This is a genomic window from Kitasatospora sp. NPDC015120 (assembly GCF_043080305.1).
Lineage (GTDB): Bacteria > Actinomycetota > Actinomycetes > Streptomycetales > Streptomycetaceae > Kitasatospora.
In genome coordinates this window covers 594,529-652,199 of record NZ_JBIBVJ010000002.1, presented here as the reverse complement: position 1 = coordinate 652,199, position 57,671 = coordinate 594,529, and the positions used below count along the sequence as shown (strand labels likewise).

46 protein-coding genes, 3 tRNA genes and 3 pseudogenes (1 of these 52 running past the window's edge) are annotated in these 57,671 nt (G+C 73.2%); 21 read left to right on the top strand and 31 right to left on the bottom strand.

The genetic code is table 11. The features are described 5' to 3' along the window. Positions 1–189: 189 nt before the first annotated feature. Positions 190–1,563: a peptidoglycan-binding protein gene (locus ACF1AK_RS07665; RefSeq protein ID WP_391497807.1), complete on the top strand. Its 1,374-nt coding sequence runs from the start codon at positions 190–192 to the stop codon at positions 1,561–1,563. 93 nt (positions 1,564–1,656) lie between these two features. On the opposite strand, the gene ACF1AK_RS07660 is transcribed toward ACF1AK_RS07665, so the two are convergent. From ACF1AK_RS07660 to ACF1AK_RS07640, 5 genes and pseudogenes are all read right to left on the bottom strand, one after another. Next, entirely contained in the window at positions 1,657–2,421 is a 765-nt protein-coding gene (locus ACF1AK_RS07660; protein WP_391498045.1) for a TrmH family RNA methyltransferase, read from the bottom strand. Positions 2,422–2,455: 34 nt separating this feature from the next. Then, positions 2,456–4,603, bottom strand: coding sequence for an FUSC family protein (locus ACF1AK_RS07655; RefSeq protein WP_391497806.1), 2,148 nt, complete (start codon positions 4,601–4,603; stop codon positions 2,456–2,458). Between the two features lie 10 nt (positions 4,604–4,613). Then, positions 4,614–5,713: pseudogene (locus ACF1AK_RS07650) on the bottom strand (HTTM domain-containing protein). Positions 5,714–5,841: 128 nt separating this feature from the next. Further along, entirely contained in the window at positions 5,842–6,528 is a 687-nt protein-coding gene (locus tag ACF1AK_RS07645) for a DUF5819 family protein (RefSeq protein WP_391497805.1), read from the bottom strand. Positions 6,529–6,647: 119 nt separating this feature from the next. Beyond that, positions 6,648–7,817 (bottom strand): rhodanese-like domain-containing protein, encoded by a 1,170-nt coding sequence (locus tag ACF1AK_RS07640; RefSeq protein WP_391497804.1) that lies wholly within the window; start codon positions 7,815–7,817, stop codon positions 6,648–6,650. 243 nt (positions 7,818–8,060) lie between these two features. Here ACF1AK_RS07640 and ACF1AK_RS07635 point away from each other — a divergent pair, with 243 nt between their 5' ends. After that, positions 8,061–10,799, top strand: coding sequence for a SpoIIE family protein phosphatase (locus ACF1AK_RS07635; RefSeq protein WP_391497803.1), 2,739 nt, complete (start codon positions 8,061–8,063; stop codon positions 10,797–10,799). A 109-nt stretch (positions 10,800–10,908) separates the two neighbouring features. On the opposite strand, the gene ACF1AK_RS07630 is transcribed toward ACF1AK_RS07635, so the two are convergent. Then, on the bottom strand, positions 10,909–11,673 hold the full coding sequence (locus ACF1AK_RS07630; protein ID WP_391497802.1) for a hypothetical protein: 765 nt from the start codon (positions 11,671–11,673) through the stop codon (positions 10,909–10,911). Between the two features lie 219 nt (positions 11,674–11,892). Continuing rightward, the gene (locus ACF1AK_RS07625; protein WP_391497801.1) at positions 11,893–13,731 is read right to left on the bottom strand and encodes a phosphatidylglycerol lysyltransferase domain-containing protein; all 1,839 of its coding nucleotides are present in this window, start codon (positions 13,729–13,731) and stop codon (positions 11,893–11,895) included. 240 nt (positions 13,732–13,971) lie between these two features. Here ACF1AK_RS07625 and ACF1AK_RS07620 point away from each other — a divergent pair, with 240 nt between their 5' ends. Next, complete coding sequence (locus ACF1AK_RS07620; RefSeq protein WP_391497800.1) at positions 13,972–14,685, top strand: response regulator; 714 nt, start codon at positions 13,972–13,974, stop codon at positions 14,683–14,685. Then, positions 14,682–15,824 (top strand): sensor histidine kinase, encoded by a 1,143-nt coding sequence (locus ACF1AK_RS07615; protein ID WP_391497799.1) that lies wholly within the window; start codon positions 14,682–14,684, stop codon positions 15,822–15,824. The genes ACF1AK_RS07620 and ACF1AK_RS07615 overlap by 4 nt, the downstream gene beginning before the upstream one ends. Before the next feature lie 103 nt (positions 15,825–15,927). Here ACF1AK_RS07615 and ACF1AK_RS07610 read toward each other — a convergent pair. Further along, positions 15,928–16,011: transfer RNA gene (locus ACF1AK_RS07610), tRNA-Leu, on the bottom strand. 416 nt (positions 16,012–16,427) lie between these two features. Here ACF1AK_RS07610 and ACF1AK_RS07605 point away from each other — a divergent pair. The 6 genes from ACF1AK_RS07605 (at position 16,428) to pknB (ending at position 24,987) form a co-directional block, all read left to right on the top strand. Then, positions 16,428–17,294, top strand: a complete 867-nt coding sequence (locus ACF1AK_RS07605) for an FhaA domain-containing protein (RefSeq protein WP_391497798.1) — start codon at positions 16,428–16,430, stop codon at positions 17,292–17,294. 13 nt (positions 17,295–17,307) lie between these two features. Further along, complete coding sequence (locus ACF1AK_RS07600; protein WP_391497797.1) at positions 17,308–17,838, top strand: FHA domain-containing protein; 531 nt, start codon at positions 17,308–17,310, stop codon at positions 17,836–17,838. A gap of 53 nt (positions 17,839–17,891) precedes the next feature. Continuing rightward, positions 17,892–19,565, top strand: a complete 1,674-nt coding sequence (locus ACF1AK_RS07595) for a protein phosphatase 2C domain-containing protein (RefSeq protein WP_391497796.1) — start codon at positions 17,892–17,894, stop codon at positions 19,563–19,565. 112 nt (positions 19,566–19,677) lie between these two features. Beyond that, entirely contained in the window at positions 19,678–21,099 is a 1,422-nt protein-coding gene (locus ACF1AK_RS07590; RefSeq protein ID WP_391498043.1) for an FtsW/RodA/SpoVE family cell cycle protein, read from the top strand. Then, a complete protein-coding gene (locus ACF1AK_RS07585; RefSeq protein ID WP_391497795.1) occupies positions 21,096–22,553 on the top strand; it encodes a peptidoglycan D,D-transpeptidase FtsI family protein in 1,458 nt (485 codons plus the stop codon). The genes ACF1AK_RS07590 and ACF1AK_RS07585 overlap by 4 nt, the downstream gene beginning before the upstream one ends. Positions 22,554–22,815: 262 nt before the next feature. Next, positions 22,816–24,987 (top strand): Stk1 family PASTA domain-containing Ser/Thr kinase, encoded by a 2,172-nt coding sequence (gene pknB / locus ACF1AK_RS07580; protein WP_391497794.1) that lies wholly within the window; start codon positions 22,816–22,818, stop codon positions 24,985–24,987. Between the two features lie 245 nt (positions 24,988–25,232). On the opposite strand, the gene ACF1AK_RS07575 is transcribed toward pknB, so the two are convergent. The 5 genes from ACF1AK_RS07575 to ACF1AK_RS07555 all read right to left on the bottom strand — a co-directional run bounded on the left by ACF1AK_RS07575 (position 25,233) and on the right by ACF1AK_RS07555 (position 29,288). Continuing rightward, entirely contained in the window at positions 25,233–26,144 is a 912-nt protein-coding gene (locus ACF1AK_RS07575) for a class E sortase (protein WP_391497793.1), read from the bottom strand. Between the two features lie 31 nt (positions 26,145–26,175). Next, positions 26,176–27,546, bottom strand: a complete 1,371-nt coding sequence (locus ACF1AK_RS07570) for a class E sortase (RefSeq protein ID WP_391497792.1) — start codon at positions 27,544–27,546, stop codon at positions 26,176–26,178. 5 nt (positions 27,547–27,551) lie between these two features. Beyond that, the gene (locus ACF1AK_RS07565; protein WP_391497791.1) at positions 27,552–28,214 is read right to left on the bottom strand and encodes an aminodeoxychorismate/anthranilate synthase component II; all 663 of its coding nucleotides are present in this window, start codon (positions 28,212–28,214) and stop codon (positions 27,552–27,554) included. Positions 28,215–28,269: 55 nt separating this feature from the next. After that, complete coding sequence (locus ACF1AK_RS07560) at positions 28,270–28,452, bottom strand: hypothetical protein (RefSeq protein WP_350560556.1); 183 nt, start codon at positions 28,450–28,452, stop codon at positions 28,270–28,272. Between the two features lie 74 nt (positions 28,453–28,526). Continuing rightward, on the bottom strand, positions 28,527–29,288 hold the full coding sequence (locus ACF1AK_RS07555; RefSeq protein ID WP_391497790.1) for a DUF881 domain-containing protein: 762 nt from the start codon (positions 29,286–29,288) through the stop codon (positions 28,527–28,529). A gap of 114 nt (positions 29,289–29,402) precedes the next feature. On the opposite strand from ACF1AK_RS07555, the gene crgA reads away from it, so the two are divergent. Beyond that, on the top strand, positions 29,403–29,651 hold the full coding sequence (gene crgA, locus ACF1AK_RS07550; protein ID WP_350560558.1) for a cell division protein CrgA: 249 nt from the start codon (positions 29,403–29,405) through the stop codon (positions 29,649–29,651). Positions 29,652–30,006: 355 nt separating this feature from the next. Here the strand turns inward: crgA and ACF1AK_RS07545 are convergent, their stop codons facing one another. Further along, the gene (locus ACF1AK_RS07545; RefSeq protein WP_391497789.1) at positions 30,007–30,930 is read right to left on the bottom strand and encodes a rhomboid family intramembrane serine protease; all 924 of its coding nucleotides are present in this window, start codon (positions 30,928–30,930) and stop codon (positions 30,007–30,009) included. Between the two features lie 272 nt (positions 30,931–31,202). Here ACF1AK_RS07545 and ACF1AK_RS07540 point away from each other — a divergent pair, with 272 nt between their 5' ends. Next, positions 31,203–31,913 (top strand): DUF5324 family protein, encoded by a 711-nt coding sequence (locus ACF1AK_RS07540; protein ID WP_391497788.1) that lies wholly within the window; start codon positions 31,203–31,205, stop codon positions 31,911–31,913. A gap of 71 nt (positions 31,914–31,984) precedes the next feature. On the opposite strand, the gene ACF1AK_RS07535 is transcribed toward ACF1AK_RS07540, so the two are convergent. The 13 genes and pseudogenes from ACF1AK_RS07535 to dnaA all read right to left on the bottom strand — a co-directional run bounded on the left by ACF1AK_RS07535 (position 31,985) and on the right by dnaA (position 47,613). Next, positions 31,985–32,057, bottom strand: a tRNA-Ala gene (locus tag ACF1AK_RS07535). 189 nt (positions 32,058–32,246) lie between these two features. Beyond that, positions 32,247–32,375, bottom strand: coding sequence for a DLW-39 family protein (locus ACF1AK_RS07530; RefSeq protein ID WP_014137031.1), 129 nt, complete (start codon positions 32,373–32,375; stop codon positions 32,247–32,249). Between the two features lie 257 nt (positions 32,376–32,632). After that, positions 32,633–32,968, bottom strand: coding sequence for a DUF6191 domain-containing protein (locus tag ACF1AK_RS07525; protein ID WP_391497787.1), 336 nt, complete (start codon positions 32,966–32,968; stop codon positions 32,633–32,635). Positions 32,969–33,109: 141 nt separating this feature from the next. Beyond that, positions 33,110–33,186 (bottom strand) — tRNA-Ile (locus tag ACF1AK_RS07520). Between the two features lie 16 nt (positions 33,187–33,202). After that, on the bottom strand, positions 33,203–34,597 hold the full coding sequence (locus ACF1AK_RS07515; RefSeq protein WP_391497786.1) for a class I SAM-dependent methyltransferase: 1,395 nt from the start codon (positions 34,595–34,597) through the stop codon (positions 33,203–33,205). 276 nt (positions 34,598–34,873) lie between these two features. Beyond that, complete coding sequence (locus ACF1AK_RS07510; RefSeq protein WP_391497785.1) at positions 34,874–35,527, bottom strand: DUF3566 domain-containing protein; 654 nt, start codon at positions 35,525–35,527, stop codon at positions 34,874–34,876. Between the two features lie 235 nt (positions 35,528–35,762). After that, positions 35,763–38,303: a DNA gyrase subunit A gene (gyrA, locus tag ACF1AK_RS07505; protein WP_391498042.1), complete on the bottom strand. Its 2,541-nt coding sequence runs from the start codon at positions 38,301–38,303 to the stop codon at positions 35,763–35,765. A gap of 121 nt (positions 38,304–38,424) precedes the next feature. Beyond that, positions 38,425–40,455 carry a DNA topoisomerase (ATP-hydrolyzing) subunit B gene (gyrB, locus tag ACF1AK_RS07500; protein ID WP_391497784.1) on the bottom strand — a complete coding sequence of 677 codons (2,031 nt, stop codon included), beginning with the start codon at positions 40,453–40,455 and terminating at the stop codon, positions 38,425–38,427. A 308-nt stretch (positions 40,456–40,763) separates the two neighbouring features. Continuing rightward, positions 40,764–41,285 (bottom strand): DUF721 domain-containing protein, encoded by a 522-nt coding sequence (locus tag ACF1AK_RS07495; protein WP_391497783.1) that lies wholly within the window; start codon positions 41,283–41,285, stop codon positions 40,764–40,766. 154 nt (positions 41,286–41,439) lie between these two features. Then, the gene (gene recF / locus ACF1AK_RS07490; protein WP_391497782.1) at positions 41,440–42,573 is read right to left on the bottom strand and encodes a DNA replication/repair protein RecF; all 1,134 of its coding nucleotides are present in this window, start codon (positions 42,571–42,573) and stop codon (positions 41,440–41,442) included. A gap of 43 nt (positions 42,574–42,616) precedes the next feature. Further along, a pseudogene (gene gnd, locus ACF1AK_RS07485) lies at positions 42,617–43,513 on the bottom strand (phosphogluconate dehydrogenase (NAD(+)-dependent, decarboxylating)); the annotation flags it as partial. Between the two features lie 188 nt (positions 43,514–43,701). Beyond that, the gene (dnaN, locus tag ACF1AK_RS07480; RefSeq protein WP_380287948.1) at positions 43,702–44,832 is read right to left on the bottom strand and encodes a DNA polymerase III subunit beta; all 1,131 of its coding nucleotides are present in this window, start codon (positions 44,830–44,832) and stop codon (positions 43,702–43,704) included. A 951-nt stretch (positions 44,833–45,783) separates the two neighbouring features. Beyond that, positions 45,784–47,613, bottom strand: coding sequence for a chromosomal replication initiator protein DnaA (dnaA, locus tag ACF1AK_RS07475; protein ID WP_391497781.1), 1,830 nt, complete (start codon positions 47,611–47,613; stop codon positions 45,784–45,786). Positions 47,614–47,967: 354 nt separating this feature from the next. Here dnaA and rpmH point away from each other — a divergent pair, with 354 nt between their 5' ends. The 9 genes from rpmH to ACF1AK_RS07430 all read left to right on the top strand — a co-directional run bounded on the left by rpmH (position 47,968) and on the right by ACF1AK_RS07430 (position 54,835). Continuing rightward, entirely contained in the window at positions 47,968–48,105 is a 138-nt protein-coding gene (gene rpmH, locus ACF1AK_RS07470) for a 50S ribosomal protein L34 (RefSeq protein ID WP_030059672.1), read from the top strand. Positions 48,106–48,123: 18 nt separating this feature from the next. Next, positions 48,124–48,552, top strand: coding sequence for a ribonuclease P protein component (gene rnpA, locus ACF1AK_RS07465; protein WP_391497780.1), 429 nt, complete (start codon positions 48,124–48,126; stop codon positions 48,550–48,552). Further along, positions 48,549–48,920 carry a membrane protein insertion efficiency factor YidD gene (yidD, locus tag ACF1AK_RS07460; RefSeq protein WP_391497779.1) on the top strand — a complete coding sequence of 124 codons (372 nt, stop codon included), beginning with the start codon at positions 48,549–48,551 and terminating at the stop codon, positions 48,918–48,920. The genes rnpA and yidD overlap by 4 nt, the downstream gene beginning before the upstream one ends. After that, positions 48,917–50,116: a membrane protein insertase YidC gene (gene yidC / locus ACF1AK_RS07455; protein ID WP_391497778.1), complete on the top strand. Its 1,200-nt coding sequence runs from the start codon at positions 48,917–48,919 to the stop codon at positions 50,114–50,116. Before yidD ends, yidC begins: the two co-directional genes overlap by 4 nt. Before the next feature lie 85 nt (positions 50,117–50,201). After that, positions 50,202–50,732, top strand: a complete 531-nt coding sequence (locus ACF1AK_RS07450) for a protein jag (RefSeq protein ID WP_391497777.1) — start codon at positions 50,202–50,204, stop codon at positions 50,730–50,732. A gap of 175 nt (positions 50,733–50,907) precedes the next feature. Beyond that, positions 50,908–51,750 carry a 16S rRNA (guanine(527)-N(7))-methyltransferase RsmG gene (gene rsmG, locus ACF1AK_RS07445; RefSeq protein WP_391497776.1) on the top strand — a complete coding sequence of 281 codons (843 nt, stop codon included), beginning with the start codon at positions 50,908–50,910 and terminating at the stop codon, positions 51,748–51,750. Between the two features lie 291 nt (positions 51,751–52,041). Continuing rightward, positions 52,042–53,016, top strand: a complete 975-nt coding sequence (locus ACF1AK_RS07440; protein ID WP_380287934.1) for a ParA family protein — start codon at positions 52,042–52,044, stop codon at positions 53,014–53,016. After that, positions 53,013–54,092 carry a ParB/RepB/Spo0J family partition protein gene (locus ACF1AK_RS07435; protein WP_391497775.1) on the top strand — a complete coding sequence of 360 codons (1,080 nt, stop codon included), beginning with the start codon at positions 53,013–53,015 and terminating at the stop codon, positions 54,090–54,092. Before ACF1AK_RS07440 ends, ACF1AK_RS07435 begins: the two co-directional genes overlap by 4 nt. A gap of 125 nt (positions 54,093–54,217) precedes the next feature. Beyond that, positions 54,218–54,835: a GNAT family N-acetyltransferase gene (locus tag ACF1AK_RS07430; protein ID WP_391497774.1), complete on the top strand. Its 618-nt coding sequence runs from the start codon at positions 54,218–54,220 to the stop codon at positions 54,833–54,835. Positions 54,836–54,907: 72 nt separating this feature from the next. On the opposite strand, the gene trxA is transcribed toward ACF1AK_RS07430, so the two are convergent. The 4 genes and pseudogenes from trxA to sigM form a co-directional block, all read right to left on the bottom strand. Beyond that, positions 54,908–55,234: a thioredoxin gene (gene trxA / locus ACF1AK_RS07425; RefSeq protein ID WP_391497773.1), complete on the bottom strand. Its 327-nt coding sequence runs from the start codon at positions 55,232–55,234 to the stop codon at positions 54,908–54,910. Between the two features lie 137 nt (positions 55,235–55,371). Next, positions 55,372–56,337, bottom strand: coding sequence for a thioredoxin-disulfide reductase (gene trxB, locus ACF1AK_RS07420; RefSeq protein ID WP_391497772.1), 966 nt, complete (start codon positions 56,335–56,337; stop codon positions 55,372–55,374). A 174-nt stretch (positions 56,338–56,511) separates the two neighbouring features. Further along, on the bottom strand, positions 56,512–57,462 hold the full coding sequence (locus ACF1AK_RS07415) for a zf-HC2 domain-containing protein (RefSeq protein WP_391498051.1): 951 nt from the start codon (positions 57,460–57,462) through the stop codon (positions 56,512–56,514). A 165-nt stretch (positions 57,463–57,627) separates the two neighbouring features. After that, a pseudogene (sigM, locus tag ACF1AK_RS07410) lies at positions 57,628–57,671 on the bottom strand (RNA polymerase sigma factor SigM); its annotated part runs 646 nt beyond the window's last position; the annotation flags it as partial.

The window sequence follows — 57,671 nt, the reverse complement described above, 5'->3', positions numbered from 1 at the left end:
TCACCCCCCGCCACACCCGGCACGCTGAATGGCCGTCACCCGTTCGGAGCAGTCCGCCGTGCCGATCATGCGTCCGCTTTGGGACTTTGGTCCCGATAACACGCGGTGTGCCCCTGGGAAGGACCGTGCTGTCACGTCGTCAGCGGCCTGACAGCAGCGCCCCCCATCAGGAGAGACAAGAGGCGGAGAATGACCCGAACCGAGCAGCTGACCCCCCTGGTGGAATTCGACGAGGTGGAGCCGGACGAGGACTGCATATGCGGGGGCTGCTGCGCCCGCCGCCGGGCCCGGCTGCACGCCGCGCCGGTGCACGAGGGCGGACACGCGGCAGCCCGCAGCGTCCGGCGCCGGGCCGCCGTGCTGATGGCCGCCGTCGGCACCGCGCTCGGCGGCGGCGCGGCCGGCGCGGCCACCGCCGTCGCGGCCCCCGCCCCGTCTCCGACCCCGACCCCCGGCGGCTCCACCAGCCCCCGCAGCGAGACCCCGCAGGGAGAGGTCAGCGGCCTCTACGGCGAGTCCCCCTCCGCCCGCTCCTTCGCCGCCCCGCGGGCCGCCGCGGCCCCGGTCACCCGGGCCCAGATCATCGAACGGGCCCAGCGCTGGGTCGACCAGAAGGTCCCGTACAGCATGGGCCGGTACTGGTCGGACGGCTACCGCCAGGACTGCTCCGGCTTCGTCTCGATGGCCTGGGGGCTGGGCAGCAGCCAGACCACCTGGACCCTGCCGGACTTCGCCGACCGGATCACCAAGGCCGAGCTGCAGCCCGGCGACGTCCTGGTCTACAACAACCCGGCCAGCCCGCAGTCCGGTTCCCACGTGACGATCTTCGGCGGCTGGACCGACTCCACCCGCACCCGCTACGTGGCGTACGAGCAGACCTCCCCGACCACCCTCAAGCGCTCCACCCCGTACGCGTACTGGAACAACTCGGCCTCCTACGTCCCGTACCGCTACAAGGGCCTCGCCGGCGGCGGCAGCGGCGGCAGCAGCGGGGGGAGCGGGGGGAGCTCCTCGTCGACGGCCTTCCCCGGGGCCGGAGCGTTCGGCCCGGGCGCCGACAACGCCCACGTCACCGAGCTCGGCCGGCTGCTGGTCCAGCGCGGCGGCGGACGCTTCTACAGCGAGGGGCCGGGCCCGCGCTGGGGCGAGGCCGACCGGCGGGCCACCGAGGCCTTCCAGCTCGCCCAGGGCTGGCGCGGCAGCGAGGCGGACGGCATCCCGGGCAAGGCCACCTGGGACTACCTGGTCAACGGCAAGGGCCGCGACATCACCGGCGGGGGCGGCACCCCGCTGCCGCCCCCGCCGGTCACCCCCGGCACCGGCGTGCCGGCCTTCCCGGGCAGCGACAAGTTCGGCCCGGGCGCCACCAACGACTGGGTGCGCCTGCTCGGCGAGCAACTGGTCCGCAAGGGCTACGGCCGCTTCTACACCGAGGGTCCGGGCCCGCGCTGGACGGACGCCGACCGGCGCAACGTGCAGGCCTTCCAGGAGGCCCAGGGCTGGCGCGGCGCCGAGGCGGACGGCTACCCCGGCCCGGACACCTGGAAGCGGCTGTTCTCCTGACGGATGGTCCCCTGACGGGCCCTCTCCCGACGGGCCTCCCTGCCGGGCCGCTCCCCCGACGGCCCGCCGACCGGACCCGTCCCGGCCGCCGGTTCACACCGGCGCGCCGGGCGGGCGTCCGGACATCCAGTGGAAGAGCCCCATCGCCACGCTGGTCGCCAGGTTGAAGCTGGAGACCCCGGGCCGCATCGGCACCGCGACCAGGGCGTCGGCCCGCGCCTTCAGCTCCGCCGTCACCCCGTGCCGCTCGGTGCCGAAGGCGAGCACCGCGTCGTCCGGGAAGGCCGTCCCCCGGATGTCCGCGCCCTCCGGGTCCAGCACGTAGAGCGGTCCGGCCGGCAGTCCGGGCAGGGACAGCCGCTCGACGGCGGTGGCGAAGTGCAGGCCCGCGCTGCCGCGCAGCACCGCCGGGTGCCAGGGGTCCAGCTCACCGGTGGTGACCACGCCCGCCGCACCGAAGCCGGCCGCGAGCCGGATCACCGCGCCGACGTTGCCCAGGTTGCGCGGGTTCTCCAGCAGCACGACGGGGGCCGGCCGGGGCCGGACGGCCAGCGCGGCGCGGTTGGCCGCGGCGGTGGGCCGCACCGCCAGCGCGATCACCCCGGTCGGGTGCAGCCGGGGCGCGAGCGTGCGCAGCGCGGCCCCGGGCAGTTCGGCGGCCAGCGCGTCCAGCGCGGGCGCGACGTCCGGGGCCAGTTCGGCGGCGAGCGCCAGCAGCGCGGCGCGGTCGGCGGTCAGCACCTGCCGGACGGTGCCGCCGAACCGCAGCGCGTGCTTCAGCGGGTGGAACCCGTCCAGCAGCACCGTCCCCGGCTCCTCGGCCCCGGCCCGCCAGTCCCGCAGCAGTTCCTCGTTCACCCCGCTCACTCTGCCATCCCCGGCGGGGGCCGCCTCAACGCCCCGTGGGCTCCGGCTCGCGTCGCTCGGCGGCGGCCGCCGTGCCACCGCCGCGCAGCGCCCGTTCGAGGTCCTTCAGCGCCTGGAGCAGCAGCCGGGTGCCGGCGCGCACGACGTCCCCCTGCACCCCGGCCGGCTCCTCGGCGAGCCGCCGCTCCAGCTGGTCCTGGGCCTCCCGCACGGCGCCGAACTCCACCGGCTGCCCGGTCAGCAGGGCGCCCGCCGCCAGCGCCGTCGCCAGCCGCAGTTCCTCGGCGAACTCGGCCGCCCCGGGCACCGGCTCGGCGTCCGCGGCGGGCAGGTGGGCCTCCAGCAGCACGGCGACCCGCCCGAGGTGGCCGACCGCCGCGCGGGCGCGGTCCAGCTGGCGCCGGCTCACCCCGGGCAGCCCGGAGGCGTGCCGGCCCGGCTCGGCGTCGGCCCGCTGCATCGCCTGGAGCAGCTCCGAGCGCGCCTCCCGGGAGTCCAGCAGCGCCGCGCGGACCTCCCGGCCGCGCGGCGCGGCCGGCTGCGCGTAGACGGCGATCACCTCGGCCGCGTACCGCCCGGCGGCGGCCAGCCACTCGGCCAGCCGCTCGCCGAGCCGGGCGGTCTGCCAGGTCGGGAAGAGCGCGTAGACCAGCAGCGCGACCGAACCGCCGAGCAGGGTGAGCCCGACCCGCTCCACCGCCGTGGCCAGCGGGTTGCCCTCCTGGAGCCCGAGCAGGAAGACCACGTAGGAGGAGATGCAGGTGGTGATCACCGCGTAGCCGGTGCGGAAGGTGAGGTAGGCCCCGGCGATCGAGACCACCGCGAGCGCGGCCAGCACCCACTCGCCGGGCCTGGCCAGCTGCACCACCAGGGTGGAGGCGGCCACCCCGACGACCGTGCCGGCCAGCCGGGCCACCCCCCGGCTGTAGGTCTGCGCGAAGTCCGGCCGCATCACCATCGCGGCGGTCATCGGCGCCCAGTAGCCGTGGTGGAAGCCGGCCAGCCGGGCCAGCAGATAGGCGGCGGTGACCACCCCGGACAGCCGCACGGCGTGCTGGAACACCGCCGAGTGCGGGTGGAACTGCCGCCGCACCGCGCGCAGCGCCGTCGGCAGCATCCGGATCAGCGGCGGCTTGCGCAGCGCCCCGCCGGGCTGCAGGACGGGGGTGTCGATGGTGTCCTCGGAGCTCCGGTCGAGCGCGTCGGCGGCCTTGCGGAGCAGCCCGGCCAGTCGGCGGGCGGCCCGGCGGGCGGCGCCGCGCAGCTCCGGCCCCTCGGTCCGGGCGACCAGGGTGAGGGACGGCGCCGAGCGGGGCAGCTGGAGCGGGTCGCCGGTGCGGACCGCCCGGGCCAGCGCGTCCATCGCCTCGGCGGAGGCGGCCAGCACCTCCCGGGCCCGGTCGCGTTCCGGTCCCTCCTCGGGGGCGCCCACCTTGGGATCGGCGATCGCCGCCAGGGTGGGCCGGATCCGCTCGGCGATCCCGCGCAGGCCGCGCAGTTCGGGCGGTCTGCGCCGGTCCTGCCAGGGCGTCAGCGCGGCGGCGTGCCGGGCCTCCATGAACGGCTCCGGGTCGACGTGCGCGGTCGGGTCCTGGCGCAGCCGGCGGGCGTAGTCGGCCAGTTCGGCGTAGGTGTCGGCGAGCGCCTCCCGCTGGGCGGTCCAGCTGCCGATCGGCCAGAGGGTGATGACCAGCGCCTGGACGCCGCCGCCGAGTGCGCAGACCAGCCCGTGGCCGAGCGCGGTGAGCGGGCTGACCGGCAGTTGGACGACGATCAGCATCACCGAGAGGGTGTTGGCGGCGACCACGCCCGCGGTCGGCCCGATCGCCCAGGCGAGCCCGGCGCCGAACGCCCAGACCGCCAGCAGCACCGGGAAGACCCCGGTCACCCCGGCCGCCAGGTAGCCGAGGAAGGTGCTGACCCCGAGTCCGATCCCGGCGGCGACGGCCAGCGTGGCCCGGGGCCGGAAGCTGCGCTGGAAGGTCGCCGTCCCGGCGATGAACGCGCCCATCGCGGCCGAGGTGGCGAGCCGGGCGTCGCCGAGCGCGAGGGTCGGGAAGAGCACCAGGGCGACGGCGAGCGCTCCGCGCACCGCCCGTTTGGGGTCGGTGAGCGCCCGGTCGATGGTCAGTCCGGTCCGCGCGGTGTCTCGAAGCGCGGCGAACCAGGACATACCGGTCAGCTTAGTGGCGGCCCCCGGGGCGGATCCGCGCGACCCGCTCCCCGGCCCACAGCAGCGCCGCCGTCGGCAGGAACACCGCGTCCGCCGCGATCATCGCCAGCGAGAACACCGGCAGCCCGAGCAGCACCGCGATCCCCGCGTGTTCGGCCATCATCACCACCAGCAACGCGTTCTTGATCCGCCGGTTCACCAGCGTGAACGGGAAGGCCACCTGGAGCAGCACCGTCCCGTAGGTGATCAGGAACACCGGCAGCATCGCACCGGCGACCAGCCCGGACAGCCCCGGCCAGGGCGTGAAGTAGTCCAGGTGCAGCGGGTAGTACAGCGCGGTGCCGTCCTGCCAGCGCGAGCCCTGCACCTTGTACCAGCCGGCCGTGGCGTAGATCAGCACCACCTCGACGGCGATCACCAGCATCGCGCAGTTGTGCACCATGGTCGCCAGCGCGTCCAGCACCGCCCGGGTCTCGCCCGCGGGGCCGCCCGGTCCACCAGCCACCACAGCCCGGCCACCGCCCAGAGCACCCAGAACAGCGGACCCCAGCCGACGTACGGGAACGCCGGGACCGTCCAGTCCAGGCTGTTCCCCGAGAAGCTCCCCAGCTGGCAGACCAGCAGCACCGCGCCGAGCACCGCCCACAGCACCACCCCGCCCACGCCGTCCCGCCCGGACCGCACCCGCCGGGCGTCCAGCGACCACACCTCGGCGCAGCGGGTGAAGACCAGGTACACCGCCATCAGGTGGACGATGTTGTCGCCGCCGTCCCCGAGGAAGACGTTGCGGTTCTGCAGCGACAGCACGGTCACCAGGAACAGCACCGTGGCCGCCCTGGTCCGCCGGCCGAGCAGCACGGCCAGCGCGGCCAGCACCGCCAGGTGGTAGACCAGCTCGAACCAGAGCCGCCCGCCGAACCAGGGAAGCACCGTCAGCGCCCCGTTGTCGGCCAGCAACCGCTCCGCCAGCTCCATCGACCAGGGCGAGGTGTCGCCGTACAGCAGCCGCCGGTCCGGCCACTCGCGCAGCAGGTACGCCAGCCAGACCAGCCCGAAGCCGATCCGCACCGTCGCCGCCTGGTACCGCCCCAGCACCCGGCCGGCGAACACCTCGAACGCCCGGGCGGCCGGCCCCGGCCGGCGCGCGGCGGGCGGCGCCCCCTCGCCGGCCGGCGGCCCGGGCCGGCGGGGGATCCCGTCCTGCAGCAGCTCCGGCGCCCCGGCCGGGACCGGGCCGCTCACCACAGCTCCCGCAGGTCCTCGTCCCGCACCGGCCACCAGGGCAGCTCGCGCACCTTCGGCGCGGGCGGCGCCGCCTCCCCGCTCCAGTCCGGCGGCGCGACAGTCGTCGTGGTCACCCGCAGTTCGACCGCCACCACCGGCCGGCCCCCGACGCTGCGGCCGATCCGCTGCACCGCGATCCGCTTCAGGTAGTCCTCGGCGAGCCGTCCGCGCTCCGTGGTCGCCGACTCGTCCTGGGCGCTGTGCGAACCGTCGTAGAAGTCCCACGCCCGGCGCAGCAGGTTCTGGTCGGCGTGACCGGGCGCCGGATTGCCCCGGATCGCCGCGATGTCCTGCGCCGTCAGCCCCACCCACCCGTGGACCACGGCGTCGCCGTCCGCCGACACCGTGCGCACCCGGGCGTCCACCGCGACGTTCTGCTGCAGCGGATTGGGCGCGAACAGCTTCCAGTTCTGCTCGAACTCGGGATAGACCAGGCCGTCCAGCTGCTCCCGGTACTCCCGGGAGAGCGAATTGGCGGGCGCCACGTGCAGGAAGACCGCGCCGAGGAACAGCCCGGTGGCCGTCAGCAGCAGGACGGCGGCCGTGCCCAGGACGACCCGGGCGCCCGCCGAGCGGACCGGGCCGGCGGGCGGCGGCGGCGTGCTCTCGGCGTTCTCGGCGGCCTCGGCACTCTCGGCCATGAACTCCCCCGGGGACGGGTGGGGCCGGCACCGCGCCGGCCCGGTCGCGCGCCCATCCTGCCCTAATCCCGGCGCTCTGCGGAGCCCCCCGGGCGCACGGGACCGGAGGCCGCGGCCCCCTACAGGACGAAGGCGTCCCGCCCGTCGCTGCTCACCATCGGACGGCCCGCGCCCTCCCAGGCGTACATCCCGCCGTCCACGTTGACCGCGTCCCGGCCGTTCTGCACCAGGTACTGGACGACCTGCGCGGAACGCCCGCCGACCCGGCAGAGCACGTACAGCTTCGCGTCCGGCAGCTCGCCGATCCGCGCGACCACCTCGCCGACAGGGATGTGCAGCGCGCCCTCCACGTGCCCGGCGTCCCACTCGTCCTGCTCCCGGACGTCCAGCAGGGCGGCGTCGGCGGGCACGGCGGCGGCGTCGATGGTGGGGATCTGCGCGAACATCGTCTGGTTCTCCTGGGCGTCGGGATCGGCCCCGCCATTGTCCCCCACCGGCGCGCCGAGCAGCTCCGCCAGCTCGGCCTGCTGCGCGGCGGCCTTGGCCAGCAGCTGCTCGGCCAGCTCGGTCAGCAGGCCGTCCGGGTCCTGCGGGGCCAGCGCCAGCAGCTCGCCCATCGCGCTGCGCTCCAACCGGACCTGCTCGGCGGCGAGTTCGCCGATCCGGCCGGTCAGCCACGCCAGCCGGCGGCGCAGCCAGTCCAGCCGGTCGGGGGAGTCCGCGGCGGGCGCCGCCTCGGGCGCGGTGGACCACTCGGCCGCCAGCGCCTCCAGCGCGGCGGTGTCGCCGTAGGCGTAAACCTCGTTCACCCGGGCCAGGAACGCCGCCCGGCGCCGCTGCTCCTCCGGGTCGGTGGAGAGGTCCGGGTGGGCGCGGCGGACCAGCTCGCGGTAGATCCGCTGGGCGTCCCGGCCGGGGCGCACCCGGGCGGGCGCGGCCGGCGGCGGCGGGGCGTCCTCCTGCTCGCCCCGCTCCCGGACGCTGTCGAACAGTGCGTCCAGGTCCGGCAGCTCCTCGACCCTCCGGCGCGCCTCACGGGCCCGCCGGAGGTCCTCCGGGTCCCCGGTGCGGGCGGCCACGGCCTCGGCGAGCAGCGCGTCCAGCTCGTCCAGCCGGGCGTACAGCGGCCCGAGCAGCTGATGGTGGATCAGCGCGAAGTTGTCGATCTCGACCCGCAGCGTCCGCACGTCGACGTCCATGGTGAGCCACGCGAGTTCGGCGGCCTCGACCCGCTCCTCCAGCTCCTGCTGCTCCGGATCGGTCCAGCGGACCGGGATCTGCGCGGTCACCTCTCGCCTCCTCCTGCGTGCCGTCCTGCGACCCTACCGCCCGCCCGCACGGTGCCGTCGCGCGGTGGACGGGGAGTGCGGACCGGCGCACGGCACGTGACACGCAACTGATACCGAGGAATCTCCCCGTTTCGCTATCGACTCCCGGCCCGTCCGTGCTTCGCTGGTATCCGCACAGCATGCCTTCCTCCGGAGAAACGGCCGTCTCCAGACATGGCGGCCAGGCGGGAGCAGACCGAATCCATGGTGGACGATCCCAACTCCACACCGCGTCCGGCGGGCACCGACCCGGGGCCCGGCGCCACACCGGGTGACCAGCCGTCGGGGGTGGTCGCCCTGGTCCGGCTCGCCCTCGTCCTGGTCGACCGCGGCGGCCGGATCACCCAGTGGAGCCGGGCCGCCGAGGAACTGTTCGGCCACCGCGCCGAGGCCGTCCACGACCGGCCGGCCGCCGGACTGCTGCCCTCCGCCGAGCCGCGCAGCGTGCCCGGCCAGGCCGCGCTCCCGGCCTCCGGCCGCCGCCGGGACACCTTCACCACGCTCGCCGAACTGACCTCCGCCGGCGCCGCCTGGGCGGGACAGCTGCCCGTGGTCGACCGCGAGGAGCACCTGCGCGACGTCCTCTGGTGGGCCTATCCGGTGGACGGCCCGGCCGGCGGACTGCTGGCGCTGGCCGCCGACGCCCGCCCGCTGCGCTCCTCCGGCCCCCGGCTGGCCGTCGGCGAGCGGCAGCTGCCGTTCGCCGCCGCCCCCGGCGCCCTCGGCGGCTTCCACCGGCTCTCCGCCGCCCTGACCACCGCCGGCCGGCCGGTGCCCGGACCGCTCGCCGCGCTGCTGCCCGGCTCCGCCGAACGCCGCGGACCGCTGCTCGCCGCCCTGACCCGGGCCGGGCTGCCCGCCCTGCGGCTGGACCCGGCCACCGTGCTGCCGCTGCGCCCGGCCGACCCGGCAGCCGGCACCGCGCACGCCGCGGCCGGGATCGGCCGCCGCTACCCGACCGCACAGCAGCGCACCGCCCGGCTCGGCCCGCCGCCGCAGCCCGAGCAGTCCGCGCCCGGCCGCCGCCCGGCCGGTCCGCTGCCCGCCCAGCGCGAGACCGCCGCCGCGTCCGCCCAGGCCGCCGCCGCCCCCGCCGCCGGCCTCGGCGCGCCCGTCACCGGCCCGGTCGTCCCGGCCCCGCCGCGAGGAGGCACCACCATCGAGCAGAGCACCGCCGTGCCGCCCGCCGACGCGCCCGCCCACGGGCACCGGCACCCGGACGGGCCGGCCGCGCCGGCCGCCGTCCCCGCGCCGTCGGCCGGCCGGTTCGGCCCGTTCCTCACCAACGGCCATGCCGGCGAGCAGCTGGCCCTGCTGGGCGAGGTCGGCGGCAAGGTCGGCACCACCCTCGACCTCGGCTTCACCGCCCACGAGCTGTGCCGGGTGCTCGTCCCCCGGGTCGCCGACTTCGCCTGCGTCGACCTCGTCGACGGCCTGATCTCCGACTCCGAGCTGCCCGAGGCCCGCCCGGACGACGACACGATGCTCCGCCGGGTCGCGCTCGTCCGCAACGAGTCCAGCGGCCAGTGGGACCACGTGCTCGCCGAGGGCTCCCTGGTCGCCATGCCCCGCCGCACCCCGCCCGGCATGGCCCTCCAGCTCAACCAGCCGGTGCTGGTCCCGGTGATCGCCCGGGACGTCGCGGTCGACTACGCCGCCGCGCTCGGCGGCCCGGAGCTCGTCCCGGTGGTCTCCGGCCGCTCGATGCTGGTGGTGCCGCTCTCCGCCCGCGGCACCGTCCTCGGCATCCTCAAGCTGCTCCGGCTCCCCGACCGCGGCCCCTTCGACGAGGGTGACGCCGCCACCCTCAAGGAGCTGGCCGCCCGGGCCGCGCTCTCGCTCGACAACGCCCGGCTGCACCGGGCCGAGTCCCGGGTCGCCACCACCCTCCAGCGGTCGATGATCCCGACCCGCCCGCCGCAGATCCCCGGCGTCCAGATCGCCCACCGCTACCTGCCCGGCGACTCCCGGGCCGAGGTCGGCGGCGACTGGTTCGACGCGATCCAGCTGCCCGGCAGCCGGGTCGCCCTGGTGGTCGGCGACGTCATGGGCCACGGCCTGCACTCGGCCGCCGCGATGGGCCGCTTCCGCACCGCGATGCAGACCCTCGCCGCCCTCGACCTGCCGCCCGGCCAGCTGCTGCGCCATCTGGACAACCTGGCCCACAAGCTCGGCGACGACCACCTCGCCACCTGCCTCTACGCGGTCTACGACCCGATCAGCCGGACCTGCGAGCTGGCCAGCGCCGGCCACGTCCCACCGGTCCTGGTCCACCCGGACGGCACCGGCGAGCTGCTGGAGATCCCGGCCGGCGCCCCGATCGGCGTGGGCGGGGTCCCGTTCGTCGCCAAGACCATCGACGTCTCGGACGGCTCGATGCTGGTGCTGTGCACCGACGGCCTGGTCGAGGTGCGGGGCGGCGACATAGGAGCCGGCCTGGCCGCGCTCTGCGGCAATCTGATCGACCCCACGCAGAGCCCCGAGCAGGCCTGCGACGTGGTCCTGGACCGGCTGCACTCGGACGACCGGAAGGACGACGTCGCGCTGCTGGTGGCCCGCTTCGACGGGGTCCCGCCGAGCGAGGTCGCCACCTGGGACCTCACGGTCGACCAGCGCGAGGTCGGCCGGGCCCGCACCCTGGTCCGCGAGCAGCTCGCCGCCTGGCACCTGGAGTCGCTCAGCGACACCGTCGTGCTGCTGGTCAGCGAGCTGGTCACGAACGCCGTCCGGGTCGCCCGCGACCGGGTCCAGCTCCAGCTGATCCGGGTCGACAAGCTGCTGGTGGAGGTGAGCGACGACAACCACAACCTGCCGTCGCTGGAGCCCGCCGAACAACTCGGCGAGACCGGCCGCGGCCTCACCCTGGTCACCAAGCTCGCCGACCGCTGGGGCACCGCCCGCAAGGCCGTCGGCAAGGTCGTCTGGTTCGAACTGCCGCTCTGATCCGGAGCCCACTCGCCTCCGGGCCGCTGGGACCCGGCGCCGACGGCCGGCGCCGGGGGGGCGGCCCTTCGGCTCGCGGGCCGTGCGTTCCAGGACCGGAGCCCCCGGGCTACGGCACCGCCGCGCCGGCCGGGGTGCGGAGGCGGGCGTCGGCGGCCACCTCCAGCGAGGCGGTGGCCGCCGCCACCACGGCCGCCGCCCCGACACCGGCCAGCACCCGCGGCCAGAAGTCCCCGAACACCTCCACCGAGACCGCGATCAGCAGTGCCGCGATCACCGCGACCACGTGCTCCATGCCCGCGAGGTTCGGCAGCACGACCGCCTCGCCGACCATCAGCGTCACCACCAGTCCGGCGGTGAACCAGGCCCGGCAGCGGAACGCGATGCAGATCGCCAGCGCCACCACCGCCGCCGACGGACCGGTGTCCCGCACGTGCGCGACCCACTTCGGGAACCCGAAGACGTGGTCCGGCCCGATCGCCACGCCGACCCGGGCGAACAGCGTCCCGGCCATCGTGCAGGTGTAGGCCACCACCAGGGTCAGCCGCCGGCCGAGCACGATCTCGGCGATCCCGAAGACCACGAAGACCTGCGCCAGCGCGCCCCACACCGGCAGGTCCAGGGCCGGCACGTACAACGACAGCGGCGTCCGCAGCAGCGAGACCTCCAGCGGGAGGGCCGCCTTCACCACCCCGATCTGGGTGACGAAGCGCTCCCCGCCCGGCAGGTGCTGGACGATGCTGAACAGCAGGATCAGACAGGTCGCCGCGGTGGCCAGCGGGACGGCCGCGAACTTCTTGCGGACCACCTGCTCCCGGACCGTACCGAACAGCGTTCCCCACTCGGCGACAGCGGCCTCTCTGGCAATTGCCACCGGCCCCTTTCGCACGCCCCCCGCGTGGGTCCTCCGCATCACAACCGGTTCTCCAAATCCCCGTCGGCGCAAGCGCCTTCCCGACTACCTCCACATTAGAAGCCGCTTTACGAATCCACATCGGCATTTGTGCCGATCCCCGTCATCCTCAGGGGGGAGGAGCCACCCCGAAATCCCCCCATCCGGGCGACCGGACCCCTCCGCCCCCCGGCGGAGGGACTACCCCTTCCCGTCCCGTGCCGCCACCGGCACGCGGGGCGCCCCGACGGCGGGCGGCCCCTGGTGCCGGCGACGGAACAGCGCGGGCAGGCTCGGTGCGGTGATGAAGCCCTCGGCCCGGGCGCTGGCGATGCCGATCCGCGGAATCTCGCTGCTCTTCTCGAAGAGCAGATAACGCGGCTCCCAGATCGGCCGGTACTTGGCGTTGGCCCGGTAGAGCGATTCGATCTGCCACCAGCGGGAGAAGAAGCCCAGAACGGAACGCCACAGCCGCAGGACCGGCCCGGCACCGAGCTTCGAGCCCCGTTCGAAAACGGAACGGAACATCGCGAAGTTCAACGAGACCCTGGCCAGATTCACCTCGCGGGCCCGCTGCAGGAGTTCGATCACCATGAACTCCATCAGGCCGTTCTCGGTGTCCCGGGCCCGGCGCATGAGGTCCAGCGAGAGCCCGTCCGCGCCCCACGGCACGAAGCTGAGCAGGGCCTTCAGCTCGCCGTCGGCGTCGTGACACTCCAGCATCACGCAGCGCCCGTCGCCCGGGTCGCCGAGCCGGCCCAGCGCCATCGAGAAGCCGCGCTCGGTCGCGCCGTCGCGCCACTGGTCGGCCTTGGCGACCAGGGCCGCCATCTCGCTCTCCGGGATCTCCTCGTGGCGGCGGATCCGCACCGTGTAACCGGCCCGCTTGACCCGGTTGTAGGCCTGGCGCACCACCCGCATCGCCCGGCCGTCCAGCGAGAACTCGTCCAGTTCGACGATCGCCTCGTCGCCCAGCTCCAGCGCGTCCAGGCCGTGCCGGGCGTAGATCACACCGGCCTCCTCGGAGGCGCCCATCACGGCCGGCGCCCAGGCGTGCTCACGGGCCTCGGCCAGCCAGGCGTCGATCGCGCCCGGCCAGGCCTCCGGGTCGCCGATCGGGTCGCCGGAGGCCAGCGAGACGCCGCCGACCACCCGGTAGGCGATCGCGGCCTTCCCGCTCGGCGAGAAGATCACCGCCTTGTCCCGGCGCAGCGCGAAGTAGCCGAGCGAGTCCCGCTCGCCCTGCTTGTCCAGCAGCACCCGCAGCCGCTGCTCGTCCTCGGCGGTGAGCAGCTCGTTGCCGCGCGGGCTGCGGAAGGCCACGTAGAGGACGAGCAGGAAGAGCACCGCGCCCATCGCGTTGATCACCGCGTTCACCCAGGTCGGCGCGTCGATCACGGAGCGCAGGTGCTCGGAGGGGGTGATGGTGATCATCCGGCCGACCGAGTACCGGAACATGTCCCAGAAGTCGGCGTGCGGCAGGGCGTTGGTCAGCGCGACCAGGCCGGCGCCGACCACGCCGCCGAAGCCCAGGCCGGCCACGAAGGTGGCGGCGGCGGTCTTCGGGTTGGAGCGGTCGCCCTTGGAGGTGAACTCCTTCCGGCCGACCAGCAGGGCCAGCACGAAGCCGCAGGTCAGCACAGTGGAGACATAGTTCAGCGGGTGCCGGTCGAAGCCCTCGTCGGGCAGCGACATGGCGATCAGGTAGAGCAGCGCGAACAGGCCCGCCAGGGCGATGTTGAAGATCCAGGCGGCCCGCTTGCGGCGCCGCATGGCGATCGCCAGGAAGATCGACAGCACCGCGCTGCTCAGGCCCGCGGTCATCAGGTAGGGGGTGAAGTACTCGCCCTCGTTGTGCGTCTCGACCTGGTCCCGGAACTGTGCCAGGACCACGGTGACGAGGTTCAGCAGCGCGATCAGCCGCAGGTACCAGACCGTCGCCGCGGCGGCCCGCGGGCGCCAGCGCGCCACGAGGGCACCGGGCTCGGACCGGGACCCGGTGGGGGAGGTGGACGGCTCCGGCTTCACAGTGGACGACACAGCTCAATTCCAAACGATCAGGTGGTGGGCCGCATCCGCACGCGGCCCGGCTGGACGCCCACCTCGGCCGGCAGGCCGACTGAGCGGCAGCCGATTCCATGGTTCCCCACGGACGGTGAGAATTGCGTGAACCCGGTAGCGGATTCACACCCCCGCCGTTCGGCGGGGGTCACCCGGCCGGCGGGGACGGCCCCGGGGCCCGGCAAAGCCGCCGGTCAGGCCCTACCCTCGATTCCAGTCATGCGGACCGGACCGGCCCGGCCGCCGAACCGAGGAGGGGCCATCACCACCACCCGCGTGCTGATCGTGGACGACGAGATCCTGGTCCGGTCCGGGCTGGGCCTCATCGTCGGCTCCGCCCCCGACCTGGAGGTGGTCGGCGACTGCTCCGGCGCGCAGACCGAGGAGTACGTCCGGCGGCTGCGCCCCCACGTGGTGCTGCTGGACATCCGGATGCCCGACCTGGACGGCATCTCGGTGCTCCGCCGGCTCCGGGCGCTGCCCGACCCGCCGGCCGTGGCGATGCTCACCACCTTCGACACCGAGGAGTACATCGGCACCGCGCTGCGGGCCGGCGCCTCCGGCTTCCTGCTCAAGGACACCGCCCCGGAGCAGCTGGTGCACGCCGTCCGGGTGCTCGCGGCCGGCGGCAACATCCTCTCCCCCACGGTGACCCGCACCGTGATCGGCGGCTACGTGGACGGCGGCGGCCCGGACGCCGAGGCCGCCACCCTGGCCCGCACGCTGACCGGCCGGGAACTGGACGTGCTGGCGCTGCTGGGCGAGGGCCTGTCCAACGCCGAGATCGCCGACCGGCTGTTCCTGGGCACCGGCACCGTGAAGGACCACATCAGCGCGATCCTCGGCAAGCTCGGCGCCGCCAACCGGGTCCAGGCGGCCGTGATCGCCCACCGGGCCGGGCTGGTCCGCCCGAAGCCGAGCAACGGGGCATGAGCGGCGGCGCCACTGCCGCTCGACGCCTCCCGTCCGGGTTCACCGCGCCCTGGCTGATGCTCCTGCTGCCCGCCCTCTACTCCCTGGTGGACGCCGCCCTGGTGGCCCGCGGCGCCCCGCCCTGGCAGAGCCTGCTGTCGGTGCTGGCCGCCGTCGCGCTGCCGTGGCGCCGGCGCTTCCCGGTCACCGTGCTGCTGCTGACCATGCCCGGCAGCTACGTCGACGACATCTGGCTCGCCCCGATCACGGCCGTCTACACGGTGGCCGCCGAACGCCCGCAGCGCCGGGTGGTGGTGCCCTGCGCCACCCTGTTCGCGCTGGTCGAGTTCTTCCACTGGCCGGTCTCCGAGCAGAGCTTCGAGCTCAGCCGGGACACCGCCCTCTACGCCATCCAGTCCGTGATGCTCGCGGCCGGGCCGGCGGCCACCGGACTGCTCGCCCGGACCCGGCACGAGCTGGCGACCCGGCTGGACGAGCTGACCCGCGGACAGGAGCGGGAGAGCCGGCTGCTCGCCGAGCGGGTGCTCAGCGAGGAGCGCGGCCGGCTCGCCCGGGAGATGCACGACGTGGTCTCGCACCAGGTGAGCCTGATCAGCATCCAGGCCGGCGCGCTCCAGGTCTCCACCCCGGACCCGGCGGCCGCGGGCGTCGCCCGGACGATCCGCGAACTGTCCGTGCGCACCCTGGAGGAACTGCGCCAGATGGTCGGGGTGCTGCGGGCCGGCGGTCCGCGGACGGAGACCCCGCTGGCCCCGCAGCCCAGGCTGGCCGATCTGCCCCGGCTGATCGCGGAGAGCGGGCTGGCCGCCGACACCGAGTTCGCCCCCGGCGACCGTCCCTGGCCGGAGGCGGTCGAACGGGCCGCCTACCGCACCGTGCAGGAGGCGCTCACCAACATCTCCAAGTACGCGCCGCAGGCCGCGGTGCATGTGCGGATCCGGGCCCGTGGGCGGCGGCTGCGGGTCGAGGTGCGCAACGAGGCGCCGCCGGTCCGCCCCTCGCAGATCCTGCCGGGCGGCGGCCACGGCCTGGTCGGCCTGCGCGAACGGGCCCAGTTGCTCGGCGGTTCGCTCACCGCCGGGCCCACCCCGGACGGCGGCTTCGAGGTCCGCGCCGACCTGCCGGCCCCGTCCTCCTGAACCGCCCCGCCCCGGGAGCGCGGCGGTGACCCCCGCGGGAGCACCGCGGGGCGGGGAACAACGAGAAAGCCCCGCAGATCCGAAGATCTGCGGGGCTTCGCTGTGCGCGAGGGGGGAGTTGAACCCCCACGCCCTTTCGGGCACTGGAACCTGAATCCAGCGCGTCTGCCTATTCCGCCACCCGCGCATGGGTGTTTTCACCGCTTGCCGGTCGATCAGCCGATCCGCTCGGTACCATGTGGCCTTCGCAGTTCTTCGATCAGGCCGCCCGGTGGGCGCCCCTTCCGACATGGAAAACAGTAGCACGACCTGCGGGTCACCTCCGAATCCGTTCCCCGGGGCACCCGAGCGCATCCGAACGGATGCCCGGCGAACAGGCGGGCGAAGGACGGCGGCCCCGCCCGGCGGGTGGCCCTGGCATGTTGCCGCCCGCATGCGTCACCCTGTGTGTCCGAGCCCACCCCCGGGCACCACGTGGTCCGGGAACCGTACGGATGGCCCCGGCGTGGATACGATCAGTACGGAAGTACCGCAAGTAGGCGCGACCGGCTCCCCGGACACCGGTCGGCAGGCAGGCGAACGAACCCTGGAAGGGGGTGCCCCATGGGAGTGCTGAAGAAGTTCGAGCAGCGACTCGAGGGTCTCGTCAACGGCACCTTCGCCAAGGTGTTCAAGTCCGAGGTCCAGCCCGTGGAGATCGCCGGAGCGCTGCAGCGCGAGTGCGACAACAACGCGAGCATCTGGAACCGCGACCGCACCGTCGTGCCCAACGACTTCATCGTCGAACTCAGCCCGCACGACTACGAGCGGCTGAGCCCCTACTCCGGACAGCTGGGCAACGAACTCGCCGGCATGGTCCGCGAGTACGCGGAGGCCCAGCGCTACAGCTTCATGGGCCCGCTCCAGGTGAACCTGGAGAAGGCCGAGGACCTCGACACCGGCCTGTACCGGGTGCGCAGCCGCACCCTGGCCGCCGAGGAGCCGCAGCAGCAGGCCCCGGCGCACCCGACCCAGCCCGGCTACGGCCGCCCGCCGGCCGCCCAGGCCCCCGGCGCGCCCTGGCAGCAGCCCGGCGCCGCCCCGTACGGCGCGCCCCCGCCGCCCGCCACGCCCCCGGCCATGCCCCCCGGCCCGCCGGCCCCGGCCGGCGGCACCGTGCGCCCGTTCCCGGGCGCCGGCCACGGCACCTCGGTGCGCCGCTGGATCGAGGTCAACGGCGCCCGCCACCAGATCACCGGGAACGCCTGCGTGCTCGGCCGCTCCACCGAGGCGGACGTCCGCATCGACGACCCCGGGGTCTCCCGCAAGCACGCCGAGATTCGCCCCGGCACCCCCGCGATGGTGCTGGACCTCGGGTCCACCAACGGCATCGTGGTGGACGGGCAGCACACCCAGCGCGCTACGCTCCGCGACGGCTCCCGAATCGTCGTGGGATCCACCACCATCGTCTACCGACAGGTCGAAGGGTAGAGCGGGCGCGGTTATGTCAGAACTGACCCTCACGGTCATGCGGCTGGGATTCCTGGCCGTGCTGTGGCTGTTCGTGATCGTCGCGGTCCAGGTGATCCGCAGCGACCTCTTCGGCACGCGGGTGAACCCGCGGGCCTCCCGTCGCGGCGGCGCCGCGACCACGACCGCCCCCGCGGCGGCCGGACGGCCCCCGCAGGGCCAGCCCGCCGCCGGCGGGCCGCCGACCCAGGGCGGCGGGCGCCGCCGCGGCGCCCCGACCCAGCTCGTCGTGGTGCAGGGCTCGCTGGCCGGCACCACCGTCGCGCTGCAGGGCCAGACCATCACGCTCGGCCGGGCCCACGACTCCACCATCGTGCTGGACGACGACTACGCGTCCTCCCGGCATGCCAGGATCTATCCCGACCAGACTGGGCAGTGGACGGTGGAGGATCTAGGCTCCACCAACGGCACCTATCTGGACCGTCAGCGCCTGACCGCGCCGACCCCGCTCCAGCCGGGCATGCCGATCCGTATCGGCAGGACCGTCATCGAACTGCGGAAGTAGTAGCGCATGAGGGACAGCATCCCGTCCATGACCCAGAGGGGGGCACAGGTCGCATGACCCTGGTGCTGCGCTTCGCCGCCGGCTCCCACAAGGGACTGATCCGGGAGGGGAACGAGGACTCCGGCTATGCCGGCCCGCGGCTGCTGGCCGTGGCCGACGGCATGGGCGGCGCGGCGGCCGGTGAGGTCGCGTCCTCCGAGGTACTGGGCTCGATCGTCCGGCTGGACGAGGACGTGCCCGGCGCCGACCTGCTGACCCTGCTCGGCGACGCGGTCCAGGGCGCCAACGACCGGCTCCGCCAGATGGTCGAGGAGGACCCGCAGCTGGAGGGCATGGGCTGCACCCTCACCGCGATGCTCTGGACCGGCCAGCGGATGGGCCTGGTGCACGTCGGCGACTCCCGCGCCTACCTGCTGCGGGACGGCGCGCTGGTGCAGATCACCCAGGACCACACCTGGGTGCAGCGGCTGGTCGACGAGGGCCGGATCACGCCCGAGGAGGCCGAGACCCACCCGCAGCGCTCGCTGCTGATGCGCGCCCTGGACGGCCGCGGCCAGGTCGAGCCCGACCTGTCGATCCGCGAGGTCCGGGCCGGCGACCGCTACCTGATCTGCTCCGACGGCCTCTCCGGCCCGGTCAGCCACCAGACCCTCCAGGACACCCTGGGCAGCTTCTACTCGCCCGAGCAGACCGTGCAGGAGCTGATCCAGCTCGCCCTGCGCGGCGGCGGCCCGGACAACATCACCTGCATCGTGGCGGACGTCCTCGACGTCGGTGCCACGGACACCCTGAGCGGCCAGTTCAACGACGTGCCGGTGGTGGTCGGCGCGGTCGCCGAGACCCCGCCGTCCTCGACCGCCGCCGACCGCTCGATCGCGGACACCCCGGCCGGCCGCGCCGCCGGACTGGGCCGCGGCCCGCAGGGCGCCTTCGGCCCCGCCGAGGGCTACGGCGCCGGCCACCCCGACGGCCAGGGCGGCTTCGGGCCGGCCGAGGGCTACCCGGAGGACGGCGGACCGGCGGTCCACGGGACCGAGGACTTCGACGACGAGGTGCCCCGCAAGAAGCGCGGGAACCGGGCGCTGACCTTCTCGCTGGTCGGCCTGGTCACCCTGGGCCTGCTCGGCGCGGGCGGCTTCTTCGGCTACCAGTGGACCCAGAGCCAGTACTACGTCGGCGCCGACGGCGACCACGTCGCCGTCTACCAGGGCGTCAACCAGAGCCTGGCCGGGCTGAGTCTGTCCTCGGTGCACACCCCGTACAAGGACATCGAACTCAAGTACCTCCCGCAGGACCAGCGCACCCACGTCACCAACACCATCTCGGCGAGCAGCCTCGGCGACGCCGACGAGAAGGTGAAGAAGCTGGGCGAGCAGGCCGCGTTCTGCCGGAAGGTCGCCGACGTCCGGGCCGCGGCCGCCAACCCGCAGGCCCAGGGCACCGTCCCGGCGCCCGGCCAGCAGCCGGTCCAGCAGGCCGCCGGAACGGTGGCGACGCACGCCGGGTTCGTGACGGCCACCACGCCGCCCAGCCCGTCGGCCACCGGCCGCGCCCCGGCCGCCGGCGTCCCCACGGCCACCCAGACCCCGACCCCGAGCGCCACCGCCCCGGCCGCCACGCCCGGTCAGGGCGCCGCCGCCCCGGTGGCCCCGGCGGCCCCGCAGGGCGACCTGCCCGGCCTGACCGACGAGGAGCGGCAGCGCGCCGACTCCTGCCCGAAGCCGTGATGGACGCGACCCGACATAGGCCCGCCCGGCGCGGACCCGCCGGCCGTCAGGGAGCGGCCCACTCGTGAGCACTTTTGATGTGAGCAGCGACGCCGGCCGCCGGGACACCGGCGTGCCGAACGACCGCGCGTCCTCGCGGCGGCGCCGCAACACCACCATCTCGCCGCAGGCGACGCCGAACCGGCGCAACACCGAGCTGGCGATGCTCGCCTTCGCGGTGGTGCTGCCGGTGCTGGCGTACGCCAACGTGGGCCTGGCGATGGACGGCAAGCTGCCGGCCGGCATGCTCGGCTACGGCCTCGGCATGGGCGCGCTCGCGCTGGTCGCCCATCTGCTGATGCGGAAGTTCGCGCCGTACGCCGACCCGCTGATGCTGCCCATCGCCACCCTGCTGAACGGGCTCGGCCTGGTGATGATCTGGCGGCTCGACAAGGCCGGGCCGCTGCTGCACAACAACTTCGCGGCCGCCCCCAACCAGCTGATGTGGTCGGGCCTGGGCATCGCGTTCTTCATCGTGGTGATCGTCTTCCTGAAGGACCACCGGGTCCTCCAGCGCTACACCTACATCTCGATGGCGGTGGCCCTGGTGCTGCTCGCCGCCCCGGCGTTCTTCCCGGAGCGCAAGGAGGACTTCGGCGCCAAGATCTGGATCCGGATGGGCGCCTTCTCGATCCAGCCCGGCGAGTTCGCCAAGATCATCCTCACCGTGTTCTTCGCCGGCTACCTGATGGTCAAGCGGGACGCCCTGGCGCTGGCCAGCCGCCGCTTCATGGGCCTGTACCTGCCGCGCGGGCGCGACCTCGGCCCGATCATCGTGATCTGGCTGCTCAGCCTGCTCATCCTGATCTTCGAGAACGACCTCGGCTCGTCCTTCCTCTACTTCGGCCTCTTCGTGGTGATGCTCTACGTCGCCACCGAACGGACCAGCTGGATCGTCTTCGGCCTGCTGATGTCGGTCGGCGGCGCGGTCGCGGTGGCCTCCACCACCAGCCACGTGAAGACCCGCATCGACGCCTGGCTCGACCCGATGGCCGCCTTCGAGCCCAACCACCCGCCGTACGCCACCGAACAGATCGGCCAGGCGCTGATGTCCTTCGGCTCCGGCGGGGTGACCGGCTCGGGCCTGGGCCAGGGCCGGTCCTGGCTGATCGACTTCGCCGCCAAGAGCGACTTCATCCTCGGCTCCTTCGGCGAGGAGCTCGGCCTCACCGGCATGATGGCGATCTTCATGCTGTACGCCCTGCTGATCCAGCGCGGCCTGCGCACCGCGGTCGCCGCCCGCGACCCGTTCGGCAAGCTCTTCGCCGTCGGCCTCTCCTCGGCGATGGCGCTGCAGGTCTTCGTGGTCGCCGGCGGTGTCACCGGGCTGATCCCGCTGACCGGTATGACCATGCCGTTCCTCGCCCAGGGCGGGTCCTCGGTGGTCGCCAACTGGGCCCTGGTCGCGATCCTGCTGAAGATCAGCGACAACGCCCGCCGCCCCGGGGTGGAACCCACCCCCACACCCGAGATCCAGGGGGGTACCGCCTCGTGAACAAGCCGATCCGCCGGGTCTCGATCTTCTGCCTCGTGCTGATCCTGGCCCTCATGGTGCGCACCAACTGGATCCAGGGCGTGCAGGCCGAGGCCTGGGCGAGCAACAAGTACAACAAGCGCCAGGTCTACGACCGCTACGCCTACCCGCGCGGCAACATCATCGTCGACGGCCAGCCGATCACCCAGTCCACCTTCGTGAACGGCCTGCGCTACAAGTACAAGCGGTCCTGGACCGACCCCCTGATGTACGCCCCGGTCACCGGCTACTCCTCCCAGGCCTTCGGCTCCAGCCAGCTGGAGCAGCTGGAGGACGGCATCCTCTCCGGCAGCGACGACCGGCTGTTCTTCCGCAACACCCTGGACATGCTGACCGGCGAGCAGAAGCGCGGCGGCGACGTCGTCACCACGATCAACGCCAAGGCCCAGAAGGCCGCCTTCGAGGGGCTCGGCAACAAGAAGGGCGCGGCGGTGGCCATCGACCCGAAGACCGGCGCGATCCTCGCCCTGGTCTCCACGCCGTCCTACGACCCGGCCGCCTTCGCCGGCAACGAGTCCTCGGACTCCAAGGCCTGGACCGACCTCAACGCCGACCCGAACAAGCCGATGCTCAACCGGGCGCTGCGCGAGACCTATCCGCCCGGCTCGACCTTCAAGCTGGTCACCGCGGCGGCGGCGTTCGAGAACGGCCTCTACCAGAACATCGACGACCAGACCCAGACGCCGGACCCGTACACCCTGCCGGGCACCAACTTCGTGCTGAAGAACGAGTCCGACCGGGAGGTCTGCGGCAACGCCACCATCAAGTCCGGCATGGACCAGTCCTGCAACACCGTCTTCGCCAAGATGGGCGCCGACCTGGGCAAGGACAAGATGCGGGTGCAGGCCGAGAAGTTCGGCTTCAACAGCACCGTGGACACCCCGATCCGCTCCGAGAAGAGCGTCTTCCCGTCGAACTCCACCCCGGACGGCACCGCCCAGGACTCGATCGGCCAGCACGACACCCAGGCCACCCCGCTGCAGATGGCGATGGTCTCGGCGGCGATCGCCAACAACGGCACCCTGATGCAGCCGTACCTGGTCGCCGAGGAGCGTTCGGCCTCGCTGACCACCATCTCCAAGCACACCGACAAGCAGTTCTCCCAGCCGGTCAGCCCGGCCACCGCGCAGAAGCTGCAGGACCTCATGGTCTCGGTGGTCGAGAACGGCACCGGCAAGAACGCCCGGATCCCCGGCCTCACGGTCGGCGGCAAGACCGGGACCGCCCAGCACGGCGAGGGCAACGCGGGACTGCCGTTCGCCTGGTTCACGTCCTACGCCAAGGCCTCCGACGGCCGCTCGGTCGCGGTCGCGGTGGTCGTCGAGGACGGCTCCAACAACCGCGACGGCATCAGCGGCGGCCGGCTCGCCGCGCCGATCGCCAAGTCGGTGATGCAGGCCGTCCTCGGCGGCTGACGGGAGGCGTCCGCGGGTGAGGGAAATGTCACGATCGGCAGCCCTGTCCGGATACCGGTCTGATATCGGCCTGCGGCCGACTCGGGTCCCGCGCGGTCCGACCGGTAGCGTATCCGCAGCAACGGGTGTACCCGTTGCCGTTCCGCGCGGTGCCGGAGGGTCCTGACCGCAGAACCACCCGGGGCCCGGACGGCGTCACACGGAGCGTGCGGGGACACCTACGTCACAACCTCACCGGCGTGTGAGGGAGAGGGTCGGAACTATGGAAGAGCCTCGTCGCCTCGGCGGCAGGTACGAGCTCGGCGGCGTCCTCGGACGCGGCGGCATGGCCGAGGTGTACCTCGCCCATGACACCCGGCTCGGCCGCTCCGTCGCCGTGAAGACGCTCCGGGCCGACATGGCCCGTGATCCGTCGTTCCAGGCCCGCTTCCGCCGCGAGGCACAGTCCGCGGCGTCGCTGAACCACCCCGCGATCGTCGCCGTGTACGACACCGGCGAGGACTACATCGACGGCATCTCCATCCCGTACATCGTGATGGAGTACGTCGAGGGCTCCACCCTGCGCGAGCTGCTGCACTCCGGCCGCCGGCTGCTGCCGGAGCGGGCGCTGGAGATGACCATCGGCATCCTCCAGGCCCTGGAGTACTCGCACCGGGCCGGCATCGTCCACCGCGACATCAAGCCCGCCAACGTCATGCTCACCCGGCAGGGCAACGTCAAGGTCATGGACTTCGGCATCGCCCGGGCGATGGGCGACGCCGGCATGACGATGACGCAGACCTCCGCCGTCATCGGCACCGCCCAGTACCTCTCCCCGGAGCAGGCCAAGGGCGAGCAGGTGGACGCCCGCTCCGACCTCTACTCCACCGGCTGCCTGCTCTACGAGCTGCTCACCGTCCGCCCGCCGTTCGTCGGCGACTCCCCCGTGGCGGTCGCCTACCAGCACGTCCGGGAGGAGGCCCAGCCGCCGTCCGTCTTCGACCCCGAGGTGCGCCCCGAGGTCGACGCGATCGTGCTCAAGGCGCTCGCCAAGGACCGCGACTACCGCTACCAGACCGCCGACGAGATGCGCGACGACATCGAGCGCTTCCTCGACGGCCTGCCGGTGGCCGCCGCCCAGCAGGCCGCCGCCTACGGCATGGGCGCCGCCGGGTACGGCTACGACCAGAACGGCTACCCGCAGCAGCACGACCCGTACGGCCAGACCAACGTGCTGCCGCAGCAGGCCCCCGGCGGTCCGACCACCGTGCTGCCGCAGGCGGCCCCGGCCGGCTACCCCGCCCAGCCCCAGGCGGGCGGCTACGACGACGGCTACGGCCAGACCTACGCCGGCGCCCCGGGCGGCGGCAACGACGGCTACGACGACGGCTACGGCCGCGGCGGCCGGCGCGGCGAGGAGCCGCCGAAGAAGAGCAACACCTCCTGGATCGTGCTGGCGGTCGCCGCCGTGCTGGTCCTGGTCGGCACCTTCTTCGTCGCCCAGGCGATGTTCAGCAACAAGAAGGGCGACGACAAGAAGGACGCCCCGAAGATCTCGGCGCCCAACGTGGTCGGCAAGACCCTGGCCGACGCGAAGACGGCCGTCGCCCAGGCCGGTCCCAAGCTGGTGGTCACCGAGGGCGAGAAGATCGCCTGCCCGGACACCAACGTCAAGAAGGACCAGGTCTGCACCCAGACCCCGGTGGCCGGCACCCAGGTCGCCGAGGCCGCCACGATCACCGTGCAGCTGTCCTCCGGCCCGGCCAAGGCCACGGTGCCCAGCGTGGTCGGCAAGACCAAGGACCAGGCCATCAAGGCGCTCGCCGACGCCGGCTTCGCCAACGTCACGACCGACTACAAGGACGACGACAACGCCCCGCTGGACCAGGTCGTCGCGCAGGACCCGGCCACCGGCGGCGCCGACCCGACCGCCCCGGTCAAGCTGACCGTCTCCCAGGGCAAGGCCAAGATCAACGTGCCGAGCGTGGTCGGCCAGCCGAAGGAGGCCGCGCAGGCCGCGCTGGAGGGCGCGGGCTTCCAGGTGGACGCCTCGAAGACCACCCAGACCAACGACCCGGCCAAGGTCAACACGGTGGCCTCGCAGAGCCCGGCGGGCGGCAAGCAGCCGGCCAACACCAAGATCACGCTGACCATCTACAAGGCGCAGGACAAGGTCACCGTCCCGCCGATGGTCAACCAGCCGCTCAAGGAGGCGTCCAAGACCCTCCTGGCGATGGGCCTGCAGTACAGCGTGACCTCGGGCCCGCAGGACCCGAACGCGATCGTGCTGTCCTCCAACCCGCCGGCCGGGACCCAGGTGGACCCGAACACCTCGGTGGGGCTGACGACCAAGCCGGTCGACCCGCCGAAAGGGAACGACACACCCCCCACACTCCCCGGGATCCCCGGCTTCCCCACCCCCACGAACACCAAAGGGGGACCCAACAACAACTAAGCCCTGGTTCCCCTGGTTCTGAGCCCCCTCCCCGGGGGCCGGACCGGCCGGGCGAGTTGCTTGTTCCCCGCGCGACAGCGCCCGAGGGCCCGTCGACACCGTGTCGACGGGCCCTCGGGCGTTCCTTCCCGGCGCTCCTGGGCGCTCCTGGGCACTTCCTGGGCGTTCCCCGGCCCGGCCGGGCCTTCCCGGGCGGCCACGGGCCGTCCTCCGTCCCCGGGGGCCGGGAAGGCCCCCCGGCGGCCTCAGCCGCGCCGCAGCTCGGCGGGCGGGGTGCGCCTGGCGTCCATGTCGTCCACCCGCACCAGGCTCCCCCACACCGCCATCCGGTAGCGCGAGGTGTAGACCGGGGTGCAGGTGGTCAGCGTGATGTACCGGCCGGGCTCGGTGTAGCCCGAGCCCTTCGGCACCGGGGCGACGATGCCGGTGTCGAACTTGGAGGTCTCCGGCAGGGTGCTGTCGACCCGGTAGACGTACCACTTGTCCCGGGTCTCGACGACGATCGGGTCGCCCTTGCGCAGGGCGTCCAGGTTGTGGAACTTCGCCCCGTGGCCGTCCCGGTGGGCGGCCAGCGCGAAGTTGCCGGACGCGTCCCACGGCATCGCCGCACGGTACGGCTGCTCGTAGACGCCGGCGACGCCGTCCGCCAGGGTGTCCGCGTCGGTGCCCATCCGGATCAGCACCTGGTAGTTCCGGCCCATCGCGGGGACGTGCAGGAAGCCGAGCCCCTGGCCCTGGGCGGGGCCCGCCCCGGAGCCGCCCGCACCGCTCGTGCCGGACGCGCCGCCGGGCACCGGGGCGCCGGAGGCGTCCGGCGCGTCCGGGGCACCGGGGACGCCCGGGGCGCCGGTCGCCGCGCCGGGCCCGGAGCCGGCCGGCGCGGCGGCCGGTCCGCCGGCCGCCCAGGAGTCGCGCAGCTGGTCGGAGGCCGCGGCGGCGGACCGGTCCGCCAGCACGTCGGTCCACCAGAGCGAGTAGCTGACGAAGAGGCCGAGCACCAGGCCCAGGGTGATCAGCAGCTCGCCGAAGACCCCCAGCGCGGCCAGCGCCCGCCCGCGGCCGCGTCCGCGCCGCCGCTGCGGGCCGCGGCCGTCCGCGTCCCGCGGCCCGGGCCCCGGGAAGACTTCCTCGGCCACCGCTCCGGTCTCCTGCGTCACGTCTCTCCCCTTGCTCTTCGCCCGCCCGCGGTCAGCCTCCCGTGAGGGCGGCCGGCTTGCCCTGGCTGCGCGGCCGTTCCTCGATCATCTTGCCAAAGACGATCAGCCGGTACTTGGAACTGAACTCCGGCGTGCACGTGGTCAGCGTGATGTAGCGGCCCGGTCCGCCGTACCCGGCACCGTTCGGCACCGGCTTGATGACGCTCACGTTGGACGGCGGGGTCTCCGGGATGCCGCCGCTGACCTCGTAGGTGTAGTACGCGGTCGCGGTCTCCACCACGATCCTGTCGCCCTTGCCCAGCTGGTTGATCCGCCGGAACGGCTCGCCGTGGGTGTTGCGGTGCGCGGCCAGCGCGAAGTTGCCCGCCTTGTCGGCCGGCATGCCGGTGCCGGTGTAGTGCCCGACCAGTCCCTTGTCGAGCACCGGGCCCTTGGCGGTGCCCTCGGCGATCGGGAACTTCTGGCCGAGCTTCGGCAGATGGATGATCGCGAAGCCCTTGCCGGGCTCGAACGTCTCCGGTTTGGCCGGGTCCGGGGCCGGCTGTCCGGCCGCCCCGGCCGGGGCCGGCGCGGCCGCGTCGAACTGCTCCTCCAGCTGGCTGCGGGCCCCGTCGGCGGCCGCGTCGGCCTGCACGTTGGTCCACCACAGCTGGTAGGAGACGAACAGCAGCATCACCAGGCCGAGGGTGATGCACAGCTCGCCGAGGAACCGGGCGAGGACCACCGCCACCGGCTCCTTCGGCCGGGGCCGGTCCGCGGCCCGGGTCCGGCCGCCCGAACGGCGCCGGCCGCGCCCCTGCGCGGCCCTGCGGCGCTCGGCCCGCCCGCCGGGGGCGGGCGGCGGCGGCCCGTCGGCCACCGCGTCCATGGTGACCGTCTCGGCGGCGGCCAGCACCGCCTGCCCGGCCGTGGGCGCGTCGGGGCTCTCCAGGTGGAGGCGGAGCGTCTCCTCGGCCCGCCCGGGTGCCACGGGCGGCGCGGCCTGCTCGTAGACGCCCCAGCCGTCCTCCGCCCCGTGCCGGTCCGCCCAGCCCTGGCCCGGGCCGGGCTGGGCGGGGATGCGGCCGCCCTGCCGGAGCTGCTGCTCCTGGTAGGGGTCGTAACCCTGGTACTGGCCCTGCTGGGGCCCCGGCGGGTCCTGCTGCCCGTACGGGTCCTGCCGGCCCGGACCGCCGTACCGGCCGTACTGCTCCTGCTGCCCGTACTGCCCCCACGGGGCCTGCTGGACGTACGGGCCCTGCTGCCCGTACGGGCCCTGCGGGTACGCCTGCTGGTCCGGGGCCTGCGGGTACGGACCGCCCGGGGGGTACTGCTGCGGGTACGGGCCGCCGCCCGGACGGGCACCGCCGCCCTGCGGGTCCGCCTCCGGTTGGTGGCGCCCCTCCGGACGCACCGCGGTCACGCCCCTCAGCCCCGGCCGATCACCGGGGCGAGCCCGGCCGACCGGTCGACGGCCCGCGGGTCACCGCACTCGGCCAGCCAGTTGGCGAGCATCCGGTGGCCGCCCTCGGTGAGCACCGACTCCGGGTGGAACTGCACGCCCTCCACCGCGAGGTCGCGGTGGCGCAGCCCCATGATCACGCCGCTGGCGGTGCGCGCGGTCACCACCAGCTCGGCCGGCACCGTGGCGGGCTCGACCGCCAGCGAGTGGTAGCGGGTCGCGGTGAGCGGCGACGGCAGGCCGGCGAACACCCCGCCGTCCTCGTGCTCCACCGGCGAGGTCTTGCCGTGCAGCAGCTCGGGCGCCCGGCCGACCACGGCGCCGTAGGCCACCGCGATCGACTGCAGGCCCAGGCAGACGCCGAACACCGGCAGCCCGATCCGCGCGCAGTGGTGCACCATCTCGATGCAGACGCCGGCCTCCTCGGGGGCGCCCGGGCCGGGGGAGAGCAGCGCCCCGTCGAAGCCGCCGGCGCCGTCGCGGCGCACCGCGTGCCCGACCGTCACCTCGTCGTTGCGGACCACCTCGCAGGTGGCGCCGAGCTGGTAGAGGTACTGGACCAGGTTGAAGACGAAGCTGTCGTAGTTGTCGACGACCAGGATGCGGGGCGGGGTCGGCCGGGAGGTCATGGGCGCGCGTTCTCCGGGGTGTGCGGGGACTGGGGGCGGGGGCGGGACCGCCGGGTCAGCCGACGGCGCCGTCGCCGCCGTCTCCGTCCACTGTGACGTCGCCGAAGGGGAGGAGCGGTTCCGCCCACGGGAAGACGTAGGTGAAGAGCAGGTAGACGATCCCCAGCACGAGGAGCACCGAGACCACGGCCTTGACCAGGGTGTTCCCCGGGAGGTGACGCCAGATCCAGCCGTACATGGTGCTCCCTCGACGCAGCGGACTGGACTCAAGACTAGGCCCTCCCCCCGTGACGGCCGGCGCGTCCCGCCGCTCTACTGCTGGCCGGTCGCCGCGCGGAGGTCGGCCGTCCCCGAGTAGCCGGGCAGCGCGAGGTCACCGCTCTCCTGCACCTTCCAGCCCAGTCCGTACGCCTGTACGTACTGCAGGTAGTTGCGGACCGTCGGATCCGCCTCCACCGCGGTGCGCAGCGCGTCGGTCCTGCCGACGGCCCTGACCACGTAGGGCGGCGAGTAGACCCGGCCCTGGAGCAGCAGGGTGTTGCCGACGCAGCGGACGGCGCTGGTGGAGATCAGCCGCTGGTCCATCACCTGGACGCCCTCGGCGCCGCCGCGCCACAGCGCGTTGACCACGGCCTGGATGTCCTGCTGGTGGATGACCAGGTCGTTGACGTCGGGCTCGCGCACGCCGGGGATGCGCGCGGTCGCGTTCGGCGGGGCGTCGTTGAGGGTGACGGTCAGGCCGGGGCCCTGGAGCGGGTCCAGGGCGGCGGCCTGCTCCAGGGCGGTGAGCTGCGCGGCGTCGGCCGGGCTGCCCTGCTGGTCGGTGAGCCGCTGGGCGCGTTCCTGGAGGTCGGCGAGCTGGGCCTGGGACTGCTGGTTCTGCGCGCTGCGCTGGCGTATCACGTCGGAGAGGCTGAGCAGCGAGTTGTCGGTGCGCAGGTCGGTGCCGCGCGCGGTCTGCGCGCTGATGTAGAAGAGCAGACCGGCGAGCGCGAAGACGGCGCAGGTCAGGGCACGTCCGACAATTCGGGTGCCGGGGGCGCGGGTACGGGCCGGCCGAGGGGGAATCGACAAATTAGGCACCGTACCCTTATCTCCTTCGGACCCGCCGAACCACTACGCTAACGGACGCCGCCACACCACCGTGAACCCCTGCGCGGTCACAGCGCATCGACAGGAGAGCTCCTCGTGCCGAAGTCTCGACTCCGCAAGAAGTCCGACTACACCCCGCCGACCACGGCCACGGTGAAGATCAGTTCGGGCCGCGGTTGGGTTGCACCGCTGATGCTGGCACTGTTCCTAGTCGGCCTGGTCTGGATCGTCACCTACTACGTGACCAGCGGCAGCTGGCCGGTGGAGAGCTGGCGGAACTGGAACATCCTGGTGGGCTTCGGCTTCATCGCGGCGGGTTTCGGCGTCTCCACCCAGTGGAAGTGACGCCGGGGCTGCTGCCCTGAGTTCCTTCACCGCCGCCCCGGACGGTTCGAGCCGGGGCGGCGTTCCGGCGTGTCCTCCCGGCGGGGGGTCCGTTCTGCGGTTATCCGCTTGTCGTGTTTATCCACATGGTTATCCACACTGGGGAAAAGTCGCACCGGCCTGTGGATAACTTGCACCGGGGGCGCTTTCCACACCATCGCGCGCCCTTCCCTCGGCCATGGGATCCGCACAGCAGGACGCGCGTAGAACAGCTGTCCGGTCCGGTTCGTTCGCACCGCCTGTGCACAACTCCGCACAGGCTGTGGACAACCGTGCGGGTGCCGGACGGCCGTTCACGCCCTCCGGCGCCGCCGGATCACCCGCCGTAGGCGGCCGTCCCGGCGAGCACCATCACCACCACCAGACCGGCCACGACCGCCAGGGTCAGCCCCTGCACCACCGCCCGGCGGGCCCGCGGGGCGTACATCAGGCCGGCCGCGGTCAGCATCCCGGCGATCAGGCCGCCGAGGTGCGCGCGCCAGTCGATGTTCGGCACCGAGAAGGTGACGATCAGGTTGAACACCAGCAGCGCGACGATCGGTCCGAGCGGCGCCCGGACCCGGCGGTAGAGCACCACGGTCGCGCCCAGCAGGCCGAAGACCGCCCCCGAGGCCCCCAGCGAGCGCATCCCGTCCCCGGCCAGCAGGAAGGCGAAGGCGCTGCCGGCCAGTCCGGAGAGCAGGTAGAGCGCGAGGAAGCGGACCCGTCCCAGGGCCCCCTCCAGCTGCGGGCCCAGCACCCAGAGGACCAGCATGTTGGTGGCGATGTGCCAGGGCGCGGTGTGCAGGAAGACGGCGGTCAGCAACCGGTACCACTGCCCCGGGCCCTCGGCGACGCCGGTGGGGAACGGGTAGTAGTGGCCCGGGGAGAGGTCGGGGGCGAAGCTGCGCAGTTCGAGGTCGAGGGCCAGCCACGGGGTGAGCACGTAGGCGGCCAGCACGAAGACCACCAGGTTGATGCCGATCAGCGCCTTGGTGACCAGCGCGCCGTCCACGGCCGGGCGCCCGCCGAAGCGGGTGGTCGCCCGCCGGACCTGGCGGCCGCCCTCGGCGACGCAGTCCGGGCAGTGGAAGCCCACCGAGGCGTTCACCATGCACTGCGGGCAGATCGGCCGGCCGCAGCGCGTGCAGCCGATGCCGGTCTCCTGCTCGGGGTGCCGGTAGCAGCGGGACAGCCCGTGCCCGCCGCCCGGCGCCCCGGGGGTCGGGTCGATCGGCGGCCTCGGCTCGTCCGGGAGCATCGGCTATCCCCTTCTGCCACGACTTGCTGCGACGACGCGTGCGCGCTCCCGGCGGGGGTCCGCCGGAACCGCCAGCCTACTGCGGCCGTACCCCCGTCCGGGCGGCCCGCTCGCCCCGCCCCGCACCGGCCCCGCACCGGCCCCCGCCCGCCTCCCGCCGGCCCGGCACGCCCGCGTACGGCCCACTCCGGCATGCCGCCGGACGAATACGGAGGCATGATCAGCATTCAGGTGGATATGTGCATAAAGGACGCCACCAGGAGGAGAGACTCGTGACCCGTTTGGACTCGGCCCGAGCGACGGCCGGCAACCTCGCGGACAACGCCCGGCAGCAGGCCACCCAGGCCGCCCACACCGTCCGCGTCCAGTACGACCGGCACATCGCCCCCCAGGTCGGTCACGCCTTCGCCAGCCTGCCGCCGGAGGCCCAGCAGAACGCCCTGAAGGCCCTGCACCGCTCCCAGGAGGCCGCCCTGGCCGCCCGCCACTCCGCGGTCCGGGCCGCCGACCAGGCGCGCTCCACCGTCACGCCCAAGGTCGTGCACGCCGTCGAGGAGGCCCGCGCCGCCGTCGTCCCGGTCGCCCACGAGGCGCAGACCCGCGGGGCGGCCGCGCTGACCGCCATGCGCGGCAACGTCACCTCGGCCGAGATCAGCGATCTCGCGGCCCGCAACGCCCGCCGCTCGTGCCGGAGCGGCTGGGCGACCGGACTGGCCGTGGCCGGGGTGATCGCGATCGCCGGCGGCATCGCCACCTGGCAGTGGTGGCGCCACCGCAGCAACCCGGAGTGGCTGGTGGAGCCCCCGTCCGCGGACCGCCCGGCCGCCCCGTCCGACGCGGGCACCGCGACCGGCCCGGACGCCCCGGTGAACGGCTCGCCGGACGCCACCGGCCCCGCCCCGGCCGCCGGGCCCGGCGGGCCCGCGGAGGACCGCTCCGAGCCGCAGGACCGCTCCGGGCAGGACCCGGGGAACCCCCGCTGAGAACGCGGACCGGCCGCTGACCTGGATTCAGGTCAGCGGCCGGTCGCCGTCCACACGCGGTGGGAGGACTGTGGAGCTTAGGAGACTCGAACTCCTGACATCTGCCTTGCAAAGGCAGCGCTCTACCAACTGAGCTAAAGCCCCGGGGCGGCACCGTACGCACCGCCGGACACCAGCGTACCCGGTCCCGGCACCGATCCGGTGCCCCCTCCCGGCACTCCTGCCGTGCGGGGCCGGGAAAGTCCGGCCGGCCCGGTCACCCGACCGGGCCGGCCGGCCCTGGAGGCGCCGCGCGGCGCCTTCCGAAGACGGTCGACCGTCAGACCGGAGGCCTCAGCGACCGGCCGGAACCGGGTCGGTGGCCTCGGTCCACAGGTCCTGCTCGGCGCGGTCCGCCTGGACCTGACGGTAGACAAAGAAGCCGCCGAGGGCGACCAGGGCGACCAGGAGAAGCTTCTTCACCGCGGGACCTCGTCCTTCTTGCGTTGACGGACTCAGCAGCCGTGCGCCGATCGATCCGATCGGGCCGACGAGTCCGTGGTTGTGTTACGAGCACGAACGGGCGGTCGGGATGCCGGACTGCCCTTGCGGCCGATGATACACACCGGTGTCCCAATCGTGACCAGCCACCGCTGCCTCCAACCGACCCGTCCGGCCGGAGGATTGACGCCACACCTCCTGTCGTACGGTCGGCCCGGCACGGAGCCCGCGCGGAGCCCTCACCGTTCCCGCCCATCGGGCGCCCCGCCGGGCGGCCGCACCAGCACCACGACCCCCGCCGCCAGGTCCACCCGGGTGCGCGGCGGAGCCCCGTCGTCCTCCTCGTCGCGCAGCATCAGCGAGCTCTGCCGCTCGTCGAGCTGGTGCTGCTTCCCGGCCGCGAACTGCGCGTGCAGCTGCTCGAAACCGGTCGCCGAGATCTGCCCCTCCCGGCCGGTCCCCCGCCACGGCACCAGCCGCGAGCGGCGCGCCCGGAGCGCCAGCTGGTCGACGAAGGCCAGCACCACCAGGACGCAGACCAGGCCGGGAACGGTCATCGCGAAGACCAGACCCATGGCGCCACCGCCTCCACCGTCGCACGCCGCCGGGGCGGACCCCGGCCTCCACCGGTAGAACACCCGGCCGGCGCCCGGGGTTCCCCGGAACCGGCGGCGGAACGCCGAAGGGCCCGGAGCAGCGCTCCGGGCCCTTCGCGGTGGTGGGGCTAACAGGACTTGAACCTGTGGCCTCTTCCTTATCAGGGAAGCGCTCTAACCGTCTGAGCTATAGCCCCTTGCCGCACTGAAAGATTAGCGGACCGATCCCCGATCCCCCAAATCCGTTGCGGCCGGGCCTGCGGCGGGGCCCTCCGGGACGGGCAGGTCGGAGGCGGTGCCGACGGCGGTCAGCCACTCCGCGCGGGTCGCCGGGAGGTGCGCGGCGCCCTCGGTGGTGGTGCGCACCGCGAGGATCTGGTTGACCCCGATCCGGTTCTCCTCGAAGGCCAGCGCCGAGGCCGCCATGTAGAGCCGCCAGACCCGCGCCCGGCCGCGCCCCACCAGTCCGACCGCCTCCGTCCAGTGCGCCTCCAGGTTGGCCACCCACTCACGCAGGGTCAGCCCGTAGTGCTCGCGGAGCGACTCGACGTCGCGCACCTCGAAGCCGGCCTCCTCCAGCCGGGAGACGGTGGAACCGACCGGGGACAGTTCGCCGTCCGGGAAGACGTAGCGGTCGATGAACGGGCTGGGACGGTAGGGCTCACCGGGGTGGTCGGGGCGGCGGGCGATCTGGTGGTTGAGCAGCCGGCCGCCCGGGACCAGCAGCCCGTACAGGCCCTGCGAGTACACCCGGTACTGGGCCTCGCCGACGTGCTCCGCCATGCCCACGCTGGAGATCGCGTCGAACGGGCCGTCCGTGATCTCCCGGTAGTCCTGCAGCCGGATCTCCACCCGGTCCGCCAGGCCGGCCTCCTCGACCCGCCGGCGGGCCAGCGCGACCTGCTCCTCGGAGATCGAGACGCCCACCGCCGTCACCCCGTAGTGCCGGGCCGCGTGCAGCACCAGCGAGCCCCAGCCGCAGCCGACGTCCAGCAGCCGCATCCCGGGCCGCAGGCCGAGCTTGCGGCAGATGAGGTCCAGCTTGGCCTCCTGCGCCGCCTCCAGGCTCTTCGCGGCGGGCTCCCAGTAGGCGCACGAGTAGACCATCGACGGGCCCAGCACCAGGCCGTAGAAGTCGTTGCCGACGTCGTAGTGGTGGTGGATCGCCGCCCGGTCCCGGCCGCGGCTGTGCAGCCGCCCCCGGCCGGCCGGGGCCTCCTCCGGCGGCGGGGCCGGATCGGGCCCGAGCGCCCCGGCCCGCAGCAGTGCGCCCATCGCCCGGCGCCCCTTGACGCCCAGCACGTCGCCCGGGCCCAGCCGCAGCCGGCGGATCTCGGGAAGCTCGGCGAAGTGCGCGACGGCCCGCAGCACCTCGTACAGGTCGGAGCCCGGGGCGACCTCCAGGTCCCCCGAGACGTAGGCCCGGGCCAGGCCCAGTTCGTCCGGCCGCCAGAGCAGCCGGCGCAGCGCCCGGCGGTTGCGCAGCACCACCGTGGGCGCCCCCGGCGGCCCGGCCGCGCTGCCGTCCCAGGCCTGCACCCGCAGTGGCACCGGGACCCCCAGCAGCCCGTCCAGGGCCTCGACCAGCCGCTTTGCGAGCTCCGCCATCGCGCGTCTCCGTCCTGCCGTGCCTGAGCAGTCGTCCCGGACCCGTCCGGTGGGGACCGGGGAGGCCTGCGGCGGCCGGATGACGCGGAACGAGCGGACCAAGCTAAGCCCACCGCTGCCCCGCCCCGTCCGGGCGGCACGCCGCGCCGGGCGGCTGTCACCCGAATGCCGACGGGCCCCACCGGCTGCAACAGCCGGTGGGGCCCGCTGATTCCGTCCACGGACGGAAAATCCCCGACGGGGGGAGGGAACTGATCCCGGGTCAGGTCCCGGGGCTCAGTCCTCCTCGGCGAGGGTGAGCTCGATGCCGCCGGTGAAGCCGGCCGCCGCGTTGTAGATGAACGCCGAGAGCGTGGAGAGCGCGGTCAGCAGCACCACGTCGACCACGGCGATCAGCGAGGTGAAGGTCATCACCTTGCCGAAGCCCACGTAGTCCATGATGTTCAGGCCGCCGCCGTTGGTGTCCGAGCCGGTGACGTCCTTCAGGGTCTTGCCGAGCGAGTCGAAGACGCCGAGCGAGTCCAGCGTCATCCACAGCACCGCGGCCGCCACGATGATGATGATCCCGACCGCCAGCGACAGCAGGAAGCTGACCTTCATGACCGACCACGGGTCGGCCTTGGTCACCCGCAGCCGGGCCTTCCTGGTCCGGCCGAGGCCCCCGGCGGCCGGCGGCGCGGCCGGACGGCGCACGCCCGCGGCGGGCGTTCCGCCGGGCGGGGTGTTGCCGCCGCCGACCCGGGTGCCCCGGGGCGGGGTCGGCTGCCCCTTGGCGTAGGTGGTCGGCTGGGAGAAGCCGTTGCCGCCCGCCGCCGGAGCACCCGGCGGGGGCGCCGGCTGGCCGCCGTACGTCCCGCCCTGGCCCGCCCCGCCGACCGGCGGCATCAGCGAGGTGGACGCGGCCGGGTGCTCGGCCGGCGGCTGCGGCACGCCGTACGCCCCGCCGCCCTGTGCTGCGCCCGGACGGCCGCCGGCGGCGCCTCCCCCAGCACCCGTGGCTCCACTCACTGGTCCTCCCGCACTTCCCACCAGGACGGCGCACCGCCCTGCTTCGTCACTCGTCATCCAGCGCCCGGCGGGATTGCCCGGAACTGGTCGGCGGCCGGTACCGCCACGTCGTGTACGGATGTACGGACGTGACGGTACCGGCCGACGCGGTACGAGGTCAGGCCTGGGCGGTCCCGCCGCCCGGCGCCGTCTCCGTACCCTCGGCCACCTCGGTGGACTCGGTACCCGCCACCTCGTCCTCCGCCGACTCCTCGTCCTCGGCCTCCGCGTTGCGGGCCATGCCCACGACCGCATCGCGCTTGCCCAGGTTGATCAGTTGGACGCCCATGGTGTCACGTCCGGTTTCACGAACCTCGGAAACCCTCGTGCGGATCACTCCTCCGGAGAGGGTGATCGCCATGATCTCGTCGCTCTCGTCGACCACGAGCGCGCCGACCAGCGAGCCCCGGCCCTCGACGATCTTCGCCGCCTTGGTGCCGTAACCGCCGCGTCCCTGGACACGGTACTCGTCCACACCGGTGCGCTTGGCGTAGCCGCCGTCGGTCGCGGTGAAGACGAAGGTGCCCGGACGGACCACGTTCATCGAGAGCAGTTCGTCGTCCTCGCGGAAGGCCATGCCCTTGACGCCGGAGGTGGCGCGGCCGGTGGAGCGCAGCGCCTCGTCCGTGGCGGTGAAGCGGATCGACTGCGCCTTCCTGGAGACCAGCAGCAGGTCGTCCTCGGCGGAGACCAGCTCGGCGCCGATCAGCTCGTCGTCCCGGCCCTCGTCGTCCTGGCGCAGGTTGATCGCGATCAGGCCGCCGGAGCGCGGGGAGTCGTAGTCCTTCAGCGGGGACTTCTTCACCAGGCCGGCCCGGGTGGCGAGGACGAGGTAGGGCTTGTCCTCGTAGGTGCGGATCGCCCTCACCTGGGCGATGTGCTCGTCCGGCTGGAAGGCCAGCAGGTTGGCCACGTGCTGGCCGCGGGCGTCCCGGCCGGCGTCCGGCAGCTCGTAGCCCTTGGCGCGGTAGACCCGGCCCTTGTTGGTGAAGAACAGGATCCAGTTGTGGGTCGTCGTCACGAAGAAGTGGTCGACGATGTCGTCCTGCTTGAGCTGGGCGCCGCGCACGCCCTTGCCGCCGCGCTTCTGCGAGCGGTAGAGGTCGGAGCGGGTGCGCTTGACGTAACCGCCGCGGGTGATGGTGACGACGATGTCCTCCTCGGCGATGAGGTCCTCGATGGAGAGGTCGCCGTCGGAGGGGATGAGGGTGGAGCGCCGCTCGTCGCCGTACTTCTCGACGATCGCGGTGAGCTCCTCGGAGATGATCCCGCGCTGGCGGGTCGGCGAGGCCAGGATCGCGTTGTACTCGTCGATCTTGCGCTGCAGCTCGTCGTGCTCGTCGGTGATCCGCTGGCGCTCCAGGGCGGCCAGCCGGCGCAGCTGCATCTCCAGGATCGCGTTGGCCTGGAGCTCGTCGATCGAGAGCAGCTCCATCAGACCGGTGCGGGCGGCGTCGGCGCTCGCCGAGGCCCGGATCAGCGCGATGACCTCGTCGATCATGTCCAGGGCCCGCAGCAGCGCGCGCAGGATGTGGGCGCGCTCCTCGGCCTTGCGCAGCCGGAAGGTGGTGCGCCGGACGATGACCTCGACCTGGTGGTTGACCCAGTGCCGGATGAAGGCGTCCAGCGACAGGGTGCGCGGCACGCCGTCGACCAGGGCCAGCATGTTGGCGCCGAAGTTGGTCTGCAGGTCGGTGTGCTTGTAGAGGTTGTTCAGCACGACCTTGGCGACCGCGTCGCGCTTGAGCACGACCACCAGGCGGGTGCCGGTGCGGGCCGAGGACTCGTCGCGGACGTCGGCGATGCCGGCGATCTTGCCGTCCTTGACCAGGTCGGCGATCTTCAGCGCGAGGTTGTCCGGGTTGACCTGGTAGGGCAGCTCGGTGATCACCAGGCACTGCCGGCCCTGGATCTCCTCGACCTCGACCACGGCGCGCATGGTGACCGAGCCGCGGCCGGTGCGGTAGTAGTCGTCGATGCCGCGGCGGCCGACGATCAGCGCGCCGGTGGGGAAGTCCGGGCCCTTGATCCGCTCGATCAGGGCGTCCAGCAGGTCCTCCGCGGAGGCCTCCGGGTTCTCCAGGTACCAGAGCGCGCCGGAGGCGACCTCGCGCAGGTTGTGCGGCGGGATGTTGGTGGCCATGCCGACCGCGATGCCGGTGGCACCGTTGACCAGCAGGTTGGGGAAGCGCGCGGGCAGGACGGTGGGCTCCTGCGAGCGGCCGTCGTAGTTGGGCGCGAAGTCGACGGTCTCCTCGTCGATGTCGCGCATCATCTCCATGGCCAGCGGCGCCATCTTGCACTCGGTGTAGCGCATGGCCGCGGCCGGGTCGTTGCCCGGGGAGCCGAAGTTGCCGTTGCCGTCCACCAGCGGCATCCGCATCGACCACGGCTGGGCCAGGCGGACCACGGTGTCGTAGATCGAGGTGTCGCCGTGCGGGTGGTAGTTGCCCATGACGTCGCCGACGACGCGGGCGCACTTGTAGTAGCCCTTCTCGGGGCGGTAGCCGCCGTCGTACATCGCGTACAGCACGCGGCGGTGCACCGGCTTCAGGCCGTCGCGCACCTCGGGCAGCGCCCGGCTGACGATGACGCTCATCGCGTAGTCGAGGTACGAGCGCTGCATCTCGGTTTCGAGCTCGACCGGCTCGATGCGCATGGTCACCGTGGCGGCGGCCTCGGGGGTCTCGGGCTGCTCGCCTTCGGGACGGTTGTCGTCGACCACTGGTGGTCAGTTTCCTTTCACGCGGACTGGTACGTGCGGGGCCTGCGGGCAGGCGTCACACGTCCAGGAAGCGGACGTCCTTGGCGTTGCGCTGGATGAAGGAGCGGCGGGCCTCGACGTCCTCGCCCATGAGGACCGAGAACAGCTCGTCGGCGCGGGCGGCGTCCTCCAGGGTGACCTGGAGGAGCAGGCGGTGCTCGGCGTCCATGGTGGTGACCCGGAGCTCCTCGGCGTTCATCTCGCCGAGACCCTTGAACCGCTGGATCGCGTCGTCCTTCGGAAGGCGGCGCCCCGCCTCGACCCCGGCGGCGATCAGCGCGTCGCGCTCGCGGTCGGAGTAGGCGTACTCGAAGTCGTCCTTGCCCCACTTGATCTTGTACAGCGGCGGCATCGCCAGGTAGACGTAGCCGGACTCGACCAGCGGCCGCATGAAGCGGAACAGCAGGGTCAGCAGCAGGGTGCGGATGTGCTGGCCGTCGACGTCGGCGTCGGCCATCAGCACGATCTTGTGGTAGCGCAGCTTGGACTCGTCGTAGTCCTCCTGGATGCCGCAGCCGAAGGCCGAGATCAGCGCCTGGACCTCGGTGTTCTGCAGCACCTTGTCGATCCGGGCCTTCTCGACGTTCAGGATCTTGCCGCGGATCGGGAGGATGGCCTGGGTGCGCGGGTCGCGGCCCTGCTTGGCCGAGCCGCCGGCGGAGTCACCCTCGACGATGAAGATCTCGCACTCGGCCGGGTCCTTGGACTGGCAGTCGCTGAGCTTGCCGGGCAGCGAGGCGGACTCCAGCAGGCCCTTGCGGCGGGTGAGGTCGCGGGCCTTGCGGGCGGCGACGCGCGCGGTGGCGGCCTGGATGGACTTGCGGATGATGTCCGCGGCCTCGTTGGGGTTGCGGTCCAGCCAGTCCCCGAAGTGCTCGTGGACGACCTTCTGGACGAAGGTCTTCGCCTCGGTGTTGCCGAGCTTGTCCTTGGTCTGGCCCTCGAACTGCGGCTCGCCGAGCTTGACCGAGATGATCGCGGTCAGGCCCTCGCGGATGTCCTCGCCGGAGAGGTTGTCGTCCTTCTCGCGGAGCAGCTTCTTGTCCCGCGCGTAGCGGTTGACCAGGCCGGTCAGCGCGGCGCGGAAGCCCTCCTCGTGGGTGCCGCCGCCGTGGGTGTGGATCGTGTTGGCGAAGGAGTAGACCCCCTCGGTGTACGAGGAGTTCCACTGCATGGCGATCTCCACCGAGATCGCCTTGTCCTTGTCCTCCGCCTCGAAGTCGATCACCGAGGGGTGGACGGCCTCGCCCTTGCGGGAGTTGAGGTGGGCGACGAAGTCGGCGATGCCGCCGTCGTACTTGTAGGTGACGGAGAGCGGCTTGCCCTCCTCGTCGACGTGCTCGGGGCGCTCGTCGGTCAGGGCGATGGTCAGGCCCTTGTTGAGGAACGCCATCTCCTGGAAGCGGCGGGAGAGCGTCTCGAAGGAGTAGACCGTGGTCTCGAAGATCTCCGGGTCGGCCCAGAAGGTGACGCTGGTGCCGGTGCGCTCGGTGGCCTCGTGCTGGGACAGCGGGGCGGTCGGGGTGCCGGCCTTGTACTCCTGCGTCCAGCGGTGGCCGTCGGTGTGGATCTCCACCGCGAGCCGGGTGGAGAGCGCGTTCACCACGGAGACGCCGACGCCGTGCAGACCGCCGGAGACCGCGTAGCCGCCGTTGCCGAACTTGCCGCCCGCGTGCAGAACCGTCAGCACGACCTCGACGGCCGGCTTGCCCTGGCCCGGCATGATGCCGACCGGGATGCCGCGGCCGTTGTCGACCACGCGCACGCCGCCGTCGGCCAGGAGCGTCACGTCGATGGTGTCCGCGTGCCCGGCCATCGCCTCGTCGACGGAGTTGTCCACGATCTCCTGCACCAGGTGGTGCAGGCCGCGCTCACCGGTCGAGCCGATGTACATGCCGGGGCGCTTGCGGACGGCGTCGAGGCCCTCCAGCACCTGGATGGCGCTGGCGTCGTACGACCTGTCGGACTGGTCGGTCTGGTCTGGGATCTGGCTGGGGTTGCCGGAATCGGCCACGAAGCGCCCTCTCTGGCACAGCGCGGGCCGCATCCCCGCTTCCTACGGGCGGGCGTGCGACCACGGCGTTTAGACTCGGTTGCCACTAGCAACAGTGTTTGGCCCCCAGTCTACCGGTACGACTGACATCGATGGGCGTTTGGCAGCCTCTGAGGGCAGAAATGGCGCCCTGAATCCCCTCGGGACATGTCCCGATACTCGCTCGGGGGGCTCAGGCCGCCTGGCAGGGCCGTCAGGGGTTCCGGAGGATCGCGGTCCGCTCCGCTCCGGGACCGACCGCCCCGGGCCGGGCGGAGGCGGGCGGGCGGAGGCGGGCGGGCGGAGGCGGGCGGGCGCGACGGCTATCCCCAAGTGTCGCCGGGACCCTTGCTGCCGGGGGCGCGCAGCCGGCCGTAGCCGCGCACCGGGGCCGCCGGGCCGAGCACCTTGATGGTGCGGACCGTGCCGTGGCCCAGCTCGTGGTTCAGACGGGCCACCAACTGCCGTGCCAGCCAGCGGAGTTGGGTGGCCCAGGCAGTGGAGTCGCACTGCACCGTGAGCACCGCGGCCTCGTCGTCGTACGCGGTGGGGGTGCAGTGCGCGGCGATGTCCGGTCCGACGATCTGCGGCCAACGGCCCATCACCCCGCCGACCGCGGCCGAGGACTCCCAGCCCCGTTCGGTCAGCAGCCTGGTCAGCGCCGCCCCCAGCGGCACCGGGTCACGGCCGTCCGAGCGGGCCCCGCTGCGCAGACCGTGCCGCTTCGCCTCGCGCTTCTCGCGCACCTGCTCACCGCGCTGGCGGGCCTGCGCCCGGGCCGCCCGCAGCGCCGAGCGCGCCAGGTCGGCACCGGTCGGCGTTGGGTGCTCCGCCGAATCGCTCACGGCGATCTCCTCATCCCCACCCTGTGGACAACGGTGAGCCGTCCAGCGTACGGGAGCCGGAAGGGCGCGCGACGGCACGGGTGGGCGTTCCCGGGGACACGGGTGCGGGGTGTGCGGGCACCGGCGGCGGTCCGTGGGGCGCGGTGCGGCGCGGTCAGCCGGTGACGCGCCGGACGGCGCCGTCGGCGACCGCGTACCGGGCGCCGGCCAGCGCCTTCGGCACGTCCTCGGCCACCGCCGCGGTCACCAGCACCTGTTCGCCGCCGGCCACCAGCTCGGCCAGCCGGTCGCGGCGGGCGGCGTCCAGCTCGGCGAAGACGTCGTCCAGGACCAGCACCGGCTCGCCGCCGTCGGCGCGCAGCAGTTCGTACGAGGCCAGCCGCAGCGCCAGCGCGAAGGACCAGGACTCGCCGTGGCTGGCGTAGCCCTTGGCCGGCAGCGGGCCGAGCTTGAGCACCAGCTCGTCGCGGTGCGGGCCGACCAGGGTGACCCCGCGCTCGACCTCCTGCTTGCGGACCGTCCGCAGCGCCTGGAGCAGCTGCTCCTCGGCCTGCTCGCGGCTGGCCGGCAGCTCGCCCTCGAAGGAGCTGCGGTACTCCAGGGCGGTGTCCCCGCCGCCCGGCGCGAGCTGCCCGTAGGCGGCCGTGACCAGCGGCTGGAGGGCGGCCACCAGCTGGAGCCGGAAGGCGGTGAGTTCGGCGCCGGCCCGGGCCAGGTGGCCGTCCCAGACCTCCAGGGTGGACAGGTCGGCGCCCTTGCCGCCGCCGGCCCGGCGGGCCATCGCGGCGGTCTTCAGCAGGGCGTTGCGCTGCTTGAGCACCCGCTCGTAGTCCTGCCGGACCCCGGCCAGCCGGGGCGCCCGGGCGGTCAGCAGCTCGTCCAGGAAGCGCCGGCGCTCCCCCGGGTCGCCCTTGACCAGGGCGAGGTCCTCGGGGGCGAACAGCACGGTGCGCAGCAGGCCCAGCACGTCGCGCGGGCGGACGTTGTCGGAGCGGTTGATCCGGGCCCGGTTGGCCTTGCCGGGGGTGATCTCCAGCTCGACCAGGGTGGAGCGGCCGCGGTCCACCACCGAGGTGCGGATCACCGCGCGCTCGGCGCCCAGCCGGATCAGCGGGGCGTCGGTGGCGACCCGGTGGCTGCCCAGGGTGGCGACGTAGCCGACCGCCTCGACCAGATTGGTCTTGCCCTGGCCGTTGGGGCCGACGAACGCCGTCACGCCCGGGTCGAGGGGGACCTCGGCCCGGGCGTAGGAACGGAAGTCGGCGAGCGACAGGTGCGCGACGTGCATGGCGGTGGACTGCGCTCGCCTTCTGTGGAGGGACCTGCGGGGACTACTTCGACTCGACCGCGTGGCCGCCGAACTGGTTGCGCAGCGCGGCGATCATCTTCATCTGCGGCGAGTCGTCCTGACGGGAGGCGAAGCGGGCGAACAGCGAGGCGGTGATCGCCGGCAGCGGGACGGCGTGGTCGATGGCGGCCTCGACGGTCCAGCGGCCCTCGCCGGAGTCGGCGGCCCAGCCCTTGAGCTTGCCCAGGTGCTCGTCCTCGTCCAGGGCGCGCACGGCCAGGTCGAGCAGCCAGGAGCGGATCACGGTGCCCTCCTGCCAGCTGCGGAAGACCTCGCGGACGTCGGTGACCTCGGGGGCGGCCTCCAGCAGCTCCCAGCCCTCGGCGAAGGCCTGCATCATCGCGTACTCGATGCCGTTGTGGACCATCTTGGCGAAGTGGCCTGCGCCGACCGCGCCCGCGTGCACCGAGCCGAAGTCGCCCTCGGGCTTGAGCGTGTCGAAGACCGGCTGGACCTTGGCCACGTGCTCGGCGTCGCCGCCGTACATCAGCGCGTAGCCGTTCTCCAGGCCCCAGACGCCGCCGGAGACGCCGCAGTCGACGAAGCCGATGCCCTTGGCGGCCAGCGCCTCGGCGTGCTTGACGTCGTCGGTCCAGCGGGAGTTGCCGCCGTCGACGACCACGTCACCGGGGGAGAGCAGTTCGGCCAGCTCGTCCACGGTGGCCTGGGTGGCGGCGCCGGCCGGGACCATGACCCAGACGACGCGCGGGCCCTGCAGCTTGGTGACCAGCTCCTGGAGGCTCTCGACGTCGGAGATGTCGGGGTTGCGGTCGTAGCCGATGACGGTGTGGCCGGCGCGGCGGATCCGCTCGCGCATGTTGCCGCCCATCTTGCCGAGACCGATGAGGCCGAGCTCCATAGCCAAATCCTTACCTGTGGTGACGTCCCTGCGGGCGGCGCCGTTGCCGCGCCTCCTTGAGCCTACGTGCTGGAGCGGAAGGGCCTCCTCGTGGCCGGGCTGACCGGGGGAGGTTCCACAGGTTTGTTCACAGGGCTGTGGACGGAGCCGTGGACGAACGGCTCCGGGCAGGTCCGGTGGCGGCCGGACCTGCCCGGAGCGGAGCCGGCTCAGCCGGAGAGGCGGACCGGCATGATCAGGTACTGGTAGGCCTCGTCGGCCTCGGCGTCCACCGCGGCCTTGCCGCTGAGCAGCGCGGGCTTGGTCGGGGTGGTGAAGCTCAGCTGGGCGTAGGCGGAGTCGATGGCCTTGAGGCCCTCCTCCAGGTAGCCCGGGTTGAACGCGATCGAGATGGCGTCCCCCTCCAGGGAGGCGTCGATCCGCTCGGTGGCCTGGGCGTCGTCGCCGGAGCCGGCCTCCAGGGTGAGCACGCCCTCCTCGAAGTTCAGCCGGACCGGGGTGTTGCGCTCGGCGACCAGGGAGACGCGCTTGAGGGCCTCCAGGAAGGGCTGGGTCTGGATCGCCGCGATCGCGTTGAACTCGGTCGGGAAGAGGCTGCGGTACTTCGGGAACTCGCCCTCCAGCAGACGGGTGGTGGTCCGCCGGCCGGCGCCCTCGAAGCCGATCAGGCCCTCGCCCGCGCCGCCCGAGGAGAGCGCGATGGAGACGTTGTCGCCGCTGCCCAGGGACTTGGCGATGTCCTGGAGGGTCTTGGCCGGGACGAGCGCGACCGCCGAGATGTCGGACTGCTCGGGCTTCCACAGCAGCTCGCGGACGGCGAAGCGGTAGCGGTCGGTGGCGGCCAGCGTGATCCGGTCGCCCTCGATCTCGACCCGCACGCCGGTGAGCACCGGCAGGGTGTCGTCACGGCCGGCGGCCACGGCGGCCTGGCTGACCGCGGAGGCGAACACGTCGCCGGGCACGGTGCCGGTCGCGGTGGGCATCTGGGGCAGCGCCGGGTACTCGTCCACCGGCAGGGTCGGCAGGGTGAACCGGGAGCTGCCGCAGACCACGCTGACCCGCTGGCCGTCGGTGGAGATCTCCACGGGCCTGTTGGGAAGGTTGCGCGAGATGTCGTTGAGCAGCCGGCCGGAGACCAGCACGGTGCCGGCCTCCTCGATGTCGGCCTCCAGCTCGACCCGGGCCGAGACCTCGTAGTCGAAGCCGGACAGCGCCAGGCTGCCGTCCTGGGCCGTCAGCAGCAGGCCGGCCAGCACCGGCACCGGCGGCCGTGCCGGGAGGCTGCGGGCAGCCCAGGCCACCGCCTCCGCGAGGACGTCACGCTCCACCCGGAACTTCACCGGTAACCGCCTCCTGGATCGAGCGCTCCCGCTCGCACGTCTGGTTCTTCTGATCTTGGTCTTCGCCGCGGCTGTCCGCCGAGCTCCGCCGCTCCGCTTCCAGTCGCCGAGGACAGTCTGACGTACTCCACCGACAGACGGGGCAGACGGGCGGAAGCAACTCGAACGGATGTCGGGCAGCGGTTGTCCACAGATTTCGACCCCACCCGCTTTTGAACGAGGCGAACGGTCTATAGGTGTAGTGGTAGTAGTAGGGCCTGTGGAAACCGTGGATAACCCTGTTTTCGCAGGTCAGGCCCGGTTTTTTGTCCACAGGAGCTGTGGACCGCGGCTGTGGACGAACACGGCCCGCTGTGGACGGCGGAGCGTTACCCACAGGGCACGCTGGGTATCCACAGGTTATCCCCAGCACCGTCCCCAGATCCGGACCCGGTTATCCACGGGCACCGGTCAACTTTTCGTGACGGCTTTCACACCTGGGCATGAACGAGGGCAGAAGCTTGTCGAACTGTGGACGCAGCTGTGGACAACCTGGGGATAACCCCGCCCGGCCTGGGGACAACCGGTGGACAACCCGAACGGCCCACGGACGGGGCGCCGGTTGTCCACACCCTGTGGACAACGGTTGTGCACAAGTCCACAGGCACCTGACCTGCGCGGAAGAGCGTAGCGGCGGGCGCCCTGTGGAGGAATTCTGGATAACTCACGGCGCCCGGGCCTGTGGATGACGCAGAACCCGCCCGGCCTGTGGATTTCCGCCTCGCGCACCGGGGTCGTTCGAATCCCTGGTCAGATGTTCGGCGCGGGCTGTGGACTGGCGGGGCGTCCGTCCCCCGCATCCCTGCCCCGGCGGACCGCCGTGCACACCTGTGGATATGCCGAAAGGGCGTCAGGATCGCTCCTGACGCCCTCTTCCGGCCATGCCGGGCCGGCCCCGCGGGGGCCGCCCCGCTAGCTCTTGATGCGGTTGGTCAGCTCGGTGACCTGGTTGTAGATCGAGCGCCGCTCGGCCATGAGTGACCGGATCTTGCGGTCGGCGTGCATCACCGTGGTGTGGTCGCGGCCGCCGAACTGCGCGCCGATCTTCGGCAGCGAGAGGTCGGTGAGCTCCCGGCAGAGGTACATGGCGATCTGACGCGCGGTCACCAGCACGCGGCTGCGCGAGGATCCGCAGAGGTCGTCCACCCCGAGCCCGAAGTAGGCGGCGGTCTGCTGCATGATCACCTGGGCGGTGATCTCCGGCCCGGCGTCCTCGTCGCCGCCCGGGATGAGGTCCTTGAGGACGATCCCGGCCAGCTCCAGGTCCACCGGGGCCCGGTTGAGGTTGGCGAAGGCGGTGACCCGGATCAGGGCCCCTTCCAGCTCCCGGATGTTCCGGGTGATCCGGGACGCGATGAACTCCAGCACGTCGGCGGGAGCGTTGAGTTGCTCCTGGATCGCCTTCTTGCGCAGGATCGCGATCCGGGTCTCCAGCTCCGGCGGGGTGACGTCGGTGATCAGTCCCCACTCGAAGCGGTTGCGCAGCCGGTCCTCCAGCGTGGTCAGCAGCTTGGGCGGCCGGTCGGAGGAGAGCACGATCTGCTTGTTGGCGTTGTGCAGGGTGTTGAAGGTGTGGAAGAACTCCTCCTGCGTGGACTCCTTGCTCGCCAGGAACTGCACGTCGTCCACGAGCAGGATGTCCATGTCCCGGTAGCGCTTGCGGAAGGTGTCCGCCTTGCCGTCCCGGATGGAGTTGATGAACTCGTTGGTGAACTCCTCGGAGGACACGTACCGCACCCGGGTGCCCGGGAAGAGGCTGCGCGAGTAGTGCCCGATGGCGTGCAGCAGGTGGGTCTTGCCCAGCCCGGACTCGCCGTAGATGAAGAGCGGGTTGTACGCCTTGGCCGGGGCCTCGGCGACCGCCACCGCCGCCGCGTGCGCGAAGCGGTTGCTCGCGCCGATGACGAAGGTGTCGAACAGGTACTTGGGGTTCAGCCTGGCGGCCGGCTCGTCCTTGCGGGAGCCGCCGGCCGGGGGCGCGCCGGGCGGGGCGGGCACGCCGGGGACCGCGGGGCGGTCGGTGGCGCGTTCGGCGGGGGCCTTGTCCGCACCGCGGGCGGCCGGGCGGGCCGCGGGGGAGCGGCGGCCGGAGGCGGTCCGCGGGTGTTCGCCCGGGCCGGGGCCGTAGGCGCCGCCGAAGAGGTCGCCCTGGGTGGTCGAGGGCGGTGCGGGGACGTGCCGCGGCGCGGGCCGGGGGGCCGGCTCCTCGGGCTCGCGGTAGGCCGGCGGCTGCTCCTGGTAGCCGGGCCAGGCCTGGGTGCCGCCCGCCGGGCCGCCGTACGGCGCGGGGTGCTGCTCGTAGCCGCCGCCGTCGTAGCGGGGCCGCTCGTAGCCGTGCTCGTAGCCCTGTTCGTAGTCCTGCTCGTAGGACTGCTGCGGGTAGCCCTGGCCGCCGTAGCCGCCGGCGTCCTGCTCGGACGGGTTCGGGTACGGCTCGGCGGGGGCCTGCGCGGCGGACGCGGGGGCGGTCGGCACGGCGTTGGCGTCGACCATCACGGCGATCCGCACCGGGCGGCCCAGCTCGCGGGAGAGCGCCTCGGTCAGCTGCGGCAGCAGCCGTCCCTCCAGCACCTGCTTGGCCCGCTCGTTGGGGGCCGCCAGCAGGGCGGTGTCGTGCATCATCCACATGGGCTGGGTGCGCTGCACCCACTGCTTGTCCATCTCCCCGATGTCCGGGTCGCCGACCAGCCGCTCGACGACCCTCGCCCAGACCGGGACGAGGTCGCTGTTGACATCAGCCACTGGTGCACGCTTTCCGATGAACAAACCAGACAAGTTCTGCAACGGTAGTCAGCGAACAGAGCCGGATCAAGTCGTTGTCCACAGGCTGTGGGTAAGCGGCCTCCGGGCGGCTGGTTTGACCCTCGCGCCCCGTCCCGCGTACCGTAACCAGGTCGAGTTGTCGATGGCCGCTGCCGCATGTCCGCGGGTCCACCCGCTCCATAAGGCGCGCAGCACGGGCGCCGTGGATTGCCTCCAACCCCAGCCGAACTGGGGCGATGGGCCGGATTTCCGATACATGGGGAGATCACGCGGACGCACGGTGACGGCCAAGCGACTCCCCGTCATCCTACGATTCACCTCAGGAGCCCCCGAGTGAGCAAGCGCACCTTCCAGCCGAACAACCGTCGCCGCGCGAAGACCCACGGCTTCCGGCTGCGTATGCGTACCCGCGCCGGCCGCGCCATCCTGGCCGCCCGCCGTGGCAAGGGCCGCGCCAGCCTGTCCGCCTGATCCGCACCAGAGTCTGTTGTGCTGCCCTCCGAGAATCGGCTGCGGCGGCGCCAGGACTTCGCGACCGCGGTCAAACGCGGTCGCCGGGCCGGTAGGCCCCTGCTGGTCGTCCACCTCGCCAGAGAGGACGCCCCCGGGGGCCACACCGACCGGACCAGCGACATCCGCCCGCACGTCGCCGAGGGGACTCCTTCGGCGCGTGCGGGTTTCGTCGTGAGCAAGGCCGTCGGCCCGGCGGTCACCCGCAACCTGGTCAAGCGCCGGTTGCGCCACCTCGTGCGTGATCGTCTGTCCCGGCTGCCCGCCGGTAGCCTGATAGTGGTGCGTGCGCTGCCCCCGGCCGCGTCCGCCTCGTACCAGGAACTCGAACGTGACCTGGACGCGGCGCTCAAGCGGCTGCTCAAGGCCGAGCACGCCGCCTCGGCGCCGACGGGAGCAGGGCGATGAAGTACCTGCTGATGGGTCTGATCAGGGTGTACCAGTGGACCATCAGCCCACTGCTCGGTCCGGTGTGCCGCTACTACCCGTCCTGCTCGCACTACGGCTTCGAGGCCGTGAAGACGCACGGGGCGGTGAAGGGCGGCGCCCTGACCGCGTGGCGCATCCTGCGCTGCAATCCGTGGACTCCCGGCGGGGTCGATCACGTCCCGCCGCGCAAGCACCCGGTGTGGCACCGCCGGCTGCGGGACCGGCTGAACGGCCGGGCCGCCGCCGGACATCCGGTGATCATGCCCCCCGCCGGTCCGGACCCAGAGGGCCCGGCGACCATTGGCCCCATGGGGCCAATCCCAATGTCCAAGGAGCCTGACCGGTGACCTTCTCCTTCCTCAACCCCCTGTACACAGCGGTGTCCTGGATCATTGTCCAGTTCCACTCGCTGTACAGCCACGTCTTCGACCCGGATGGTGGCTGGGCCTGGGGTCTGGCCATCGCCTCGATGGTGGTCGTCATCCGGATCTGCCTGATCCCGCTCTTCGTGAAGCAGATCAAGGCGACCCGGGCCATGCAGGCGATCCAGCCGAAGATGAAGGCCATCCAGGAGCGGTACAAGAACGACCGCCAGCGCCAGTCCGAAGAGATGATGAAGCTGTACAAGGAGGCGGGTACCAACCCGTTCTCCAGCTGCCTTCCCATCCTCGTGCAGGCGCCGTTCTTCACCGCGCTCTACGGCGTGCTGGCCTCGGTCGCCAAGGGCAAGGCCATCGGCGTGATCAACGGCGACCTGCTGGTGAGCGCCGGCAAGGCGCACATCTTCGGCGCCCCGCTCTCGGCCACCTTCGTGGGTAGCAGCGAGGTCAGCGTCAAGATCGTCGTCGCGGTGATGATCGTCCTGATGTCGCTGTCGCAGTTCATCACGCAGCGCCAGCTGATGACCAAGAACGTCGACCTCACGGTGAAGACGCCGTTCATGCAGCAGCAGAAGATGCTGATGTACGTCTTCCCGATCATGTTCGCCGTGATGGGCATCAACTTCCCGGTCGGTGTCCTGGTCTACTGGCTGACCACCAACGTCTGGTCGATGGGCCAGCAGCTGATCGTCATCCGCAACAACCCGACGCCGGGCAGCAAGGCCTGGGACGAGCGCCAGGCCCGCCTGAAGAAGGCCGGCCGGCTGAACCCGGACGGCTCGGTCATCAAGGGCCCGCTCTTCGGCCTGCTCCCCGCGAAGAAGTCCGCCGTCACCGCCGAGGCCGTGGTCGAGGAGTCGGTGCAGGTGCGCCGGCAGCAGCCGCGGAAGCAGACCAAGTCCCAGCGCCAGCACACCGGCGGCCAGACCACCAGCCTGACCAAGGACGCCCCGGACGAGCAGCCCGCCGACGCCGCCCCGGCGGACTCCGCCGGTACCGGCGGCTCCGGCGGGACCTCCGGCAGCGGTGCGGCCGGTGCCGCCGGTGCGGCCAAGCAGACCGCGGCGCGCCCGGCGGGTGCCAAGTCGGGCGCGGCCCGTCAGCAGGGCGGCGGCCGGCAGCAGCCCAAGCGCGGCAGCGGTCAGCGGCCGAAGAAGAAGTGACCGGTCCGTACCGGACCGCTCCCACGGCCCCCTGAACCTCGTTACCGGCCCACCACCCGGGCCCCATCTCCGAAGGAGTCCATCAGTGACGGAAGGCACCACCTCCGCCGTCGAGGCCGAGGCCGCCGCCAGCGCCGACGAGAACCTCGTCGCCCGCCTGGAGCAGGAGGGCGACATCGCGGCGGACTACCTGGAGGGTCTGCTCGACATCGCCGACCTCGACGGTGACATCGACATGGACGTCGAGGGCGACCGCGCCCTGGTCTCCATCGTCAGCGACGGCAACGACCGCTCCCTGCAGCGGCTGGTCGGCCAGGACGGCGAGGTGCTGGAGGCGCTGCAGGAGCTGACCCGGTTGGCCGTCCACCGGGAGACCGGCGAGCGCAGCCGCCTCATGCTGGACATCGCCGGGTTCCGGGCCCGCAAGCGCACGGAGCTGGCGACCCTCGGGGCCGAGGCCGCCGAGCAGGTGAAGAGCTCGGGGGAGCAGGTCAAGCTGCGCCCGATGACCCCGTTCGAGCGCAAGGTCGTCCACGACGCGGTGGCCGCGGCCGGTCTGCGCAGCGAGTCGGAGGGCGAGGAGCCCCAGCGGTGCGTGGTCGTGCTCCCGGCCTGACGGCAGGGTGACCGTCGGCGGCCTGAGGCGGCCGGCATGCGACACGAGGACCCGACCCCGTCCGCCCCGCGCGGACGGGGTCGTCGTCCCTTCGCGGGCGGTGGCCCGGCGAGAGATGTTTCACGTGAAACGGTGCAGGAGCGGGTCGGTGGATCCGGGGAGCGGAGAGTTCGAGATGGACACGGAGAGCGCGCCTGCCGGCGGGCCGGAGACGGGCGCCGGAGGTCCGGGTGCCGAGGGCGCGGCCGTCGGCGGGCGTCCGGCGGTCGAGCCGCCGCCCGCCCCTCCGGCCGTGGCCCGGGAGGTCTTCGGCGAGCGGTTCGACGCCGCGGTCCGCTACACCGAGCTGCTGGCCACCTCGGGGGTGACCCGGGGACTGATCGGGCCGCGCGAGGTGCCCCGGCTCTGGGACCGCCACGTGCTGAACTGCGCCGTTCTCGCCGAGCTGCTGCCGGGCGGGACGACGCTCTGCGACGTCGGCTCCGGCGCCGGTCTGCCCGGCATCCCGGTGGCGCTGGCGCGGCCGGACGTCTCGGTGACCCTGCTGGAGCCGCTGCTGCGGCGCACCACCTTCCTGGAGGAGGTGGTCCGTGAGCTGGGGCTGGAGAACGTCACCGTGCTCCGCGGCCGGGCCGAGGAGATGGTCGGCAAGCTGGCGGTGGACGTGGTGACCGCCCGGGCGGTGGCCCCGATGGAGCGGCTGGCCGGCTGGGGGCTGCCGCTGCTGCGGCCGCACGGCCAGATGCTGGCGCTCAAGGGCGACAGCGCGGAGCAGGAGCTGGCCGACTCCCGGGCCGGGCTCGCGAAGCTCGGTGCGGTGGAGTGGTCGGTGATCGCGGTCGGCGAGGGCACCCTGGAGACCTCGACCCGGGTGGTCCAGGTCAAGGTGGGGGAGAGCCCGGGCGGTGTGAAGGCGGCGACCCGCCGGGCCAAGGCCGCGGCCCGGGCCGGCCGGGCCGGTGGCGGCCCCGTGCGCGGTGGCGACCGGGGCCGCAGCCCCAGGCGGCGCGGCCGCTGAGCCGGACGTGACGTCCGCCACGGGCGGGGAGGTCCTCGGGACCTCCCCGCCCGTTCGTTCCGGCACCGGCACGGCTCTGCGGCCCGGGGCGGCGGTGGGGACTCCCGCATCCGGGTGACGGGAGGAAGACGGAGAGGCCGACCCCGGACCACCGGAGTGTCGCATCGTCAGAATTCCGACATTGCGGGCATGGTGTTTCACGTGAAACGTCGCTCTCTCCTCTCGGGAATCCTCTCGCGCAGCCGGGCGGCGACTGTTGCCGCTCCGGTTTCACGTGAAACACTGAGCCCCATGCAGGACTCGGAGACCATCGACCAGATCGATGACACGCCCATCGCGCGTGCTGCCCAGGCTGCGGTCCAGGCCATCGGCCGAGCGGGCGAAGGACTGCCCCGCCCCGCCGCCACCCGGGTGATGGTGGTGGCCAACCAGAAGGGCGGGGTGGGCAAGACCACCACCACCGTCAACCTCGCCGCCTCGCTCGCCATGCACGGCCTGCGCGTCCTGGTGATCGACCTCGACCCGCAGGGCAACGCCTCGACCGCGCTCGGCATCGACCACCACGCCGAGGTGCCGTCGATCTACGACGTCCTGGTGGAGGGCAAGCCGCTGGCCGACGTGGTGCAGCCGGTGGTCGAGGTCGAGGGGCTGTTCTGCGTCCCCGCCACCATCGACCTGGCCGGCGCCGAGATCGAGCTGGTGTCGCTGGTGGCCCGGGAGAGCCGGCTGCAGCGCGCCATCGCCGCCTACGAGCAGCCGCTGGACTACATCCTGATCGACTGTCCGCCCTCGCTGGGCCTGCTGACGGTCAACGCCCTGGTCGCCGGCCAGGAGGTGCTGATCCCGATCCAGTGCGAGTACTACGCGCTGGAAGGCCTCGGCCAGCTGCTGCGCAACGTCGAGCTGGTCCGGGCGCACCTCAACCCGGTGCTGCACGTCTCCACCATCCTGCTCACCATGTACGACGCCCGGACCAGGCTGGCCGCCCAGGTGGCGGAGGAGGTCCGGACGCACTTCCACCAGGAGGTGCTGAGCACCGCGATCCCGCGGTCGGTCCGCATCTCGGAGGCGCCCAGCTACGGTCAGACGGTGCTCACCTACGACCCCGGCTCCACCGGTGCGCTCTCCTACCTGGAGGCCGCCCGGGAGCTGGCGCTGCGGGCGGTGTCCGCGGGGGCCGGCGGCTCGTTGGTGGGGCAGCAGCGGGACGGTTCGGGGCAGGGCGCCCCGGGAGCACAGCACGGTACGACGGAGGGCAATCGGTGAGTGGTCGCAGGGGTCTGGGACGAGGGCTGGGGGCGCTGATCGGCCCCGCTGCCCCGGCGGGCGGCGGAGCCGGGACCGGCGCCGCGGCGCAGCCGGCGGCGGCTCCGGTGGCCTCGCCCGGAGCGGTCTCGCCGACCGCGGTGCCGGTGCTGCCGTCCGGCCGGGGGACGTTGGCGGCCAAGGCGGCCGCGGAGAGCCTGCGGGAGCAGGCCGCCGAGGCGGAGCTCGCACGGGTGGACGGCGCCTACTTCGCCGAACTGCCGCTGGACGCGATCACCCCGAACCCGCGCCAGCCGCGCGAGGTGTTCGACGAGGACAAGCTGGCCGAGCTGGTCGCCTCGATCAAGGAGGTGGGCCTGCTCCAGCCGGTGGTGGTGCGCCGGGCGGCGCCCGGACGCTTCGAGCTCATCATGGGCGAGCGGCGCTGGCGGGCCTCGCGGGAGGCCGGGCTGGAGCAGATCCCGGCGATCGTCCGGGCCACCGAGGACGACAAGCTGCTGCTGGACGCCCTGCTGGAGAACCTGCACCGGGCCGAGCTCAACCCGCTGGAGGAGGCGGCCGCCTACGACCAGCTGCTGCGGGACTTCTCCTGCACCCATGACGAGCTGGCGGACCGGATCGGGCGCTCGCGCTCGCACGTCTCCAACACCCTGCGGCTGCTGAAGCTGTCGCCCGCGGTGCAGCGGCGGGTGGCCGCCGGGGTGCTGACGGCCGGCCACGCCCGGGCCCTGCTCGGTGCTCCGGACGTCGAGCGGCAGGAGGAGCTGGCCAAGCGGATCGTCACGGAGGGGCTCTCGGTGCGGACCACCGAGGAGATCGTCGCGCTGATGGAGCGCGAGGAGAAGCCCAAGCGGCCCTCGCCCAAGGCGGGCAAGATCCTCTCGCCGGCCTTCAACGACCTGGCCAGCCGGCTCTCCGACCGCTTCGAGACCCGGGTGAAGGTCGAGGTCTCGCAGCGGGGCGGCAAGCTCGGCAAGGGAAAGGTGGTCCTGGAGTTCGGCTCGGTGGAGGACCTCAACCGGATCCTGGACAGCATGGCGCCCGGTGACGACGGGCTGCGGCTGTCGCAGGGCTGAGGCCGGGTCGACCGTGGGGTGGAGGCGGGTGCATGTTCCGCGTGAGCGCTGTTTCACGTGAAACATGCACCCGTCGGCGTTCGGGGGGAATGCTCGACTGTGGAGTGGACGAGGAGGTGCGGGGCATGGGACGCCGGATCGTTCCGCTGACGCTGGACAACCTCGCGGATCTGCCGTCGACCTGCCGTTCCTGCGTGTTCTGGGAGCTGGACCCGGTCAGCGGCCGGGCGGCGGTCGAGTCGGGCAAGCCCGAGCTGGAGAAGGAGGGGTGGATCTCCGCGGTGCTGCTGGAGTGGGGCTCCTGCGGCCGGGTGGTCTACGTGGACGACCAGCCGGCCGGCTTCGTGCTCTACGCCCCGCCCGCGTACGTGCCGCGGGCGCAGTCCTTCCCGACCAGTCCGGTCTCCTCGGACGCGGTCCAGCTGATGGTCAGCCGGGTGCTGCCGGGCTTCCAGCGGCAGGGGATCGGGCGGGTGCTGGTGCAGACCGTGGCCAAGGACCTGTGGGGGCGGGGGTTCCGGGCGATCGAGGCGTTCGGATCGGTGGGGCGGCAACCGGTCAGCTGTGTGCTGCCGGCCGAGCACCTGCTGGCGGTCGGCTTCAAGACCGTCCGTCCGCACCACCGTTACCCGCGGCTGCGGCTGGAGGCGCGGACCACCCTCTCCTGGCGGGGGGACGTCGAAGGGGCGCTGGAGCGGCTGCTGGGCGGCGGGCGGAAGGAACCGGCGCTGCGGCCCTTCTGAGCGCGGCCGGCAATGCCGCGAGGGCGGAACCCCGATGGGGTTCCGCCCTCGCGGCATTGCGGAGGAGCTGCCTCAGATCAGGCCGTCCAGCTCGCGCAGCAGCGCGGCCTTCGGACGGGCACCGGTGATCTGCTTCACCGGCTCGCCGTTCTTGAAGAGGATCAGGGTCGGGATGGAGATGACGTTGTACGCCGCGGCGGTCTGCTGGTTGGCGTCGACGTCGAGCTTGGCGATGGTGAGCTTGTCACTCGCGTCGGCCGCGATCTCCTCCAGGACCGGGGCCACCTGGCGGCAGGGGCCGCACCATTCGGCCCAGAAGTCGACGAGGACGGGCTTGTCGCTCTTGATGACGTCGGCATCGAACGTCGCGTCGGTCACGGTGGTGGTGGCGCCGGCCACGATCACTCCTAAGGGGTCAAGCGGGAGGGGGGCTCTGCCAGGTCTACAACACCGCGCGGGGCGGTTCTGTTTCGGCCCGGCAGGGGTGGGCGTGTTTCACGTGGAACGCGCCCACCCGGACGGTGGGGTCGGTCGGGTCAGACCGCGACGGTGGCGGCCTGGGCCTCCAGGTCGGCCAGCGAGGCCAGGTAGCGCTCGGCGTCCAGGGCGGCGGAGCAGCCGGTGCCGGAGGCGGTGATGGCCTGGCGGTAGGTGTGGTCGACGACGTCGCCGGCGGCGAAGACACCCGGGATGTTGGTGCGGGTGGAGGGCGACTCGACCTTGAGGTAGCCCTCGGCGTCGAGCTCCAGCTGGCCCTTGAAGAGCTCGGTGCGCGGGTCGTGGCCGATGGCGATGAACAGGCCGGTGACCGGGAGCTCACGGGTCTCGCCGGTGGTGGTGTCGCGCAGGGTGACGCCGGACAGCTTGGGGTCGCCGTGGATGGCCTCGACCGCGCTGTCCCACTCGAAGCTGATCTTCTCGTCGGCGAAGGCGCGCTCCTGCATCGCCTTGGAGGCGCGCAGGGTGTCCCGGCGGTGGATGACCTTGACGCTGCGGGCGAAGCGGGACAGGAAGGTCGCCTCCTCCAGGGCGGTGTCACCGCCGCCGACCACCGCGATGTCCTGGTCGCGGAAGAAGAAGCCGTCGCAGGTCGCGCACCAGGAGACGCCGCGGCCGGACAGCTTGTCCTCGTTGGGAAGGCCCAGCTTGCGGTGCTGGGAGCCGGTGGTCACGATCACGGCGCGGGCCTTGTGGACGTTGCCCTCGGAGTCGGTGACGGTCTTGACGTCACCCGTGAGGTCGACGGCGACGATGTCGTCCGGGACCAGCTCGGCGCCGAAGCGCTCGGCCTGCGCCCGCATGTTGTCCATCAGCTCGGGGCCCATGATGCCGTCCCGGAAGCCCGGGAAGTTCTCGACCTCGGTGGTGTTCATCAGCGCACCACCGGCGGTGACGGCTCCCTCGAAGACCAGCGGCTTGAGGGAGGCACGGGCCGTGTAGAGCGCAGCCGTGTAGCCGGCCGGGCCGGAACCGATGATGATCACGTTACGGACGTCGCTCACTGCATCTCCTGGTTCGCATCGCGACCCGCGTTTGCTGCGGGGAGGGCGGTCCTGCTCCGCCGCCCGGGACAACGACTGACCAGTGTCTCGCATTCCCAGGAGGATCAGTACCAGGCGCCCGCACTCTGGGAGTGTCGCGTGGCCGGTGGCATGGATCGCACGGGAACCACCGGGTCAGCCGGCCGGGATCGTGCGGTGGAGCAGGAGCGCGCAGCCGGGGGAGCGGAGGTAGACGTCGAGCTGGTCGGGGCGGCCGGGCAGGGCGTAGACGAGCAGTTCGGCGGGGGCCCCGGCGTAGCTGCCGAGGTCGGTGGCCAGCAGGGCGGCGGTGCTGGGCGGCGGGCAGGCCGGGGCGGAGCTGCCGCCGCCGGTCAGTCCCTGGCCGCCCTCGGCGGGCGGGACGCCGCTCGCGCCGGAGCCGTCCGAGGGGGCGGCGCCGTCGCCGGTGGAGGGCCCGACGGGCCGCTCCGGCCGGGCGGGGGCGGTACCGGCGGCGAGCAGCTGCCGGACCTGCGCGGCGAGCTGGTCCTCCCGGTAGACGGTGGCGCCGGCGCTGCGGTCGGCCTTGCCGGCGGCGGAGCCCTCCGAGGTTCCCGGGGTGGCGGCGGGGGCGTGGGCGGCGACGCCGAGGTCCTGCTGCCCGGGGGCGGAGGGCCGTGCGAGCAGGACGCCGCCGAGGCCGAGGGCGAGCAGCGCGGCGGCCGAGCCGAGCAGCAGGGCCCGGCGGCGCCGGGGCCGGGCCGCCCGGCCCGGTCCGGTGGCGGCGGGCCGGGCCGGTGGAGCGGTCGGCGCGGTCGGCGCGGGGGCCGGCCGCGGGGACGGTGCGGGGAGCGGCGGGGAAGGGGCCGGGGCGGGCGCCGGGGCGTCCTCGGCCGCCGCCGCGAGGGCGGCGTCGATCCGGGCGGCGACATCGGCCGGCATGGCCTCCGGTCCGGCCCCGGCGAGCAGCAGCCGCACCTCGGCGAGGGCGTCGGCGGTCTCCCGGCACTCGGCGCAGCCGGCCAGGTGCCGGCGCAGTGCGTCGGCCTCGACGGGCGGCAGCAGGTCCTCGGCGAGGTCGGCCAGCTCGTCGGCTCCGGGATGCGCACCCGCGGCGGGACCGGGGGAGGAGAGGGGCGTCGTCATCGCGTGCTCGCGTCTCCTTCCAGAATCGGCCGGGCTGGATCCGGGGCCGTCCCTGTGACGGTACGGGGCGCCGGTGGGTTCCCGGACGGACGGTCGGCGCCGGGGGGGGGGGGGGGGGGGGGGGGGGGACAACCCCCCCCCCCCCCCCCGCCCCCCCCCCCGGCGCCGGCCCCCCCCCCCCCCCCCCCGCGGGCCCCCCCCCCCCCCCC

Coding starts and splice junctions, on each gene's coding strand:
- ACF1AK_RS07600 (WP_391497797.1), top strand. CDS start 17,308: ATGTCAGAACTGACCCTCACGGTCATGCGGCTGGGATTCCTGGCCGTG.
- ACF1AK_RS07565 (WP_391497791.1), bottom strand. CDS start 28,214: ATGACCTCCCGGCCGACCCCGCCCCGCATCCTGGTCGTCGACAACTAC.
- ACF1AK_RS07415 (WP_391498051.1), bottom strand. CDS start 57,462: ATGACGACGCCCCTCTCCTCCCCCGGTCCCGCCGCGGGTGCGCATCCC.
- gyrB (WP_391497784.1), bottom strand. CDS start 40,455: ATGCGGCCCGCGCTGTGCCAGAGAGGGCGCTTCGTGGCCGATTCCGGC.
- ACF1AK_RS07620 (WP_391497800.1), top strand. CDS start 13,972: ATGCGGACCGGACCGGCCCGGCCGCCGAACCGAGGAGGGGCCATCACC.
- ACF1AK_RS07645 (WP_391497805.1), bottom strand. CDS start 6,528: ATGGCCGAGAGTGCCGAGGCCGCCGAGAACGCCGAGAGCACGCCGCCG.
- ACF1AK_RS07545 (WP_391497789.1), bottom strand. CDS start 30,930: ATGCTCCCGGACGAGCCGAGGCCGCCGATCGACCCGACCCCCGGGGCG.
- yidD (WP_391497779.1), top strand. CDS start 48,549: ATGAAGTACCTGCTGATGGGTCTGATCAGGGTGTACCAGTGGACCATC.
- pknB (WP_391497794.1), top strand. CDS start 22,816: ATGGAAGAGCCTCGTCGCCTCGGCGGCAGGTACGAGCTCGGCGGCGTC.
- rsmG (WP_391497776.1), top strand. CDS start 50,908: ATGGACACGGAGAGCGCGCCTGCCGGCGGGCCGGAGACGGGCGCCGGA.
- ACF1AK_RS07430 (WP_391497774.1), top strand. CDS start 54,218: ATGGGACGCCGGATCGTTCCGCTGACGCTGGACAACCTCGCGGATCTG.
- ACF1AK_RS07525 (WP_391497787.1), bottom strand. CDS start 32,968: ATGGGTCTGGTCTTCGCGATGACCGTTCCCGGCCTGGTCTGCGTCCTG.
- ACF1AK_RS07605 (WP_391497798.1), top strand. CDS start 16,428: ATGGGAGTGCTGAAGAAGTTCGAGCAGCGACTCGAGGGTCTCGTCAAC.
- ACF1AK_RS07615 (WP_391497799.1), top strand. CDS start 14,682: ATGAGCGGCGGCGCCACTGCCGCTCGACGCCTCCCGTCCGGGTTCACC.
- ACF1AK_RS07635 (WP_391497803.1), top strand. CDS start 8,061: ATGGTGGACGATCCCAACTCCACACCGCGTCCGGCGGGCACCGACCCG.
- gyrA (WP_391498042.1), bottom strand. CDS start 38,303: ATGCGCATCGAGCCGGTCGAGCTCGAAACCGAGATGCAGCGCTCGTAC.
- ACF1AK_RS07560 (WP_350560556.1), bottom strand. CDS start 28,452: ATGTACGGCTGGATCTGGCGTCACCTCCCGGGGAACACCCTGGTCAAG.
- ACF1AK_RS07595 (WP_391497796.1), top strand. CDS start 17,892: ATGACCCTGGTGCTGCGCTTCGCCGCCGGCTCCCACAAGGGACTGATC.
- recF (WP_391497782.1), bottom strand. CDS start 42,573: ATGCACGTCGCGCACCTGTCGCTCGCCGACTTCCGTTCCTACGCCCGG.
- ACF1AK_RS07515 (WP_391497786.1), bottom strand. CDS start 34,597: ATGGCGGAGCTCGCAAAGCGGCTGGTCGAGGCCCTGGACGGGCTGCTG.
- ACF1AK_RS07665 (WP_391497807.1), top strand. CDS start 190: ATGACCCGAACCGAGCAGCTGACCCCCCTGGTGGAATTCGACGAGGTG.
- ACF1AK_RS07655 (WP_391497806.1), bottom strand. CDS start 4,603: ATGTCCTGGTTCGCCGCGCTTCGAGACACCGCGCGGACCGGACTGACC.
- ACF1AK_RS07440 (WP_380287934.1), top strand. CDS start 52,042: ATGCAGGACTCGGAGACCATCGACCAGATCGATGACACGCCCATCGCG.